The organism is Haloferula sp. (assembly GCF_049672945.1).
Lineage (GTDB): Bacteria > Verrucomicrobiota > Verrucomicrobiia > Verrucomicrobiales > Akkermansiaceae > Haloferula.
In genome coordinates this window covers 1-47,317 of the sequence record NZ_JBATWY010000099.1, presented here as the reverse complement: position 1 = coordinate 47,317, position 47,317 = coordinate 1, and the positions used below count along the sequence as shown (strand labels likewise).

General features: G+C 59.5%; 46 protein-coding genes. 16 read left to right on the top strand and 30 right to left on the bottom strand.

Features of this window, described 5'->3' with window-relative positions:
- Together WBG04_RS09035 and rplQ are read left to right on the top strand one after the other, a co-directional pair.
- The coding region (locus WBG04_RS09035; RefSeq protein ID WP_424314084.1) for a DNA-directed RNA polymerase subunit alpha at positions 1–852 on the top strand (852 nt) is incomplete at its 5' end.
- A gap of 21 nt (positions 853–873) precedes the next feature.
- A complete protein-coding gene (rplQ, locus tag WBG04_RS09030) occupies positions 874–1,338 on the top strand; it encodes a 50S ribosomal protein L17 (RefSeq protein WP_424314083.1) in 465 nt (154 codons plus the stop codon).
- Between the two features lie 188 nt (positions 1,339–1,526).
- On the opposite strand, the gene WBG04_RS09025 is transcribed toward rplQ, so the two are convergent.
- The 18 genes from WBG04_RS09025 to WBG04_RS08940 all read right to left on the bottom strand — a co-directional run bounded on the left by WBG04_RS09025 (position 1,527) and on the right by WBG04_RS08940 (position 23,426).
- Positions 1,527–2,903 (bottom strand): Gfo/Idh/MocA family oxidoreductase, encoded by a 1,377-nt coding sequence (locus WBG04_RS09025; RefSeq protein ID WP_424314082.1) that lies wholly within the window; start codon positions 2,901–2,903, stop codon positions 1,527–1,529.
- A 111-nt stretch (positions 2,904–3,014) separates the two neighbouring features.
- Positions 3,015–3,446: a molybdenum cofactor biosynthesis protein MoaE gene (locus WBG04_RS09020; RefSeq protein WP_424314081.1), complete on the bottom strand. Its 432-nt coding sequence runs from the start codon at positions 3,444–3,446 to the stop codon at positions 3,015–3,017.
- 57 nt (positions 3,447–3,503) lie between these two features.
- Complete coding sequence (locus WBG04_RS09015; protein ID WP_424314080.1) at positions 3,504–4,322, bottom strand: NTP transferase domain-containing protein; 819 nt, start codon at positions 4,320–4,322, stop codon at positions 3,504–3,506.
- A gap of 87 nt (positions 4,323–4,409) precedes the next feature.
- Entirely contained in the window at positions 4,410–4,898 is a 489-nt protein-coding gene (moaC, locus tag WBG04_RS09010) for a cyclic pyranopterin monophosphate synthase MoaC (RefSeq protein WP_424314079.1), read from the bottom strand.
- 4 nt (positions 4,899–4,902) lie between these two features.
- Positions 4,903–6,066 (bottom strand): molybdopterin molybdotransferase MoeA, encoded by a 1,164-nt coding sequence (locus WBG04_RS09005; RefSeq protein WP_424314078.1) that lies wholly within the window; start codon positions 6,064–6,066, stop codon positions 4,903–4,905.
- A complete protein-coding gene (locus WBG04_RS09000; RefSeq protein ID WP_424314077.1) occupies positions 6,066–6,569 on the bottom strand; it encodes an MOSC domain-containing protein in 504 nt (167 codons plus the stop codon). The genes WBG04_RS09005 and WBG04_RS09000 overlap by 1 nt, the downstream gene beginning before the upstream one ends.
- 35 nt (positions 6,570–6,604) lie before the next feature.
- A complete protein-coding gene (locus WBG04_RS08995; RefSeq protein ID WP_424314076.1) occupies positions 6,605–7,384 on the bottom strand; it encodes a sulfite exporter TauE/SafE family protein in 780 nt (259 codons plus the stop codon).
- A gap of 135 nt (positions 7,385–7,519) precedes the next feature.
- The gene (locus WBG04_RS08990) at positions 7,520–8,425 is read right to left on the bottom strand and encodes a hypothetical protein (RefSeq protein ID WP_424314075.1); all 906 of its coding nucleotides are present in this window, start codon (positions 8,423–8,425) and stop codon (positions 7,520–7,522) included.
- Positions 8,422–11,058: a cytochrome c peroxidase gene (locus WBG04_RS08985; RefSeq protein WP_424314074.1), complete on the bottom strand. Its 2,637-nt coding sequence runs from the start codon at positions 11,056–11,058 to the stop codon at positions 8,422–8,424. The genes WBG04_RS08990 and WBG04_RS08985 overlap by 4 nt, the downstream gene beginning before the upstream one ends.
- Positions 11,059–11,108: 50 nt before the next feature.
- The gene (locus WBG04_RS08980) at positions 11,109–11,792 is read right to left on the bottom strand and encodes a PEP-CTERM sorting domain-containing protein (RefSeq protein WP_424314073.1); all 684 of its coding nucleotides are present in this window, start codon (positions 11,790–11,792) and stop codon (positions 11,109–11,111) included.
- A gap of 275 nt (positions 11,793–12,067) precedes the next feature.
- Entirely contained in the window at positions 12,068–12,457 is a 390-nt protein-coding gene (locus WBG04_RS08975) for a hypothetical protein (RefSeq protein ID WP_424314072.1), read from the bottom strand.
- 200 nt (positions 12,458–12,657) lie between these two features.
- The gene (locus tag WBG04_RS08970; protein WP_424314071.1) at positions 12,658–13,545 is read right to left on the bottom strand and encodes a transglutaminase family protein; all 888 of its coding nucleotides are present in this window, start codon (positions 13,543–13,545) and stop codon (positions 12,658–12,660) included.
- A 2-nt stretch (positions 13,546–13,547) separates the two neighbouring features.
- Positions 13,548–16,103: a circularly permuted type 2 ATP-grasp protein gene (locus WBG04_RS08965; protein WP_424314070.1), complete on the bottom strand. Its 2,556-nt coding sequence runs from the start codon at positions 16,101–16,103 to the stop codon at positions 13,548–13,550.
- A 53-nt stretch (positions 16,104–16,156) separates the two neighbouring features.
- The gene (locus tag WBG04_RS08960; protein WP_424314069.1) at positions 16,157–19,549 is read right to left on the bottom strand and encodes a DUF2126 domain-containing protein; all 3,393 of its coding nucleotides are present in this window, start codon (positions 19,547–19,549) and stop codon (positions 16,157–16,159) included.
- 71 nt (positions 19,550–19,620) lie between these two features.
- A complete protein-coding gene (locus tag WBG04_RS08955; RefSeq protein WP_424314068.1) occupies positions 19,621–20,475 on the bottom strand; it encodes a transglutaminase family protein in 855 nt (284 codons plus the stop codon).
- A 27-nt stretch (positions 20,476–20,502) separates the two neighbouring features.
- Positions 20,503–21,543 (bottom strand): alpha-E domain-containing protein, encoded by a 1,041-nt coding sequence (locus WBG04_RS08950; protein WP_424314067.1) that lies wholly within the window; start codon positions 21,541–21,543, stop codon positions 20,503–20,505.
- Positions 21,544–21,546: 3 nt separating this feature from the next.
- Positions 21,547–22,977, bottom strand: a complete 1,431-nt coding sequence (locus WBG04_RS08945) for a circularly permuted type 2 ATP-grasp protein (RefSeq protein WP_424314066.1) — start codon at positions 22,975–22,977, stop codon at positions 21,547–21,549.
- Positions 22,978–23,126: 149 nt separating this feature from the next.
- The gene (locus WBG04_RS08940; RefSeq protein ID WP_424314065.1) at positions 23,127–23,426 is read right to left on the bottom strand and encodes a hypothetical protein; all 300 of its coding nucleotides are present in this window, start codon (positions 23,424–23,426) and stop codon (positions 23,127–23,129) included.
- Between WBG04_RS08940 and WBG04_RS08935 the strand changes: the two genes are divergently transcribed.
- Positions 23,425–23,763: a hypothetical protein gene (locus WBG04_RS08935; RefSeq protein WP_424314064.1), complete on the top strand. Its 339-nt coding sequence runs from the start codon at positions 23,425–23,427 to the stop codon at positions 23,761–23,763. The two genes, WBG04_RS08940 and WBG04_RS08935, sit on opposite strands and share 2 nt — an antisense overlap.
- 12 nt (positions 23,764–23,775) lie before the next feature.
- On the opposite strand, the gene WBG04_RS08930 is transcribed toward WBG04_RS08935, so the two are convergent.
- The 3 genes from WBG04_RS08930 to WBG04_RS08920 form a co-directional block, all read right to left on the bottom strand.
- Complete coding sequence (locus WBG04_RS08930; RefSeq protein ID WP_424314063.1) at positions 23,776–24,300, bottom strand: NADPH-dependent FMN reductase; 525 nt, start codon at positions 24,298–24,300, stop codon at positions 23,776–23,778.
- A gap of 18 nt (positions 24,301–24,318) precedes the next feature.
- A complete protein-coding gene (locus WBG04_RS08925) occupies positions 24,319–24,708 on the bottom strand; it encodes a hypothetical protein (protein ID WP_424314062.1) in 390 nt (129 codons plus the stop codon).
- Positions 24,709–24,882: 174 nt separating this feature from the next.
- Positions 24,883–25,599, bottom strand: coding sequence for a pirin family protein (locus tag WBG04_RS08920; RefSeq protein WP_424314061.1), 717 nt, complete (start codon positions 25,597–25,599; stop codon positions 24,883–24,885).
- 86 nt (positions 25,600–25,685) lie between these two features.
- On the opposite strand from WBG04_RS08920, the gene WBG04_RS08915 reads away from it, so the two are divergent.
- Entirely contained in the window at positions 25,686–26,588 is a 903-nt protein-coding gene (locus WBG04_RS08915; RefSeq protein ID WP_424314060.1) for a LysR family transcriptional regulator, read from the top strand.
- 192 nt (positions 26,589–26,780) lie between these two features.
- On the opposite strand, the gene WBG04_RS08910 is transcribed toward WBG04_RS08915, so the two are convergent.
- Entirely contained in the window at positions 26,781–28,427 is a 1,647-nt protein-coding gene (locus WBG04_RS08910; protein WP_424314059.1) for a hypothetical protein, read from the bottom strand.
- A gap of 111 nt (positions 28,428–28,538) precedes the next feature.
- Here WBG04_RS08910 and WBG04_RS08905 point away from each other — a divergent pair, with 111 nt between their 5' ends.
- Positions 28,539–28,661 (top strand): hypothetical protein, encoded by a 123-nt coding sequence (locus WBG04_RS08905; RefSeq protein WP_424314058.1) that lies wholly within the window; start codon positions 28,539–28,541, stop codon positions 28,659–28,661.
- A 7-nt stretch (positions 28,662–28,668) separates the two neighbouring features.
- Here WBG04_RS08905 and WBG04_RS08900 read toward each other — a convergent pair whose 3' ends face one another.
- Together WBG04_RS08900 and WBG04_RS08895 are read right to left on the bottom strand one after the other, a co-directional pair.
- A complete protein-coding gene (locus WBG04_RS08900; RefSeq protein ID WP_424314057.1) occupies positions 28,669–28,986 on the bottom strand; it encodes a P-II family nitrogen regulator in 318 nt (105 codons plus the stop codon).
- Positions 28,983–29,945, bottom strand: coding sequence for a sodium-dependent bicarbonate transport family permease (locus WBG04_RS08895; RefSeq protein ID WP_424314085.1), 963 nt, complete (start codon positions 29,943–29,945; stop codon positions 28,983–28,985). Before WBG04_RS08895 ends, WBG04_RS08900 begins: the two co-directional genes overlap by 4 nt.
- An 81-nt stretch (positions 29,946–30,026) precedes the next feature.
- Here WBG04_RS08895 and WBG04_RS08890 point away from each other — a divergent pair, with 81 nt between their 5' ends.
- Positions 30,027–30,338 (top strand): helix-turn-helix transcriptional regulator, encoded by a 312-nt coding sequence (locus tag WBG04_RS08890; RefSeq protein WP_424314056.1) that lies wholly within the window; start codon positions 30,027–30,029, stop codon positions 30,336–30,338.
- A 34-nt stretch (positions 30,339–30,372) separates the two neighbouring features.
- Complete coding sequence (locus tag WBG04_RS08885) at positions 30,373–31,200, top strand: ion transporter (protein WP_424314055.1); 828 nt, start codon at positions 30,373–30,375, stop codon at positions 31,198–31,200.
- Between the two features lie 406 nt (positions 31,201–31,606).
- Here the strand turns inward: WBG04_RS08885 and WBG04_RS08880 are convergent, their stop codons facing one another.
- Both WBG04_RS08880 and WBG04_RS08875 read right to left on the bottom strand, forming a co-directional pair.
- Positions 31,607–32,308, bottom strand: a complete 702-nt coding sequence (locus WBG04_RS08880; protein ID WP_424314054.1) for a carbonic anhydrase family protein — start codon at positions 32,306–32,308, stop codon at positions 31,607–31,609.
- A gap of 154 nt (positions 32,309–32,462) precedes the next feature.
- Positions 32,463–32,747 carry a DUF6172 family protein gene (locus WBG04_RS08875; RefSeq protein ID WP_424314053.1) on the bottom strand — a complete coding sequence of 95 codons (285 nt, stop codon included), beginning with the start codon at positions 32,745–32,747 and terminating at the stop codon, positions 32,463–32,465.
- A gap of 102 nt (positions 32,748–32,849) precedes the next feature.
- Here WBG04_RS08875 and WBG04_RS08870 point away from each other — a divergent pair, with 102 nt between their 5' ends.
- The 5 genes from WBG04_RS08870 to WBG04_RS08850 all read left to right on the top strand — a co-directional run bounded on the left by WBG04_RS08870 (position 32,850) and on the right by WBG04_RS08850 (position 38,047).
- A complete protein-coding gene (locus WBG04_RS08870; RefSeq protein WP_424314052.1) occupies positions 32,850–33,086 on the top strand; it encodes a VF530 family DNA-binding protein in 237 nt (78 codons plus the stop codon).
- 88 nt (positions 33,087–33,174) lie between these two features.
- Positions 33,175–34,263: a glycine cleavage system aminomethyltransferase GcvT gene (gene gcvT, locus WBG04_RS08865; protein WP_424314051.1), complete on the top strand. Its 1,089-nt coding sequence runs from the start codon at positions 33,175–33,177 to the stop codon at positions 34,261–34,263.
- 12 nt (positions 34,264–34,275) lie between these two features.
- Positions 34,276–34,653 (top strand): glycine cleavage system protein GcvH, encoded by a 378-nt coding sequence (gene gcvH, locus WBG04_RS08860; protein ID WP_424314050.1) that lies wholly within the window; start codon positions 34,276–34,278, stop codon positions 34,651–34,653.
- Between the two features lie 19 nt (positions 34,654–34,672).
- Positions 34,673–37,516 (top strand): aminomethyl-transferring glycine dehydrogenase, encoded by a 2,844-nt coding sequence (gene gcvP, locus WBG04_RS08855; RefSeq protein WP_424314049.1) that lies wholly within the window; start codon positions 34,673–34,675, stop codon positions 37,514–37,516.
- 12 nt (positions 37,517–37,528) lie between these two features.
- Positions 37,529–38,047, top strand: a complete 519-nt coding sequence (locus tag WBG04_RS08850) for an 8-oxo-dGTP diphosphatase (RefSeq protein WP_424314048.1) — start codon at positions 37,529–37,531, stop codon at positions 38,045–38,047.
- An 84-nt stretch (positions 38,048–38,131) separates the two neighbouring features.
- On the opposite strand, the gene WBG04_RS08845 is transcribed toward WBG04_RS08850, so the two are convergent.
- The 4 genes from WBG04_RS08845 to ftsY form a co-directional block, all read right to left on the bottom strand.
- Positions 38,132–38,476: a hypothetical protein gene (locus WBG04_RS08845; protein WP_424314047.1), complete on the bottom strand. Its 345-nt coding sequence runs from the start codon at positions 38,474–38,476 to the stop codon at positions 38,132–38,134.
- Between the two features lie 148 nt (positions 38,477–38,624).
- On the bottom strand, positions 38,625–39,731 hold the full coding sequence (locus WBG04_RS08840; protein ID WP_424314046.1) for an HAD-IB family phosphatase: 1,107 nt from the start codon (positions 39,729–39,731) through the stop codon (positions 38,625–38,627).
- On the bottom strand, positions 39,728–40,717 hold the full coding sequence (locus tag WBG04_RS08835; protein WP_424314045.1) for a beta-ketoacyl synthase N-terminal-like domain-containing protein: 990 nt from the start codon (positions 40,715–40,717) through the stop codon (positions 39,728–39,730). The genes WBG04_RS08840 and WBG04_RS08835 overlap by 4 nt, the downstream gene beginning before the upstream one ends.
- Positions 40,718–40,836: 119 nt before the next feature.
- The gene (gene ftsY / locus WBG04_RS08830; protein WP_424314044.1) at positions 40,837–41,688 is read right to left on the bottom strand and encodes a signal recognition particle-docking protein FtsY; all 852 of its coding nucleotides are present in this window, start codon (positions 41,686–41,688) and stop codon (positions 40,837–40,839) included.
- 139 nt (positions 41,689–41,827) lie between these two features.
- Here ftsY and WBG04_RS08825 point away from each other — a divergent pair, with 139 nt between their 5' ends.
- From WBG04_RS08825 to WBG04_RS08810, 4 genes are read left to right on the top strand one after another with little or no spacing between them, the layout of a single operon-like run.
- Positions 41,828–45,232: a DUF7133 domain-containing protein gene (locus tag WBG04_RS08825; protein WP_424314043.1), complete on the top strand. Its 3,405-nt coding sequence runs from the start codon at positions 41,828–41,830 to the stop codon at positions 45,230–45,232.
- A 58-nt stretch (positions 45,233–45,290) separates the two neighbouring features.
- The gene (locus WBG04_RS08820) at positions 45,291–45,713 is read left to right on the top strand and encodes a hypothetical protein (protein WP_424314042.1); all 423 of its coding nucleotides are present in this window, start codon (positions 45,291–45,293) and stop codon (positions 45,711–45,713) included.
- 4 nt (positions 45,714–45,717) lie between these two features.
- Positions 45,718–46,320: a recombination mediator RecR gene (gene recR / locus WBG04_RS08815; protein WP_424314041.1), complete on the top strand. Its 603-nt coding sequence runs from the start codon at positions 45,718–45,720 to the stop codon at positions 46,318–46,320.
- Between the two features lie 55 nt (positions 46,321–46,375).
- Positions 46,376–47,254 (top strand): class I SAM-dependent methyltransferase, encoded by an 879-nt coding sequence (locus WBG04_RS08810; RefSeq protein WP_424314040.1) that lies wholly within the window; start codon positions 46,376–46,378, stop codon positions 47,252–47,254.
- The last annotated feature ends 63 nt before the right edge of the window (positions 47,255–47,317 follow it).

Genomic DNA, 47,317 nt, shown 5'->3' with positions numbered 1-47,317 from the left:
GTGGAAGATGTCACCGACATCATCCTCAACCTCAAGAAGGTGAAGTTCAAACACCACGACAAGGAGTCCCGCATCCTGACCATCAAGGTCGAGCGCGACGGTGTGGTCACCGCTGGTGACATCCAGGAGGACAACATTTACGAAGTGGTCAACAAGGACCAGGTCATCTGCCACCTCGACAAGAAGGTGAAGTTCGACTGCGAGTTTGAGATCCGTGTCGGTCGTGGCTTCTCGACCGGTGACGAGAACAAGCGCAAGGACCAGCCGATCGGCGTGATCGCGATCGACTCGATCTTCTCGCCCGTCACCCGCGTCAAGTACGCCGTGGACACCACCCGTGTGGGTCAGATGACCGATTACGACAAGCTCGTGCTCGATATCTGGACTGACGGTCGCATCACTCCTCAGGACGCACTGCTTCAGGCATCCGCCATCCTTCGTCACCACCTCGACGTGTTCGTCAACTACGACGAGAACGCGGTGGACTTCGAAGAAGCACCAGCCGAGACCAGCGAAGAAAACGCGGCTCTCAAGAAGCTGCTCAACATGTCGGTCAACGAAATCGAGCTTTCGGTTCGTGCCGCCAACTGCCTCAACAACGCGAACATCACCTCGGTCGGCCAGCTGGCCATGAAGAGCGAGGCCGAGATGCTCAAGTACCGCAACTTCGGCAAGAAGTCGCTCAACGAGATCAAGGACAAGCTTTCCGAACTCGGCCTCGGCCTCGGAATGTCCCTCGATCCGTCGCTGCTTTCCGGCCCGGTCGCTGCAGCTCGTGCGCCACGCCTCGGTGTGGAAGACGAAGCTCCGGTCGGACTTGCCGATCTGATTGCTCAGAACCTCGACGACTGAATTTAAAACAGGGAACACCCGATGAGAAATCGCAACAAGACCTCGCAACTCAAGCGTACCGCGTCCCATCGACGGGCACTGCTGGCCAACATGGCCTGCAGCCTGATCGAGCACGGCGCGATCCGCACCACCCTCGGCAAGGCCAAGGCACTCCGCCCGGTCGCCGAGAAAATGGTAACCCTCGGCAAGAAGGGCGACATTCACGCCCGCCGCCAAGCCGTCGCTTTCCTGCGTCACAAGGACGTGGTGAAGCAGCTGTTCGAAGTGGTGGCTCCTGCTGCCGCAGACCGTCAAGGCGGTTACTGCCGGATCACCAAGCTCGGCCCACGTCTGACTGACGCCGCTCCGATGGCGATCATCGAATTCGTCGATCGTGTGATCGAGAAGGACGAAGAAGTGGTGGAAGACACCACCGATTACGCGGTTGAGGTGGAGGCCGAAAAGGTCGAAGCCAAGGAGGAAAAAGTCGAAGCGAAGGCTGATTGAGCCTTCAGCGCTGAATGCATTCAAAAACGCCCGCAGGTTTTACCTGCGGGCGTTTTTTTTGTGGAGTGGTGCTGGAGTGGCGCTCTACCGAGCGCCATGGGTGGGCAAGGCGCCTTTCAGGCGCGTCAAGCAAAGCAGAGAAGAGCCCAGAGGCAGAACTCGTTCCCGAGCCTACGCCTCCGTCCCAATCACAGCTTGTAAAACTCTTCCCAACCCTTTCGTGGAGCGGGATCAAGAAGGGCTTGGGCCATCTCGTTGTTGGTGACCTTGTTGGTTTCGCGGTCGAAGTCGATCGTGCCACCAAAGCGCTGGGCGAGGATGCCGAGTGTGAACACCTGAGTGAGGGGGCCGCCGACGCTGAAGGGCGAGCGGGCCTCTTCTTCTCCCTTGCAGGCGAGCAGGAAGTTCTCGTAGTGGTTCGAGTTCTTGCCGGAAATGCGTGGAAGGTCCTTGCGGATTTCCATGAACTTTTCACGGGGAACGACCTGAAGTACATCCGAGTGGCTGCCACCGTGGAAGGTGAGATCTTTGCCATAGATGAGCTTCCCGGGCTTTTTGACGTTGAGCTCCCCGAGTTCCTTCTCGGGTTTGGCCATGTTCTTGACGCCGTCGAGCCAGGTCACATCGCATGCCGGCATGTCGCCACGTGCGGGGAACTTGAACTTGATGGTGGACTCCTGAGGAAAGACGAGTGGGTTGGCACCAGAGCGTTTGACCGCTTCGATGGAGCTTGGCAGACCGAGATTGAGGAAACGATGGGAGGTATCGAGAATGTGCGGGCCCCAGTCGCCGAAGGCGCCACTGCCGTAATCGTACCAGCTTCGCCATTCCTGAGGATGGAGCTTGTCACTGAATGGATGCTCGGGAGCGGAACAAATCCAAGTGTCCCAGTCCATGCCTTTGGGGATCGGCTGGCTGGGGTATTCCTTCACATTCGAGCCCCAGCCGTGCCAGCGGCGAGGCGAGTTCATGTAGGCGGTGATCCGGGTGACGTTGTTGATGACACCGGCATCGACCCATGCCTTGTACTGGAAGTAATTGCCGCCTGAGTGCCCTTGGTTGCCCATCTGGGTCACGACACCGCTTTTCTCTGCCAATGCCATAAGGCGGTCGCATTGTCCGAAGGTGTGGGCGAGCGGTTTCTCGACGTAGACGTGCTTGCCGAGCGACATCGCCAGCATGGTGACGCAGAAGTGGGAGTGATCGGGAGTGGCGATGAGCACGGCGTCGATCTCGTCGGCCATCTTGTCGAACATGACGCGGAAGTCCTGGAACTTCTTGGCCTTCGGATGAGCGGCCTGAGCCTCCCGGGTGTGCTTGCCGTTCAGGTCGACGTCACAAAGGGCGACCACAGTGCAGTGGCCGGAATCAGCCATGGTCTTCAGGTCGCGCCCCCCTTGGTTTCCGATGCCAACGACTGCCAGACGGACTTGCTGACTCGGTGCCTGCTTGCCGCCACTGGTTTGGCCAAGGGCGATGTGGGCGGGAAGAATAGAGAGAGTTCCGAAGATGGCTGATTTCTTGAGGAAGTCGCGCCGGCTGGGTTGCAGGGGTTTTTCAATCATGGGTGGTAGGTTATGGGAAGTGGGCTGGTATCGCGAGGCAAAGATGCGTTCTGGATGTGGCGTAGACAGGTGACAGAAGTAAATTAATTGGCGGACGGAGCCAATCCCGATTCAGTGGGAGTGTCCGGCGCAGTGGTCACACCGGACCCATCCATTACTCCCATCGCTGAAGTATTCTTTCTTCCATATCGGGACCCGGGCTTTGACTTCATCGATGATGTAGCGGCAGGCATCGAAAGCGGCGGCACGATGGTGGGAGGAAACGGAGACGACGACGGCAAGTCCGCCAATCTCGACCTCGCCGGTCCGGTGAATGCAGACGGCATGGACGATCTCGAACTTCTCCCGTGCCTCGTTGATGATCCGATTTCCCTCCTTCTCGGCCAGCAGCGGGTAGGCTTCGTATTCGAGTCGGTCAACGGCGCGACCTTGGTGGTGGTTGCGGACCCAGCCTTCAAAGGAGCAGTAGCCTCCTGAGGCGGGATCGAGCACCTTCTCACGAGTGGCGACGGGATCGAGGGGTGATGAGGAGATTTGGAACATCCTTCAGCAGTGAGGTGGTCGAGGGTGGGGCGGCAGGGCAGGAATGCCCTTGCTCCCTTAGCCGCCGGCGACGGGGGGGATGAAGACGATTTCGTCGTTGGCTTCGATGCGGGTGTTCCAGTCACAGAAGTCACCGTTGCGGGCACAGCGGAGGGCATCGGGCTTCAGGCTGAGACGATGCCGGAAAGCGATTTCGTCGTAGAGTCCGGCGGGGGTGCAGGCGAGGGTTTCCACTTCTTCCTCATCGAGTCCGCGTTCCTCGCGGAGCTTGGCGAAGTAGAGGACTTTGACGGACTTGTTAGAAACGCCGTGGTTGATTTTGGCGAAGGCTTCTTCCAAATCGGCGGGGGTGTTGGCATTATCGAGTGCGACGGGGTTGGGGAGGTCGAGAAGCTTTGGTTGCAGGGATTCGACGAAATGGCGGGCGCAGAATTCATTGTTTGCGAGAGCTGTCGATGCCATTGCTAGAGCCGTGCTTTCGTAGATGGCACAAAGTGGTTCGGGGCGGGCGTCGATGCGGCTTTTGAAACAGGTCACGGATTCGTCTGCCGTATGGGCATCCACCAGTTGAGTGACGGTCGCTTTGTCTAACAGAAAAAGATCGCAGCCGATGAGGAGGACCGCTTCGTCGGGATGGGCCTGATGGAAGCTGGCGAGCGCACCGAGGGGGCCGTCGCCGGGATTGAGGTCGGGAAGGATCGGGATACCGGCTGGGACGATGTCCGGGGAGTTGGTGGAGATGAGCAGGTCGGGGGAAATGGATTGGGCAAGGGCGATGACATGATCCAGTTGGCGAGTGCCATCCGGGCGCTCGATGAGTGCCTTGTCGCGGCCCATGCGTCTGCTTTTGCCGCCGGCGAGGATGAGGAAGATCATGGGAAAAGCTGAAAAGCTGAAAAGCTGAAAAGCTGGAAGGGAATGCGCCGGGGAAGCCGATGGGTCGAGAGTTTTGATTTCAGTATCTCAGCTTTTCAGATTTTCAGCGTTTTCCTTATAGTCTGACTTGCCGCCGGTCTTTTCGAGGAGGCGGACCTGAGTGATGACGATCGCGGGATCCAGGGCCTTGCACATGTCGTGGAGGGTGAGGGCGGCGATACTGGCTCCTGTTAGGGCTTCCATTTCCACGCCGGTCTTGCCGGTGGTCTTGGCCGTGCAGCGAATGGTGGCGGTGTTGTTGGTGAAGGTGATGTCGATTCCGACCTTGTCGAGTGGGAGGGGATGGCAGAGCGGGATCAGGTTGCTCGTTTGTTTGGCACCCATGACGCCGGCGAGGATCGCGGTTTGGAAGACGGGGCCCTTTTTTGAAACGAGATCCGAGCCGTCGAACTGGGCGGCGACGGCATCGTTGACAGTGACGAGTGCTTCTGCGGTGGCGACGCGTTCGGTGATCGACTTGTTAGAGACGTCGACCATGGCGACCTTATTTGAAGCATCGATGTGGGAGAGGGACATGGCGTCAGGCGGTGAAGGGGTAGAAGTCGAGCGGGATGTCGGGTTCGAAGTCGGGTGCAGGGGGGATTTCCAAGACGCCGACCGCTCCGGCAATGGAAGAGAAGTCGCCGGAGTTTCCGGGCGGCAGCGGCTGTCGCCTGCCACCGAGGGGGAGCAGCCAGGTGAGTTTGGCGAGCGCTTTGATGTCTTCTGGCGGCATGGTGCGGCGACGGGGATTCGGCAGTCCTTGGAGTTGGTTGAGGGCCGGGCGGACGAAGCGGGTGAAGGTGGCGAGCACGGAAACCGGATTTCCGGGAAGGGCAAAGACATCGGGTGGGCCTGGCCAGAAGGCGAGTGGCTTGCCGGGCCGGAGGGAGACGCCATGGAAGGCGGGGGCACCGAGGCGGTCTTCCAGGAGTGGGCGGATGAAGTCTTTCTTGCCTCGGGAGATGCCGCCGATGGTGATCAAGAGGTCAACCGTTTCGAGCGCCTGATCGAGCCGTTTGCCAAGGTCGACCTCATCGTCGATGGCATGCTGGTGGAATTCGATCGGGATGCCGTGGTGATCGAGGATGGCGGCAAGGGTCGCCCCGTTCGATCTCCGGATCTGCCATGGTTCGGGAATCGCGGCAGGGTGAATGGCTTCGTCGCCGGTGGTGAGAATGCCCACCTTCGGGCGCCGGGGTACGGTGAGTGTCGTTTGTCCGACGGAGGCGGCGATGGCGATTTCCGGCGCGCCGATGGTCACACCTGCGGCAACCAGGGTGGCTCCGTTTTTGGCATCGGCACCGATCGGGTGAATGAACTGACCGGCTTTGAAGGGGCCGAGGATCTGGGTGAGGTCGGGCGAGAGTTGCTCGTAGGGGACGACCGTATCGCAGTCGTCGGGGACGATCGCACCGGTCATGATTTCCCACGCGTGGCCCGGTGTCAGAGGGCCGGGTGGCGGTGATCCTGCGGCATGCAGGCCGGCAATGGTGATCCGCTTGTTGGCGGGGATGGTGGAGGCCCTGAAAGCCACACCGTCCATCATCGCGCGGTTATAGGGTGGCAGCGAGCGATCAGCGAGAATCGGGGAAAGCAGACGACGTCCGATGGCACGCGCGAGCGGCACGTTTTCGGAGGGTAGCGTGGTTAGCGATGAACTGATGCGAGCGTCGGCTTCGGCAGGGGTGATTAGTTCATTCATCAGGATGCTGGTTTGAGATCTTCCATGATGAGTTCCGTCGCACCAAGGGAAAGTTCGCCATCTTCGAGAATTCGGCAGCGGAGGCCACCGCGACCCTTCATGAGATCTTCGGTTCCGGGTTTGCCGCAGGCCTGGTCCATCCAGTAGCAGGGGCGGCACTCTTCGCAGCCTTCGAGTCGGACACCGTTGAGGCGGAAGGTTTGGCCGATCAATGAATTCAGATCGAGTCCTTCGATGACGACATTGCGGCGGAAGGAGTCTGCCGGCAGATTGGGATTCTCCGCATGACTCCGGATGTCATCGACGACCTGCTGGTCGAGCAGCGTGAGCTGGCCCTTGTAGTTGTTCTTCCAGTCGAAAAAGCGGTCGCCCGGAATACCGCGGCCGGCCATAAGCTTGATCGAATCGTGCGCGACGATCCCGTGGGTTCCGGGTGGCTTCTCGTGGTGCCCGAAGTAGTTGTGTCCGGGCGAGGTGAAGAGGTGGAGGATGGTGGCGGTCATGGTTTTTCAAATTTCCAATGCTCAGGCGCCAATGATCAATGGGAGAGAAGAGTGGTTGGTGGTGGGCTGACGGAGTCGGGTGGGAAGGCTTTCGAAAGGAGTTTGCCTGAAGCGACCAGAAGCACAATCGCAAGAAGTCGGCGGATGGTATCGGGTGAGAAGTGGAAGCTGCCGAGGCGGGAGCCGAAGAAGCCGCCGATCAGGGCGAAGGGGAAAAGCGAGGCGAGGTGCCAGGGGATGGCTTGGCTGCCCGTGCTGAAACCGATCAAGCCGAAGAGGGAATTCCCGGCAATGAAGACGATCGAGGTGGCGGCGGCGGTTTTTGGCGTCGCCCAACCAGCGAAGAGCAGGAGAGGGGTAAGGAAGATGCCGCCTCCGGTGCCGGTGAGGCCGGCGAGATAGCCGAGGGCTGCTCCGGAAATGAGAGCGATCAGGACGTGGGGCGGACGGATGTCGTCCTTGTTTTGTTTTGATGGAAAGAGAAATCGGACGGCGGAAAACAGCAGGACCGAGCCGAGCAGGACCCCCAGCAACTGGGGCGGCAGGCTGATCTTTCCTCCAAGAAAGGCGAAGGGGAGGGCTGCGATGAGAAAGGGCCAGGTGAGTGACCAGCGGAAGTGGCCGCCGCGAATGAAGTGCCATGTGCCGAAGCAGGCGACGCCGAGGTTCATCATCAGCGCGGCGGGCCTGATTTCGGGAATGGCGACGCCGGCGAGACTCATGGCCGCGATGTATCCCGACGCCCCGGCATGCCCCACGCTTGAGTAGAGGAAGGCGAGGATGAGGATGGCGGCGTGGAGGGCGATGTCGCTCACGGCGTCGCGATTGGAACTCCTTGAGCGCCCAGTGACGAGGGTTTGTTTGCCATCGCTCAGATCTCGATTTTTACGGCGGCCGCCTTGAAGTTCGGCTGGCGGGAGTGGGGGGCGAAAGAAGGATGGCCGTCATCTTCAGAAACGCCAGGTGAGTCCGGAATAGATTGAAAGCTCCGGGGAGTTGGGACCGATCCCGGTGCCAAGACCGAGGCGAAGATTGAAGTCGTGACGGGGACTGAACCAGGCGCCGCCGACGACTTCGTGCTCACCGCCGGAGTCGAGGTCACCGATGGCTTCGAGGCCGACGGCCCACTTGGGTGAAAAGTCGTGGCGCAGGCCGACGGAGTATCCGAAATCGATGTCGCTCCACCCGCCACTGACGACAATCAGATTGCCGACCAATCGGGTGGAGGGATTGGCGACCCACTCAAGGATCAGGCGGGTGGCGAAAAAGTCCTCGCCGTGGCGATGAATACCACCGTGGGCGTGGCTTGAATGTGCGTGTCCGCCGTGTCCGCCGCCGGGAGCGGGTGCGTCGGGGTTGAAGGTGCCGGCGTCCGGATTGAAGGAAAGCGGAGCATTGTTTGCGCCAGTGCTGCCGCTGAAGGAAGCCGCGCCGCCGTGGCTATGGCCAATGTTGGCGGTGCTTGAGGCCGCGGCAGATGAGTCGGCGATGTGGTAGGCCGCCGATAATCCAAGACGGAAGGGCGAGTCGGGCACGGCGATCGCCCACTGGAAAATCGGGGTGATGCCGGAAAAGTTGAAGGGGCTGCCGTCGCTGTTTGACCACTCCGCAGTGAGGCCGAACGAAGTGCCGAATCCCGTACCAATCAGGAATCCGGGTTCGAGCGAAGTTTCCTCGTCTCCGCTGTCGCCCCGAACATAGGTCGATGACGTGAAGGCGGTGACCTTGCCGTATGCCGGAACCCGCGCATCCAGATTGACGAAGAAATCCTGGCCGTGGTGCGCGTAGCTAGTCTGGATCAGGAGAAGGGCGATGGCAGCACGGTGGAACATGGTGAGGATGCGGTCGGGTTTCACCAGGTGCGGCGGAGTCGGTAGAACTGACGGGCGGGTCTGTCCGTGGGGAATTCGAATCGAGCGGGCTCCTCTTGCCATTCACCTTCCGCCGGCAGCCAGGGTGCTCCGAGTTCGGTGATGGCTTCCGGATACCAGTCGCGCGCTGCCCCCCATTGAAGGTAGAGGGAGGCACCGTCGGACCCGATGATTGGCTGGGGTTGGGCTTCGTCGCGATCGGAAAGACCATTCTCATTGCGGTCACCTCCACGGCTCGAGGTTTCTCCAAGCGAGACCCCTGAGACGGTCAAGGCATCGTCATCGCGGATCATAGCCAGGAGCTCGCTCCGGGTGAGGGGGGCTTCTTCACGACTATCACTGACGTAGTGGCTGGTGCTTGGGTCGAAGCGAAGCTGCTTTGACACACCGTCGTGCTGTCCCCAGCCGACGACTCCGATCAATCCTGCGGTGGCGTGGTTTTCAAGCAGCTCGAGATGATCGATGATGGCGGTGCTCTGGTGGTTCGTGGTGGTGATGGTTTGTTCATGTCCGACGGTCGGAGCGATCGCGGTGTCGAAGGAGAGGAGATAGGCTTCGATGTCCGCAAGGTTCTGTCGCTTTTGCGCCGTGATGGGTAGTCGGTCGAGCCGGTCGAGGGCGTAGGGGTGAACCACGGGCAGATCATGGCCGCTGCCGTCCGATCCCAGGCCGAATCCGGAGAGGGAGACTCCGTTCGGGTCGAAAATGTTGGCCCGCTGGTAGATCATCCGGAAACCGGGATTCTTCATCGGTTGGGAGGAGCCGACGGACAGGTGGTCGTCGAGGTTCTGATCGGTGCCCGCATTGAAATCGTGGCAGACGATGCAGTGGCTGAGGTTGTGATCGGTGAAGAGTGAAAGACCACGGGCTGGATTGGCACCGTTAAGCTCGGTCTTCAGCGTGCGATCGAGGTTGCGGTTCGGGTTGGGGTGCAGGCGGATCGACAGCAGGTATTCGGTGAGAAGATCCATGTCGGCTTCCGGAATCTCGACGCCGCCCATGAGATTGGGGAAGGTGGAATTGAAGGATTGGATGCTGGGCTTGTCACCCCGCCAGTGGAACTTGGTCTGGATCGCTTCGGTCGGTCGGGGCTGCCCGGTAGTCGGGTCGTTGGGGCGGGCGTCGTTGAGAGCGAGTCCTTTCAGCGTCTGGGTGGTGAGTGGCCCTTTCATCGGATGGACCTGCCGGTTGAAGACGTCGAACTCGTGAATCGACAGGTTGGCGCTGGGGATCTGGATCATCTGCCCGCCCGGATCGCCAAGATCCCAAGCAAGTCCGTCGCGGTCGGCATCGAGGTGGCAGGTCGCGCACGACACGGTTCCATTTCCCGAAAGGCGGGCGTCGTAGAGAATGCCGCGGCCCATGCGAATGTTGGCGGGCATGGGGTCGGCGCTTCCGAGTGGTTGATCCGAGAGGATCGTGCCGCTGGAGGTGTCGATCGTTGTTAGAGTGTCGGATATCTTGTTCAGCACGTATAGGCGGCTCCCGTCGATGGAGAGCGTTGCGGCGCGCGGGCCACGCATTTCATGGGTGCCAGCTCCGCTGGGGCGGACATCGATGTTTTTCAGGATCGTGCCGGTGGATGTTGCCACTTCGGCAACGCGGTCGGAGTTGAAGGCGGTGATCCAGGCGCGTTGGCCATCGGCAGTCAGTGTGACGGAAGTCGGTTGAGCCAGTGCCCGGGCCAGGCTGGCAGGAACCGGGCTGGTGGCGCGGTCGATGCCGGGGTTGAGATCGTGATGGATGATCTCGCCGTTCGATGGGTCGAAGTGGGTCAGGCGGTGGAGGCTGAAATGCCCGTTGAGCTCCGGCTCGAAGCGGGTGAGGTTGAGCGATTCACTGTTGACGCAAAAGAGGGTTCCGTCGGGATGGGTCGCGAGATCGAAGAGATGGGTGCCGATTCCGCTGAACCAAGTGGAGATTTCGAGGGTTTCGGTGTCGATGGCCGCGATGTCATGGTCGAGGACAGTGTGACTGATGCGGTCGTCGTCAGCGGCTACGATGAGTGCCGTAGGTGGGGCGTCTGGGAGTTCCGGGTTGGAGGGTTGAGGGGGTAATGGAGCTTCGCCGCGCGGAAGGATCGTGGTTTGGTTGCCCGAATCGAGCGAGGCGAGGTAGATCATGGAGCCGTCCGGGCTGGCGCTCATTGCCCGTGGTTGCAGGCCGTCGATTGCGATTTCTCCGAGGAGGTTTCGACTGACGGCATTGAAGACGAAGACCCGCCTTGCCTGAGCGCAGGAGACGAAGGCTTTCCCATTGGCAAAGATGACGTCGGCGGGCTCATCGGCGACGCGCAAGGTGTCGATGACCAGGCGGCGGGAGAGAGAAACGATGGAGACGGAGTCGGACACTTCATTGACGACCCAGACTTCGTCGTTGGTCCGCGCGCGGACGCTGACGGGAGAAGTGGAAACGGGGATTTCGGAGATCAGGAGCGGGCTAGAGCGGAGTGGTGTTCCGGTGGAGAAGACGCTCAGACGATGCGGGACGCTTTGCAGCGCAAGCAGTTTCGTGCCATCGGGGGTAAGATCGACAGGGTGGACCTGTCGCGCTTCGAAGTGTTCGAAGGCGGCGCAGTGGACGGTGAGCGCGAGGAGAATGAGGAGGCGGAGAGGCATGGTGAATGGGGGCCGGGAAGCTCGGGCTTCCCGGCCCGGGGATTCGAAGTCTAACGGCGACGGCGGAGGCTCAATCCGAGACCGAGGGCGAGGAGTGCCGCTGCTGAGGGCTCGGGGATGGTGGCGAAGTCGAAGTTCATATCCTGCCCGGTGGGAGAGCTGCCGGAGTCGGCGGCATTTCCAAGGCCGATGGTGTATCGTCCTGCTGGGAGCGAGAAGGAATCCGTGACGCTATTCGCGGATAAGCTGACGGCATTTCCGGCGAATCCGAGCCCGGGATCGTTGGTGTTGTCTCCGTTCGCCGCAGCCTTGAGCGCGCCATTATCATCCCATGAATCGTTCAACATGACCCAGTCGAGGCCGTTGTTGGAGAAGGTGTGAAGGGCGGCCGGATCGTCGTTGATGGACTCTCCGGAGAAGATGACGAAGCCCGGTCGCGCGTCGGCCGAAGTGCCATTCATGGAGAGGGTGATGATGGAATCGTTGTCGAGTTGAAGAAGATACCAACTCGTCGCATGACCCCAGCCACGGTTCGGATTGGCTCCGCTGGCGAGGTCGACGTAGCTCCATCCACCGACCGTGGTGACGGAGGACCAGGAGTCGTTGGCGGACATCGTGACGAATGCCTCGTAGGGAAATGCGGCTCCGTCCGGGCCGGGGTTGGTGTAATTGGTGTCGACGACGGCAGCTTGAGCGGTGACGGCAAGTGCGGTGAGAATAGGAATAGATTTCATAAGAAAATGAGAGTTGTTGGTTCGGTTGATGACAGCCGATGGGACCGCAGCCAGTTTGGCTGGGAACTTGTGAGATCGAGTCGGCGAAGCTGTCGAAAGCGCCAACGCGGTGTTCAGTCCTGACTGCCGTGTTGCGACACGGTCAGGCAGGGATCTCTTTGGAGCTGCGGGAAGCGGGCTCAAGGGTCATGCGACGACCGGGTCCGGACAAAGGGACGCGGAACGCATGACATGCACTTCGAGGGAAAACTTCCCTGACAGGGAGTCCTAACAGCTCAGGCGAACGAGCGCGGAGGCGGAATCGGCGGGGCCACGAGGAGCTTCATGCGATTTGCCGAAGGCTCGAGGTAGGGCCGTGCTGGAGGTTCACTCGATCTCGGTTCACGCAGGGTAATCTGCGCGGGGAGTGTAAGCTCTTTGAGTGAGAGTTTATCAGGAGCTCCCGAGAGAGGCTGCTTGTCGTTATCGTCCTTTTTGGCGTCAACGATCGCAACGCAAAGCGAGCAGGGATGCTCTCCGTCGAAGGTTTGAGCGAGGCCTTTCGAAATCCCTTCCGTTTGGGAGTAGCTGACGATCATCCCGGTCCAGGCGATGACCTGAAGCACGCCGTAAGGACCACCCAGCAAGTGGATGCAGCCAAGGACGACGATGAGGTGCCGAAACACGCTTCTCAGGTAGTGTCGGGTGTCCGAGCTGTCAAGTCGGGGCAATTGATTTTGAGCCTATGGGACGCTATGAACTAGCTGGTCCGGGGATTCAGTGGTTGTGACCAGGATGGCAGATTTTTTCAGTCGCAACCAACGCATGGCTGGTGAGGCATTCCGGAATTTCCCGATGACTTGGCGAGCGGGATCATTGGGTGAATTCACGATGAAGCCGACTCAAGCGGCGTGACCGTGACCCCGATTGCGAGCGTCTGGGTGCCACCGCCATAAACCGTGCCCCGAATCGGGCAGATGTCGTGGTAATCGCGACCGTGTGCCACCCAGATGTGATTGGTGGTGGGGATGATGTTGTTGGTGGCATCAAAGTCCGTCCAGCCGAGCTGGGGGACGTAGAGGGAAATCCAGGCGTGAGAGGCGTCGGCACCGATGAGTCTCGGTTTTCCGGGAGGTGGATCGGTGCGGATGTAGCCGGAGACATAGCGCGCCGGCAGCCCGAGGGAGCGCAGGCACGAGATCTGGAGGTGGGCGAAGTCCTGACAGACTCCGGCTCGTTTGGCGAAAACCTCGCTCACCGGGGTGGTGACGGTGGTGGCGGAGTTGTCGAAGGAGAAGTCCTCGTGGATCCGCCTTGTCAGGTCGGTGGTGGCCTGAAGGATCGGGGTCCCCGGGCGGAAGGACTCGAGCGTGTAGGCGACAAGGTCCGGCAGAACCGGGCAGAGCGGGGAGGCGAAACAGAATTCCGCCGCCGCGAGATCGGCCGAAATCGTGGATCGCCGGACCTGGTCGCGGACGATCTCCCAAGCGGGCGACAAGTCGAGCGTGTTGGCGGGGGAGTGGGCGATGACCACTTCGGAGTGGCTGTCGATGACGAGTTCCTGATGCGGCGAGGCGAGAGAGAAGAAGCTGGTCGGGTTGTTGAAGTAGTCGCGGTGCGAGGTCAGGATATCGGGTGCGGGAGTGACGACGATCCGCGATGAAATATGGTTCTGAACCGGGGTCTCAAGTGGTGTGAGCCGTGCAAGATGATGCGAGTACGAGACATTGTCCTCGTAGCGGTAGACGGTGCGGTGATGGATGGAATAGCGCACGATCAGGTAGCGGTGTAGGAGGCGTGGGTGAAGAATTCCCAGCCGAGCTGCTCAGCGACTGTGGGGAGATTCTTGCGCAGGTCCGTGACGAAGGTTTGGACTCGTTTCAGGTTCACGGCTTCGGATTTTTCATCGTGTGCCTGGAGTAGCTCGGTTTGGACGAAGTGAAGAGCCCGGAGAATGGTGCGATGGGCCGGGCGGATGATGCGTTCATCGTTGGTTTGCGGGAGCTCCGAGAGATTCTGGTCGAGGTCCGCGAGCTGGTAGGCGAGGCCGCGGGGGTTGGCAGGGTCGAAGAGCACGAGATCGAGCGCTGGAAGGGGCTGGGGCGCCCCTTGGTAGCGGAAGCGGTAGGTCATGGTGCAGTCGGTGACCGAAAGCAGCGCATCGAGGATGGCCGAGGGTGGCAGGCGGTGGTCGCTGAGGACCTGCTCCACGAGGGTCAGCAGCCACGAACAGCGTTCGAGCCGGCGGCCGATGTTGAGGAAACGCCAGCTCTCCGTGCGGGTAAGGTTTTCGCGGCAGGTGCCGTTGAAGGCCGAATGGAGGAGGATGGCCTGTTGCAGCGGTGCGCGCAGGCCGGAGAGGGATCTCGGTTGCAGACCATGGCCGATCTTCTCCAGGTTTTGTACGATCCTCCAGGTTTCGTTGGACAAGCGGTCCCGTGAAAGAGCGGCAAGCGATCTCAGGCGGCCGAGGTTGTCAGGGATCGAGTCGAGATGCGGTGGTCGTTTTTTACTAGGTTTGTAGTAAATGGAGTTGATGAGCCTGAGCAGTGACAGGCGGTCGAAGTCGCCGGAGAACTTCGCGACGTCTGATTCGTCCAGGTAGTCCAGCTTCGACAGGGCGTGAAGAAGGGGTTGGACGGGAAGCAGGTCCGAAGAGGAGTCCTCGTCGACCGCCGTCAGGACGATTTCAAGCAGGACGCGGGTGGCGGACTCGGAGCGTTCCGAGTAGCGGCCGATCCAGAGCATGTTGTCGGCTGAGTGACTTGAGAGATTGCCGCGGCCTCGACGAATGGCGACCCGGTGGGTCAGGTTTGAAGTGACACGGGGAGGATTGGCGGGATTGCCGAGAACCCAGAGGTCCTTGCTGCTGGTGTTTTCGTGAAGGGAGAGACCCGGGAGAGTGTCCGAGCGGGAAGCGCTGCGCACAAGTCCGCCGGGCATCACGCGGTAGTCGTCGCCGTTGGCAAAGACGAAGAGCCGGACCGCGACGGGTCTGGCTTCGATCGAACTGCCATTCCACACCGGAGCGGTGGAGAAGGGCATCTCGCGCTGGACCACGAACTGCTCGGGGTTCCTGGTGATTTTCTGGCGGAGCTGATCGAGCTGGGCTTGATCAAGTGAGCGGGTGAGCGCTGGAGGGAAGAGGTTTCGGGTGAAGGCGCTCTTGACGACGGCGGAACCCGAGGTGAGCAGGGTTTCGACGTTGCCGCCGGCTCGGTTCCAGTGGGTTTCGATCGATGGGATGAGCAGCTCTTCGCCGGTGAAGTGGCGGGAAATGGCCGGCAGAAAGGGAAGGAATGCGGGCGCTTCAGCGATGGCGGTGCCCGGTGGGTTGATGACCGCGACGGTGCCGGAGCGGATCGCCTGCATCAGGCCGGGGATGCCAACGAGGTTGGAGGTCGGCATTTCGAGCGGATCGGCATCGCCATCCGGAACGCGCCGGATCAGGACGTGCACCCGCTGGAGTCCACGGACGGTCTTGAGAAAGAGACGGTCGTTGCGGACGGTCAGTTCGCTGCCGACGGCGAGGGTGATGCCGAGGTAGCGGGTGAGGAAGGCGTCTTCGAAATAGGTTTTGTCGCCCGGTCCTGGTGAGAGAAGTACGACGCTTGGCGTATCAACGGCGGAGGAGGCGAGCGAAACGAGGGTGCTGCGGAGTTCCTGAAAGAAGCTGGCGAGGCGGACCAGATGCAGTTTCTTCGACGTTTCGGGAAAGACGTTCGAGAGGACGATCCGGTTTTCGAGGGCGAATCCCATGCCGTTGGGAGTTTCGGTCCGGTCGGCGATGACCGTCCAGTTGCCATTGGGATCGCGGGCAACATCGACGGCATACAGGGAAAGCAGGGGTCTATCTGGTTTCGGCAGACCGCGGAGCGAACGGACGTATCCCGGTTGGGAAAAGAGCACGGAAGGGGGGAGGATGCCGCTGGTCAGCAGGTTCTGGTTCCCGTAGCAGTCGTGAAGAATGAGGTCCCAGAGTTTGGCTCGCTGGATGACGCCTTTGGAGAGCGAAGCCCACTCCGTTTCGGAAATGAGCATCGGGAGGGGATCGAGATCCCAGCGTCGGACGCTTTCCTCGGATTCGCCGGAGAGGAGATTGTGGGCGATGCCGTTTTCCCGCAGCATGTCCTCGCCGCGTTTCCACGAGTTGGTGAGTCCTTCGGAGCCGAAGTCATTGATGCGTTTGGCGAAATCCTTCCATGGCGACTCGGTGCCGAGGCGCTGGTCGCGGAACTCGTCGAACACCCCGGTGCCCGGCACATACGCGCCGAAAAGCCCGCCGGAGTCGGCGGCTGCGGGAACTTGAGACTGGGCTTGCTGCTGGGGCATCACGTGGCGATGCGTTCTTTGGCCGGGCCTCCGGAGTGGAACGTGCGGGGACCCTAGGCAGGGTATCGCTGAAGGTCGAGGGTCATGGGGTACTCGCGGTCGATTTTTGGTGCCGGAGGGTCGAGCTTGCCTGGCGAGCGATTGATCGTGAAAAATCGCGAACGGCGACGGCTTTCGGCGACAAAGGCATTCAGCGGGAAATCGTCATAAGCGCGTCCACCGGGATGGACGACGTGGTACTTGCAGCCGCCAACCGAGCGTTGGTTCCAGGTATCGACGACATCGAAGGTGAGCGGCGAGTTGATCGGCAGGGTCGGGTGGAGGGCGGAGTAGGGGTCCCAGGCGCGGTAGCGGATGCCGGCGATGTATTCGCCCTGACGGCCGGTCGGGTGAAGCGGGACGGAAACGCCATTGCAGGTCACCTGGTGGCGAGAGTCGGTGAAGCCGCTGACCTTGAGCTGGAGGCGTTCGACCGAGGAATCGACGTAGCGGGAGGTTCCGCTGCTCGATTGCTCTTCACCGAGCACATGCCATGGTTCGATCGCCTGGCGGAGTTCGAGGTGGAGGTTGCGTTGGTCGTACTCGCCGACCAGAGGGAAGCGGAACTCGTGATGGGGTTCGAACCAGGCGGCGTCGAAGGGCAGATCGTTGGCACGCAGGTCGGTGACGATGTCCTCCATGTCGTCCTTGATGAAGTGGGGCAGCATCCACTTGTCGTGAATCGAGGTGCCCCAGCGGACGGGTTTGGCGGTGTAGGGGTTGTCCCAGAATCGCGACAGCAGTCCGCGGATCAGGAGCTGCTGGGCGAGCGCCATTTCAGGATGGGGTGGCATTTCAAAGCCCCGCATCTCGAGGAGTCCGAGGCGGCCGGTGGTGCTGTCCGGAGAGTAGAGCTTGTCGAGGCAGATCTCGGCACGGTGGGTGTTGCCGGTCATGTCGACCAGGTGGTTGCGCAGGATGCGGTCGACGAGCCACTGGGAGTGGTCGAGCGTGGTGTCGCCCTTCGGCAGCGCCGAGAAGGCGGTCTCCAGTTCGTAGAGCGTTTCATGGCGGGCTTCATCGAGGCGGGGAGCCTGTGAAGTCGGTCCGATGAAGAGTCCCGAGAAGAGATAGGAGAGGGACGGGTGGTTGTTGAAGTAGGTGATCAGCGAGGGCAGCAGGTGCGGCCGGCGCAGGAAGGGGGAATCGAGCGGGGTGTCGCCTCCGACCACGATGTGGTTTCCGCCGCCGGTTCCGGAATGGCGGCCGTCTTCCATGAACTTCTCGGTGCCGAGTCCGATATTACGAGCTTCCTCGTAGATGACCTTGTTCTTCGAGACGATTTCGTTCCAGGTCTTCGATGGGTGGATGTTGACTTCGATGACACCGGGGTCGGGTGTGACCGAGAAGGAATTGAGCCGTGGGTCGGAGGGCGGCTTGTAGCCCTCGATCCGGATCGGGGTGCCAAGCGACTTGGCGGTTTCCTCCAAGGCACCGACGAGTTCGAGATAGGCGTCGGCCTTGACCAGTGGTGGCATGAAGACGTGGAGTCGTCCGTCGCGCGGCTCGACCGAAAGGCCGGTGCGGACCTGTCCGGAGGCGGATTTCCCGACCTGAGGTTCGGCGAGGGCGTCCTGGCGTTGTTTGGAGCTGGTGCGGCGTGGGTCTTCGCCGCGCGGATCGCCCTGATACTGCCCGCGAATGGTGGTCGCCATGGCCGAGACCGGGTTTGGCTGACGGAGGGCTGGTGGCAGGATTCTTTCGGCTGGAAAGGGGTCGCGGGGGATCGAGGGGTCGTAGGGTTCGAGGATCGGCTGATCGATCCGCTCGGCCCAGGGGAGGCCGTCCATCGGCAGGCGATAGCCCATCGGGTGATTGCCGGGAGCAAGATAGAGTTCCTCGCCGCGCAGGAACCAGGGTCCGGTGATCCATTCCTCGGGACTCACGCCACGGGCGATGGGAAGAAGGTGGCCAACGGGTGAGCCGAGGCCCTGTTCGAAGACCTTGCTGATGGTTTCCCGTTCGAGTTTGTCGGCGAGCTTCGGATTCTCGACGGTGACGTTCATCGGCAGACGCCTTTCCTTCCACATGTAGTAGAAGATGTCCTCGTAGCCGGCACGAATGAAATCAGGGGAGATGTCGAGGTTCTTGGCGAGCAGCTTGATGAAGGCTTCGGATTCCTTGCTACCATATCCATAGTCGACGCGATGGTCGGCGAAAAGGGATTGGTCGTTCCACACGGGTGTCCCGTCGTGCCGCCAATAAGAAGTGAATGACCAGCGGGGGAGCGGTTCGCCAGGATACCATTTGCCCTGACCGTGGTGCAGGAATCCACCGGGGGAGAATTTCTTGTAGAGTCGGTGGAGGAGTTGATCCGCGTAGAGCTCCTTGGTCGGCCCGAGCGCGTCGGTGTTCCACTCGGGGGCCTCCATGTCGGTGGCCGAGACAAAAGTCGGTTCGCCGCCCATGGTCAGGCGCATGTCCTGCTTTTTGAGCTTCTTGTCGATGGCCTGTCCCAGCTTCTCGATCTCAGCGGTCTGCTCCGGGGTGTAGGGGAGGGTGACACGCGGCGTTTCGCGGATGCGTTCGACCTTCATGTCGAATTCGAAATCGGTCTCGGTGTCGTCGGACATCGAAAGGGAGCCCGAGATCGGGGCGGCATTGCGGTAGTGGGCGGCGGCGCAGAGGGGGATGTGGCCTTCACCCGTGAGAAGGCCGGAAGTGGGATCGAGTCCGACCCAGCCTGCGCCGGGGAGGAAGATTTCCGTCCAAGCGTGGAGGTCGGTGAAGTCTTCGGAGGGACCTTCCGCGCCGCCGTCGACGGGTTTCTGGTCGGCCTTCAGTTGGATCAAATAGCCGGAGCAGAAGCGCGCGGCGATGCCGAGCCGGCGCATGACCTGGACCAGCAGCCAGGCCGAGTCGCGACAGGATCCGGTGCGTTTGGTGAGGGTCTCCTCGGTGCTTTGAACACCCGGTTCCATGCGGATGGTGTAGCCGACGGCCTGATGGACGTAGTTGTTGACTGCGACCATGAAGGCGTTGGCTTCCATGCCGTGGGTGATCGGGACCTTGGTGAGGAACTCCCTCATTTTCGGACCGCGGACTTCCTTGACGAGATAGGGTTCGAGGTCGGTGGTCAGTTCTTCGCTATAATCGAAAGGGAAATGCTGGGCGTATTCATCGAGGAAGAAGTCGAAGGGGTTGATGGTTGCCAAGTTGGCGATGAGGTCGACCTCGATCGAGAATTCGCGGACGGCTTCCGGGAAGACGACGCGAGCGAGGAAGTTGCCTTGGGGGTCCTGCTGCCAGTTGATGAAGTGCTTCTCCGGCGTGATCTTCAGCGAGTAGGAGGGAACTTCCGTGCGCGAATGGGTGGCGGGGCGAAGGCGGATGACCTGAGGGCCAAGCTGGACGGGCTTGGAATACTTGTAGGCGGTGAGGTGGTGAAGCGAGCAGTGGATCGACATGACCGGCAGAAGGAGTGGGATACGTTTAGCTCAGGCTGGGCCAAAGCGGCGAGGATGTTTACAGGGACGCGCTAGAGATGAGTGACGGCAACGTCAACCTCCATTCGACAGCTGGCGGTTCCGGAATACTGACCTTTGATCGGGGCGACATCGTCATAATCCCGGCCCACGGCAATCTTTATGAACCGTTCATCCGCAAAGGTATTGTTGGTCGGATCGAGCCCGATCCACCCGCTCTCGGGAAGGTGGATTTCGACCCACGCGTGGGAGGCCTGGGAGCCGACGAGGGTGTCCGAGGGGCCATTGTAGAGGTATCCGGAGGCGTAGCGGGCCGGAATGCCGATCGAGCGACACAATCCCAGCATGAGATGGGTGAAATCCTGACAAACGCCGGAGCGCTGGGCGAAAACTTCGTCGATGCGTGAGCTGACCTTGGTCGAAGTTTGGTCGTAGATCAGATTCGTATGGAGCCAGCTCATGATGCTCTGGGCTTTTTCGAGAACCGTCTCGTTCTTTATGGTCAGGTCCACGGCCTGTCTCCAGATCTCGGTATCCGAGGCGACGTAGGTGGTGGGTTGGAGGAAGGGCCAGATGGCTTCGGTGATCTTGGCGTCGCTGTAGACATCCAGCGTGGCGGCCTTGTCCTTGTCGGTCAGGGTCAGGGGAAGGTTCTCGACCTTGAGGAGGCTCTCGACCTCGAGACGCTGATGAAGTGAAGGGACCTCGAAGTGATGGGTGATGTTTTCAAAGAGGTCGTGGAAGGACCTAAGACGAGTGGCGGGGATTATCCGGACGAAGCAAGAGATCGTCTTCTGAAGGGGGAATGTCGTTGGGTGCAGGTGGAGCGTATTGACGCTGTCACTGACCGGAGCGGCATAGTGGAACGAAGTTCGATGCCGAACTTGATATCGTGGATTGGACTTCAATGCGCTTGGGCCTCTTGGATGTGGAGGCTACTGCTGCTGTTGTTGCTGCTGCTGGATCTGCCAGGCAACCACGGCGGAGATGGATTCTCCCGGGATGGGTGGAACGCTTTCATCAGAGTCCGGCAAGAGGACATATTCCCTGAAGATCTCATCACCAATTCGATTGAACTGGGTCTGAAGGCCGTCGAGATAATCATGGAGTCCGGTTTCCAACACCTCATCGACGGAACCGTAGGCCAGCGAGGCGAGCAGGCGCCCTGAAGCCCGCTCGGCTTCGTTGGAGAACGATCCGCGTTGGCTGCCTGAGATTCGGTGCAGAGCGGCATCGGCGGAGTCGATGCAGAAGCGAACCGAGCGCGGGAAATTCCGATCAAAGATCAGGAAGTCGATGATGTTCTGCGGTGTTGGGTGATTGCGGAAGCGGATCTGGAACGAACTGCGTGCACCGCAGGCGCGCAGCGTGGCGTTCCAGTGGTGATCGATCAAAGAAGCTTCCGCGCCCTCTTTCGGCAGAAAGGTCGTGAAGTCGAGGATGCGGGTGATCTTGTCCGCACGTTCCATGTTTCGCCCGAGTTCCATGAAGTCCCAGGCATTGTCGCGGCTGAGGTTGGACGAGATGATGCCGTTGAAGACATTGGCCGACTTGCGGATGGTCTCGTGGAAGTGCTGCGGGTTGGCGCTCAGCAAGGCATCCGCATCCGGTGAGTTGAGGAAGAGAAAGAGGCCGTTGAGTTCCTCCCAGATCGCTTCGGAGAGTTGGTCTCTAACAGTACGGGCGTTTTCCCGTGCCTGGCCGATGCAGGATCGGATACTGTTTGGGTTCGCCTTGTCGATGCAGAGGAACTCGATGATCTCGGCACTCCTGCCTTTGGGATAGAGTTCTTCGAAGAGGGTGTCATCTCCGGTGCTTTGCACGATGGGCCGCCAGAAGGCCTCGAAGCGGGGGAGGTCGATGTGATCGACATCAAGAAGGAGTTGCTCGTTGACCTCGAGCATGCGCGCGAGGTTGTCGGCCCGCTCAACGTTGCGGACCATCCAGTAGAGGGCGTTTGCGACTCGGGATAGCATGATTCAATGACTGAGAACCCAGGTGTCCTTGCTGCCGCCTCCTTGGGATGAGTTGACGACGAGCGAACCTTTCTTCAGTGCGACGCGCGTCAGGCCGCCCGGGACGATCTTGATCTCGCGCCCGTAAATGATGTAAGGCCGTAAATCGACGTGGCGGCCCTGCATGCCCTCTTCGGTCCAGGTCGGGCAGCGGGAAATGGCGAGCACCGGTTGTGCGATGAAGTTGCCGGGGTCCTCGATGATCTTTTTTCTGAAGGCTTCGACTTCCTCCTTGCTGGCGGAAGGTCCCATCAGCATGCCGTAGCCGCCCGATTCATTGGTCGATTTGACGACCAATTCGGGAAGGTGATCGAGGATGTATTCCCGATCCTTTTCGTCGACGGCCAGATAAGTGGGCACGTTGGGAAGGATGGCTTCCTGACCGAGGTAGAACTCGATCATCTTGGGCACGAAGTGGTAAATTGCCTTGTCGTCTGCGACGCCGGTTCCGACGGCGTTGGCGAGTCCGACATTACCGGCACGGTAGGCCTCCATCAGTCCGGGGACGCCAAGGACCGAGTCCTTGCGGAAGACGAGCGGGTCGATGAAGTCGTCGTCGATGCGGCGGTAGATGACGTCGACTCGGACCAGACCTTCGGTCGTCCGCATGTAAACAAAGCTGTTTCTAACAACGAGGTCCCGTCCTTCGACGATCGGTATGCCCATCTGGCGGGCAAGGTAGGAGTGCTCGAAGTAGGCGCTGTTGAAGACGCCCGGGGTGAGAAGCACGCAGACCGGATCGATGTCGCGTCCCGGAGAGATGTAGTGAAGCATGTCCAGCAGGTCCGTCGGATAGGACTGGACCGGGCGGACGCCGGATGACTCGAAGATGGCGGGGAAGGCGCGCTTCAGGGCGTTGCGGTTTTCCAACAAGTAGGAGGCACCTGAAGGGCAGCGTCCATTGTCCTCGAGCACGTAGTATTCGCCGTCGTCACCGCGGACGAGGTCGGTGCCGCAAATATGCACGTAGATATCACCGGGGACATCGATACCTCGGAACTCGGGTCGGTAGTGGGCGGCGTTTTCCACCAGGTGGGCGGGGACGACACCTTCCTTGATGATCTGTTGATCATGATAGACATCGTGGAGGAAGAGGTTGAGCGCCGTGATCCGCTGGGTCAGGCCGGTCTCGATGTGATCCCATTCCGCGGCAGGGATGACCCGCGGCATCGGGTCGAAGGGAAAAATGCGCTCGGTGCCCTGGTTGTCGTGGTAGACGTTGAAGGTGACTCCTTGTCTCAGAAAATGGCTGTCGCAGGCTGCTCGGCGGGTATCGAAGTCTTCGGCGGGGATGTGCTGGAAACGTTCGAGAAGCCCTTCGCAGTATTTGCGGGGGGAGCCGTCTGGGAGGAACATTTCGTCGTGGAATCCGTCGGTCGTATAGCCTTCAAACATGCAGGATCTAGGTTTTGCAAAGGGAGCTCGGAGGAGTCCAAGCACAGAGCGGGCCAAGCTTGGCTGGAGCGAGATGGCAAGGCACGAAAAGTGAGACAGTGCCGCGGATTCGGGCGCTGATTATTTTGAAATCGGGTGATCGGGGATCCTCAGGCGGCCGAGGTGGAGGCGGCGGGTGCTTTGGTTTTCTCCCCGCCGCAGAATCCCATGAGATTGCTGCGCTTGTGAATGCGGTTCTCGCCATTGAGGTGGGCGCGCTGTTCGAGGAAGGCGAGGAGGTGTTCGCGGTATTGGAAAAAGGCGGGATCGTTGAAGACTTCCTTGCGGTCGTGGGGGCGGGGGAAATCGATCTCCATGATCTCGCCGACGCCGGCCTTGGGACCATTCGACATCATGACGCAGCGGTCGGCCATGAAGACGGCTTCATCGACATCGTGGGTGACGATCATGGCGGTGAGTTTCTCGCGAGCGAGTCCGAGTAAAGAATACCGTTGTGAGACGGAGTTCGATCCACAAACCCTGGTTGATGGGGAGGCTTGCACTCCATTTCGAATCAAGGGCGGCGGCAAAGACTCGGAGGTTCCTCCACTGGTCGGATACTACCGGCAGTCCGACAAGCTTATCCTGCTTCTGGATGACAAGACCAGGCGTTACGTCGCTGCGTCGGAGCATCCAGTCGTCAAGGCTGGGAAGAGGAATCCTTCCGGCATCCATCTGTTTCCGATTCAGCTGGCTTCGATCAACTCAGAGAAGGTCAAGTTTCCCAAGCTCGAGCCTCCCTTGTGAGTTTCGAATCAATCAGTGAGACATTTTTGCGACGGCCACCGATAATTCGGCAGCGAGGGCGGGATCGCTCACGCCGCTTTCGCTCGAGAAATTGTCGTAGAACGATGGCAGGCTGAAGGTGGCTTTGAGGTCCGCCCCCATGCGGGGGAAGGTGGCTTTGGCCGTTTCGAGGACGGTGGCGCCACCGCGTCCTCCCGGGGAGCTGGCCATTAGAAGCATGGGCTTCTCCGACCAGAGCTTGGTCTCGATACGAGAGGTCCAGTCGTAGAGGTTTTTGAAGGCGGCGGAATAGGAGCCGTTGTGCTCGGCGAGTGAGACGACGATGGCGTCATGCGCTCTGATGGTTTCGAGAAAGGCATGGGCATCTTTCGGGACGCCATTGGCTTCCTCCTCGTCGGAGCTGTAGATCGGGAGCGAGTAGCTTCTCAGGTCGAGATCGGTGACTTCGGCGTCGGGAATGAGGCTGGCGGCGTGGTTGGCGAGCTGGCGATTGATGGAGGTGGAGCTGGTGGAACCACCGAATGCGAGGACTTTCATGATGACGTTTGGTTGGGATCAGTTGAGAAGAGCGAGGAATTTGGTGCGGGCCGACCACAGCAGGAAGGCTGCGAGCACGCTGACCAAGAGAACGGGTGGCTGCAAGAGCCCAGCGCCACCGGTCATGAAGATCTGGAAGGCGAGGATGTTGACGACCACCGGGCCGAGGACCAGCAGGCCGAAGTTCCGCGTTTTTGGGATCGCGACCAGGAGTCCGCCGATGATCTCGGCGGCCTTGATGAAGGTCAGATATCCGCTGGCAAAGAGCGCGCCGAAAAACATGGCGGGAGGTGATCCTTCCGGCGGACTGGGAGGTGCCGGAAGGAAGTTGATGAAATGGTTCAGGCCAAAGGCGATGAATGTAAGGCCGAGCAGGCCGCCGGCGATGATGGGAGCTTTGTCTTTCATGATGATGTAAGGTTGGGAGTTCAATGGTGCGTGGTTAAACTATTGGGATCCGTGTTTCTCTGATCGTGCTCGTCGTCGTTCCTTGTCGTCGAAAAGAAGCTGACGAGCCCATCGATTCGAGAACGAGCAGGAGGGACGAAGGACGAGTTTTGAATAAGAGCATTTGGGTGAGGTTCAGTTGAGGCGGAAGACGAGGAAACGGCTGTCGGCAGCTGCCAGAATGTCGAGGGCGTGGGGAGCATCTTCGATGGCGATGCCGTCACCGGTGCTCAGGGTTTGGTCGAGCAGGCTCAGCTCCCCTGCGATGACTTGGAGCCAGACGTTCGGGGTTTGATCGGAGGCGGGGATCTGAGCCGAGCTGCCCGCGTCGAGCTTGCCAAAGTAGATCTCGGCGTCCTGCCGGATTTCAGTGGATGCGTCGCGGCCATCGCCGGAGAACAGCAGGGTGAGGGTGTTGTTTTTCGCGGAGTCTCCGAGAGGTTTCTCCGAGTAGCGGGGTGCCCCGCCGCGGTCCTTGGGGTGAAGCCAGATCTGATAGAGTTCGGCGGAGTTCTCCGAGGAGGGATTGAACTCGCTATGACTGACGCCGGATCCGGCGCTCATGTATTGCAGGTCACCGGCCTTGATGGTTGATCCGTTGCCCATGCTGTCCTTGTGGGCGAGCTCGCCTTTGACGATGTAGGTGAAGATTTCCATGTCGCTGTGGTCATGGGTGGGGAAGCCGCCGCCGGGAGCGATGGTGTCGTTGTTCATGACGCGCAGACTCCGGAAGCCCATGTGGTCGGGATCGAAGTAGCTCGAGAAGGAAAAGGTGAAGCGGGCGTTGAGCCAGCCGTGGTTGGCGTTGCCGCGATCCTTGGCGCGGCGGACTTTGAATGGTGGTGTGGTCATTTGTTTCACGTCGCAAGGATGACTCAGGCTGGGGACTGCGGCGAATACCTTGTCTTTTGGTCTCCCATGCCTATGAGTTATACCCCATGGAGCTGAGGCATTTGCGCTATTTCGTGATGGCGGCCGCTGAGCGGAGTATCAGTCGTGCGGCGGCGAGGTTGAATATTTCGCAACCGGCGGTCTCGCGGCAAATTCGAGACCTTGAGGATGAACTCGGGGTGCCGCTCTTCGAGCGTGATGCGAGTGGGTTGTCGCTGACGGAGGCGGGGACGGGCGTGTTGCCGCACGCGCAGGATTTGCTGCGTCGGGCGGGGGATCTCAAGTTGGCCGCGGAGGTCTTCAGCAAGCCGCTGAGAAGGACGATCCGGGTGGGTTTTATCGAGACGGCTTTGCCGGGTTTTCTGGCAAGTGCGATGCGGACCTTCAACCAGCAGCATGATGATGCGTGCATTGTGATCCGCAGCATGTCGCCTCATGAGCAGGAGAAAGCCTTGCGGGAGGATGAGATTGATCTCGCTCTGTTAGGCACGCCATGCCCGCAACTGGCGAATGAGTTTCAGGTGGCTGCGATCAAGAAGACACCGATGGCGGTGGTGCTGCCGGACGACCACTTGTTGTCTCTGAGGAAGTCGGTGGATCTGGCCGAACTGGCGGAGGAGCCCTTTGTCAGTCTGCACGAGAATCACTTTCCTGGTCGACCGGCAATGCTTGCCGATCTTTGTGGACGTGCTGGCTTTGTGGCCAAGGTCCGGATGAAGGCGGATGGACTTCAGGAAATGCTCGGGCTGGTCGCGGGAGGTGCCGGTGTCGGGGTGTTGCCGCACGACGTCAGCCTGCTGCCTCACTCGGGGGTCGTGTTTGTCAAAATGAGCAAGCCGAAGCTGACGCTGGTCTCGTCGGCGGTGTGGAAACGGGAGTCCGAAACCGAAGGGTTGCTTGAGTTGGTGAGGCTGATGACGGCCGCCGCTTCCGGAAAGTCCGGCGGGTGAGTTGAAGTCACTCGCCAGCTCCAACAAACTTGCTTCCCCGCAAGACGGTGACGTCAGTAATTTAGGCAATCAGCGAATAGTTCTCGAAGTAGACCTTCCCAGTTTTTGAGGATGGTGTCCGCCGTTTCCTCGGGAACGATGCATTCGAAGCGGAGATCAGGGCCTTCGCAATCACGAATGTCTGTCAAGCTGTTAGTGCTCGGCCTTGTCCTCGCGGGTCGTGGTATCGCTGGACTCATCGAGTATGGTCTCAAGGAAGTTGATGCGAATGTCGGGCATTTCGTCTCTCAGCAATTTTTGGATGTAATTCTTCAACTTGTCGGGGATCTCACCATCTTTTCCCACCTGCTGTGCCATGGATTCCATCGAGCGATTGCGACTGTCGCGGACGAGGTAGCTTTTTCGCTTTGCCCGTTGGATGGCCGCGTCCTCTCTCGCTTCCTCTTCCGCCTTTTCAAAGGCCTCAGGCTTGGTTTCCTTCAAGGCCTTGAGGCCCTCGAATGAGGCCCGGAAGACCCGCGCGTCGGAGGACTTTTCCGCAGCGAGCCGATAGTATTTGATCGCGAGCTCGATTTCTTCGGCCGAGGCGGCGGCCTCGGCTCGCGCGAGCGCCTTCAGGGCTTCTGCATCGCTTGAGTAGATCCGCTCACTACCGAAGCGATCAAGCCGGGCCAAGGCTTCCTGATCCGATAGCACCTTTGAGGCCAAGGCCCACTCGCGGAGATCCAAATAATGGGAAGTCAGCTGATCGAGAAGTTGGGCCGGAGAAGTGGCCTTGATCTCGGACTTTTTCAAAGTCTCGGCATAGTGCCGTTGGAGGGACTTCATCAGGAAACTGTCCCGTGCTGCGCGGAATGATGTGCCTTTGAGGATCCATGCTTCCTCGTTGGCATTTATGATGGCGTCGATCAGTTCGAGGAACGAAACCGCTTCATCCAAGGCAGAAAGGGTGATGAGTTTTTCGATGGCACTTCGGAACTCGCTGATCCGTTGGTCGGCTTGTTGGGCTGGGGGTAGCGCGGCGAGCAACTTCGCGATTTCATTCCAATCGCCGCCGCGTTCGAGTGCCTTTTCGATTTCAGGAAACGGAGTAAAAGCCTCAGCGTCGGCTGCCGACGTGGGATCAGCACCTTTCTCGGGTTTGGGCGGTGTTGGTGCCGGAACGGAGACCTGGGGATTCAAGAGTCGCAACACGTGGGAGCGGGGAATTAGCGGGTTGGAGCTTAGATAGCGTGAAACATTCTCCAGAGCTCTTTTGCAGGCTGGGCCATCGTTGATGCTTTCGGCCATGAGATAGTTCTGCCACTCGGAAACGATGGCTGAACTTTGGGAGACCTTCTGCTGAAGATTTGAGATTTCCTGATTCAGCTTCCCTGAACCGTAGCTGCGGTCTGTGGATCGCTGCGAAATTTCCTCAAGGAGTGGGTCGAGGTCTTCGGGCTTTTTCGCGGCGATGATTTCGTCTCTCAGGCGCGCGAAGAAGTCTTCGAGTTCCTCGATTCGAGCCTCGTTCAGCTCTTGCAAGTGCTTTTCGAGTTCGATGTTGAACGCATTCAAAGCCTTTCGGAAGTCATTGGGAAGTGCCGCAAGTTGTGATGACGACTGTTGGATCTGCGCCTGCATTGATTGAAAGTTGCCGCTGGAGAATTGCGTCGCAAGAGACTGGGTCGTCGACCGGGCAATCTGGACCGCGTAGACTTCCTTTTGGTTCTCTGCATCCGGCTCTCCCAGAGCATCCGTGACTTTCTGAAGTTCCTTGAGTTGAGCCTGCAAGGCTGCCTCGTTGGCAAAGCCTGGACAAGCGAAGAAAAGGCAAAGCATCGGAACAAGTCGTTTCATTATGGTGGTAGGAAAGCGAATCCCTCGGCATTTGGAAAGAAACGAATGTGAAATGGTGCTTTGCAACACGACGTCAGCCTGCTGCCTCACTCGGGGGTCGTGTTTGTCAAAATGAGCAAGCCGAAGCTGACGCTGGTCTCTTCGGCGGTGTGGAAACGGGAGTCCGAAACCGAAGGGCTGCTTGAGTTGGTGAGGCTGATGACGGCCGCCGCTTCCGGAAAGTCCAGCGGGTGAGCCGAGCTTACTCGCTGTCTCCGACAAACTTGCTTCCCCGGAGAACGGTGACGTCGGTAATCCAGGCAATCACCGAATAGTTCTCAAAGTAGACCTTCCCGATATTCTCGAGGATGATGTCCGCTGTTTTTTCGGAAACGATGCATTCAAAACGGAGGTTCGGACCTTCCCAATCGCGGGTCTTGGCTCCGCGCGAGCCTTCGCCTTCGCTGCGGGTGATGGTGAAGCCGGTGGCTCCATGCTTGCGCAGCAGGGTCATGAACTCTTCCTTAAGCAGACCTTCGGTGACGATGGTGACGAGCTTGAGTGAAACCTTTTTGCTCATGTCTGGTAGAGGTAAGCGGCGACTTTGAGATAGATGGGAATGCCGATCGCAAGATTGAAGGGAAAGGTCACTCCAAGTGAGAGGGTAAGATAGATCCCGGGACTGGCCTGGGGCAAGGCGATACGCACGGCGGCTGGTGCCGCGATGTAGGAGGCGCTGCTGACCATGGCTCCGAAAACCGCCGCCCCGCCGGGTGCCATGCCGATCCACATGGCCAGAGAAGTGGCGATGGTGCCATGGAAAATGGGAAGGAAGCATCCGAGGACGATGAGTCGCCAGCCGGCGCTCTTGAGGTCGCCGATTCGTCCCGCCGCGACCATTCCAAGCTCGAGCAGGAAAAGGCAGAGCACTCCTTTGAACGGGGTGACGAAGAAGGGCGCCACGCCTTCGACCTTGGTGGCTCCGCAGACCGCTCCGATGACCAGTCCGCCGACCATGAGGAAGATGCTCTTGCCGGTGGCGACTTCGTGCAGGGCCGATTTCAATCCGCCGGCGCGCGATTGACGCGCAAGGAGCAAGCCGATGATGATGCCGGGGACCTCAAGGACTGCCAGCAGGGCGGGGAGGTATCCATTCGAGGGCAGGCCTGCGAGTTTCACCGCCTCGAGGCTGGCGATGAAGGTCACGGCCGAAACCGAACCGTAGTGAGCGGCGGTCGCCGCGGCGTCCACCCGGCTCAACTTGCCGAAGCTGCGGAGCAGGAAGAAGGCGGACAGCGGGGTGAGGGCACCGAGCACGAGCGTCAGTCCGGCAGGCGCGATGAGCTCGCTTACTGGAGTTTCCGAGAGGGAGACGCCTCCTTTAAGGCCGATGGCAAAGAGCAGGTAGATCGACATCCCCTGGTAGATGGCACTCGGAATTTCCAGATCGCTTCTCACCCATCGGGCGAGCATTCCAAGAACGAACGAAAGAACGACGGGAGAGATCAGATTCTGAATGAGAAGGTCCACGGCGATCAGGTATTGCCTGAGGTGCCCGCTTGACTTTCAAAATGAGCGGCGCTAAGCAACACACGTCCGGAGTATCGTGTGTTAAAATTCATGCAACAAAAATCATCGCGAGCATCTTCGAGTCCTGCTGTGGGTAGTGGATGGACTTTTCTTACCAATCACTTCCATATCCTGGTGGTTCTGGATCGTGAGCCGGCAATGCGGATCAGGGACCTTGCGGACGAAGTGGGGATTACCCAGCGTGCGGTGCAGAGGATTCTCGCGGAGTTGATCGAAGAGAAGGTGCTGAAAGTGCGCAAGGATGGGCGTCGAAACCACTACACCATCAACCGCAAAGCCCGCTTCCGGCATCCGTTGGAGAGTCGCCATTCGATTGGCGAGTTGCTTGAAATCCTGGGTTGAGCGTGACTCAGGAAATTCGAATGATCAGGTGTCGATGAGTGAAGAGGACCTAGCTGCCTTGCGCGGTTCCCCGGGTGTCTCGGGCGGACGTCTGCGTTTGGCCGAGTGGATTGATGGCTCACGGATGCAGATGGTGGTGGTGGTGGTGATCCTGATCAATGCCGTCATTCTCGGATTCGAGACCTCGGCGGCGATGATGGAGCGCCACGGGACGATCCTCAGGATGATCGACAAAGCCTGTCTGGTTTTTTTCATCCTTGAGTTGGCGATCAAGATCTTCGCCTACCGCCGCTTGTTTTGGCGGAATGGCTGGAACATTTTCGATCTCCTCGTGGTGGGGATCGCGCTGGTTCCGGGGATCGGGCCGTGGTCGGTGCTGCGATCGCTGAGAGTGCTCCGGGTTCTGCGCTTGCTGACGGTGATTCCGCAGCTTCGGCGTGTCGTGGCGGCTTTCCTTCATGCCATTCCCGGCTTGCTGGGAGTGGTCGCGGTGATGGCGATTTTCTTCTACACCGCAGGGGTGCTGGCGACCGGGCTGTTCGGTGAGAGTCATCCCCAGTGGTTCGGAAGTCTTGGCCACAGCCTTTACTCCCTCTTTCAGATCATGACCTTGGAGAGTTGGTCGATGGGGATCGTCCGGCCAGTCATGGAAGTTCATCCCTGGGCTTGGGCATTTTTCGTGCCTTTCATCATCATCGCGACATTCACGATCCTGAATCTCTTCATTGGGATCATTGTTTCGACGATGCAGGAACTCTCAACGCTGCCCGATCCGAAGCTGCCGGTGAATGAGGCCATGGAGTTGCTGGAAAGCATGGAGAAAACCCTGAAGGAGCTGAAGCAGCGCCTTGAAAAGCAGTAGGGTTTACCAAGATTAGGGTGGCCAAGTGGTGGCGGTGGCCAGGGTAATGAGGTGCGGGTAGGGATTTGGACCAAGATGAATTGGATGAGGAGGATGAAAGGCACGACATCCTGAAATCATCCGCTCAATCATGGTAGATCGGGCTCCAGATTTTGAGAACGGTGACGAATGGCACGCCGTTCAAAGATCGGTAACCAGCTGCTGGCACCGTGGCATGACCGTCTCGGTCATGGCTCATCCGGAAGGTAGAACAGCGCCAAGTTCAAGCGGCCCCGCAGACTCTTGCAATCATGACCGGGACGGTCATGCCACGACGGGAACCCCCAATGCGTGTAAGAAAAAACGGCCGCCCGAAGGCGACCGTTTTTGGTTCATACTTTGTCCAACAAGAGGCTTTCGCCGAGACTTACTCGGCGATGTCGAGAAGGGTGACCTTGCCGTCGTCGAGGTCGTAAACGCCTCCGACGATCATGATGTCACCGTTCTTTTCCAACTCGGAAAGGACTTCGCTGCGCTTGCGCAGGTCGGCAACGGTCATCCGCACGTTCTTCTCGATCACAGCTGCGACGAATTCGGGATTCTTCGAGTTTTCCTGATCCTCTTCGAAGCCTTCGACCGCGTTCACGGCGGGCTCGATTTCAGCAAGAAGTGCGGTCAGGTTGCCCATTTTGACGTGATCGCAGGCTCCTTTGACGGCGCCACAAGCTTCGTGGCCGAGGACCATCACCAGCTTGGCGCCGGCGGCTTTGGTGGCAAATTCAACCGAACCAAGTTGTTCGACGGACTCGATATTACCGGCAACGCGGCCGACGAAGACATCGCCGATTCCTTGATCGAAGACCATTTCAACCGGAACTCGAGAGTCGACGCACGAAAGAATGTAGGCTTTCGGAAACTGGCCGGTCGAGGTGGCTTTGAGACGCTTTTCGATATTTGGATTGGCGAGCTTGCCTTCGGCATAGCGGGCGTTGCCGGCCATCAGCTGATCAAGAACCGCTTTCGGGGTCAGTGCTTTCTGCTCTTCAGCAGTTGGTGGCAGGTCAGCAGCGTAAAGGCTTCCAGAGAGAAGAAACGCGCTTGCAAGGATTCCATTTAGGGGATGCTTCATAGTTTTGGTTGGGTCGTATGTTTGTTTCCGCCCAGCAGTTTCACCACCGGGCACATGACTAAGAAAGCATGAAATGAAATGCATGCATGTGGAATCTTGTGAGTTTTTTCCAATCAGTCCGACGGTAGCTTCGAAATGGGAAAACCGCCTCGCTTTAGCGTCGATTTCTGACGCCAGGAGTGGCAATGATCTCGACGTAAACCGAGGTGCCGCCGGAGTTCGCGACGGCATCGATGGCTTTGACGACTTCTTCGAGGTGGCAGGCTTCAGGAGTGGCCTCGTCTTTTCCCACCTTGCAGGCGAAGTCCCAGAAATCAACCCCTTCAGGAAGCTCCTTGCGGCGCTCGCGCTTCACGTATTTCCGGACGTCGTTCTTGATGGAGGCGACCACTCGTTCGGGTTGATGTTTCGGATCGGTAAGCGGGAAGGACTTCTTCATGACGAGAGCTTGTGCTCGCTCGGGGAGGCTTTGTCTAGTGTTGAGCCCGGGCGCGGGGCGAGGGGCTCGGTCTTGCCAATGGCCTGCGATCCTGTATGAGCCATGGCGATGAGCCAAGATCCGCTTCACGGCATTACCCTTGAGAAGATGCTGACCGAGCTGGTTGAGGCCTACGGCTGGGAGGATCTTTCCTTCCGAATCCGGATCAACTGCTTCAGCCATGAGCCTTCCATCACATCGAGTTTGAAATTCCTGAGGAGAACTCCGTGGGCCAGGACCAAGGTGGAGGTGCTCTACCGGCAATTCAGGGGTCTTCAGGATCCAGAGCGGCGGATTTGAGGGGGCGGACGTCGACTGGCTGGCATCGGCCTGCTGAAAGCGTTACCCCTTGGCTTGACGTTGAGGATTGCCGTCTCAAGGTGGCTGCGTGTCAGGGGAAACTCAGGAAAGTCCGTTAAAGGAGCTGCATGAGCGGCTGGGAGCGAGAATGGTGCCTTTCGCTGGGTGGAACATGCCGGTGATGTATTCGTCGATTCTCAGTGAGCATTCGGCGGTGCGGGAAAAGGCCGGGATCTTCGATATTTCGCACATGGGGCAGTTCGTGGTGCGGGGAGTGGCTGCCGGCGAGTGGCTCGACGGAGTGCTGACCAATCACGTCGGAAGTCTCGGCGATGCTCAGGGTCAGTACACGATGATGCTCAACGAGAAGGGAGGGGTCATCGACGACCTGATCCTCTATCGTGTCTCGGCCGAGGAGTTCTTCTTGGTGGTGAATGCCTCGATGATCGATGAGGACTTCGCGTGGCTTCAGGGGCATCTGGTGGCTGGTGTGGAACTGGCGAATGAGAGTGACGAGTGGGCAGGCATGGCGGTTCAGGGGCCGGATTCGGTGGCGGTTTTCGCACGTCTGTTTGCTGACGAGGAGCTGCCACCGAGGAATGGCATTGCGAAGCTTTCCGAAAATGAGGTGGTTTGTCGCACGGGTTACACCGGAGAAGATGGCTTTGAGTTTTTCTGTCCGGCGCATGAGGGCGAGCGGATGTTCGAGGCCTTTGTCGCAGCTGGGGCCACCCCTTGTGGTCTGGGCGCTCGCGATACGCTGCGGCTGGAAATGTGCTATCCCCTGAATGGCAGTGATTTGTCGCCCGAGAGGACGCCTTTGGAAGCGGGCCTTGGCTTTTTCGTGGATCTGGAGAAAGGCGATTTCGTCGGTCGCGAGGTGCTGGCCCGTCAGAAGCAAGAGGGTCTGAAGCAGCGACTGGTGGCGCTCGAATATCTGGAGAAGGGGGCTCCTCCGAGGGCGCACTACAAGGTTGTCATGGAGGACGGGACGGAGTTGGGAGAATTGGGCAGCGGCGTGCTTTCTCCGAGTCTCGGCAATGGGATTGCTTTGGCCTATTTGCCGGTCGAGTCCGCCAAATTGGGGACTGCCGTGTGGATCGACGTTCGCGGCCGACGTTTTCCTGCGCAGGTCGTGAAGAAACCGTTTTACAAACCGACAGCGAACAAAGGATAAGCCTTTCAGACGATGAATACTCCAGACGATCTCCGCTACGCCAGTTCTCACGAATGGGTCCGCTTTGAGGACGGAATTGCGACCATCGGGATCTCCGATCATGCGCAGGAAGAGCTCACCGATGTGGTCTTTGTCGAGCTCCCGGAAGTGGGGCGGCAGGTCGATGCCGGAGATCCCACCGCGGTGGTGGAATCAGTGAAGGCGGCCAGTGACATCTACTCTCCGATTGCCGGTGAGGTGGTGGAGGTGAACGAGACGGTGGAGGCGGATCCGGCGCTGGTGAATACTGATCCGTATGGCTCGGGCTGGATCTTCAAGATCCAGGTGAAGGACGAATCCCAGCTTGAGAAGCTGATGGATGCCGCCGCTTACAGTGCGATGATTGGCTGAGTGTTTTTTTGCAAATACGATGACCGTTCACTCTGATTTTCGCAGCCGCCACCTGGGAGCGAAGGGCTCCGATCTCGATGAAATGCTGGAGGCCATCGGTTACGATTCGCTGGCCGCTTTGATCGATGATGCCGTTCCGGCCGGAATCCGTTCCCAAAAGCCCTTGGACTTGCCCGAAGCCCGTTCGGAACCCGAGGCCTTGGCCTGGCTGAAGTCGGTGATGGGAAAAAACCGGGTGCTGAAGTCCTATATCGGGCAGGGCTACTACGGCACCTACGTGCCTGCCGTGATTCAGCGAAATATCCTGGAGAACCCGGGTTGGTACACCGCTTACACTCCCTATCAGGCGGAGATCGCTCAGGGTCGTCTTGAAGCACTGCTGAATTTTCAAACGCTGGTCACGGAGTTGACCGGTCTCGATGTGGCGAATGCCTCGCTGCTCGACGAAGGGACTGCCGCGGCGGAAGCGATGAGTCTCGCTCTAACAGGTGCGCCCAAGGGGCGGGTGATGTTTGTTTCCGATGCCTGCCACCCGCAGACGATCGATGTGGTGAAAACGCGGGCTGAACCGTTGGGGATCGCGGTTGAGGTCGGAGACTGGCGTTCGTTCGAGCCTGCCGAATGCGAAGGGTTTTTCGCGGCACTCGTGCAGTATCCCGACACCTGTGGGAGGGTTGACGATTTCGCGGAGTTCTTTTCCAAGGTGAAGGGTGCGAAGGGAACGGGGATCGTCGCCTCTGATTTGCTGGCACTGACCTTGCTCAAGCCACCCGGCGAATTCGGTGCGGACATTTGCATTGGCTCAAGTCAGAGATTCGGTGTCCCCATGGGATTTGGTGGTCCGCATGCGGGTTTCATGGCCTGCACCGACAAGCTCAAGCGCAAGCTCCCCGGGCGATTGATCGGAGTTTCCGTCGATGCCCGGGGCCGGCCTGGATTCCGTCTCGCCCTGCAAACGCGTGAGCAGCACATCCGCCGCGACAAGGCGACTTCGAACATCTGCACCGCGCAGGTGCTGCTGGCGGTGATGGCATCAATGTATGCCGTTTATCACGGTCCGCAGGGACTGAAGGCGATCGCGCAAGAGCTGAATCGGAAAACTGGGGCGCTGGCTGCGGTTCTTGCCGCTGGTGGCGTGAAAATTTGCTCGGGCGCCTTTTTCGATACACTGACGGTCGAGACCGAGGGTGCGGCCCGGGTGGTCGCGGAGGCGGCGGCCAAGGGTTTCAATCTTCGGCAGGTCGATGCATCAAGGGTGGGGATTGCCCTCGACGAGACGAGCACCTTTGAAGATCTCGTTTTCATCGCCGGGGTACTGGGGGCGACGACCGATATTGAGGCGCTGAAGAAGGCCGCAGGGGAGTCGAGTCCGGCTTGGAGTGACTCACTGGCGCGGACGTCGAAGTTTCTGCAGCAGAAGGTCTTCAATTCGTATCACACCGAAACCGAGATGCTGCGCTACATGAAGCGTCTTGAGTCGAAGGATCTCGCGCTGAACGAATCGATGATTCCGCTGGGCTCGTGCACGATGAAGCTCAATGCGACTTCGGAAATGATTCCGCTCAGTTGGAACGAAGTGGCGAACGTGCATCCTTTCGCGCCTGCGGATCAAAGCGAGGGCTATCGGGAGATGCTTGGCCAACTTGAGGGTTGGCTCGCGGAGATTACCGGATTTGCGGCCGTCTCGTTGCAGCCGAATGCCGGATCACAAGGTGAGTATTCCGGGCTGCTGGCGATTCGACGCTATCACTTGTCGCGCGGCGATACTGAGCGGGATGTCTGTCTGATCCCCGTTTCGGCCCATGGAACCAATCCTGCCTCGGCGGTGATGACCGGGATGCGGGTGGTCGGCGTTCGCTGCGATGAGCAGGGGAATATCGATGTCGATGACCTCAAGGCACGGATCGAAGAACATCGTGAAAGGATTGCGGCACTGATGGTGACTTATCCATCAACGCACGGCGTTTTCGAGGACACGATTATTGAGATTTGCGAGGCGATCCATGAGGCGGGCGGGCAGGTTTACATGGACGGTGCCAACATGAATGCGCAGGTGGGACTGACAAGCCCCGGGCGGATTGGTGCGGACGTCTGCCACCTCAATCTTCACAAGACCTTCTGCATTCCTCACGGGGGTGGCGGGCCGGGCGTCGGACCGATCGGTGTGGCGGAGCAGTTGGTTCCCTTCCTGCCGGGTCATGCCGAACTGGATTCGCAAGAGGGAACGGTGTGTTCCGCTCCGTGGGGCAGTGCTTCGATCAATACGATCTCATGGATGTATATCGCCATGATGGGTGGCCCGGGACTGACCGAAGCGACCGAAGTCGCGATACTTAACGCCAATTACATGGCACGGCGCCTGATTTCCTGTTTCCCAATTCTCTACACCGGCAACAAGGGGCTGGTCGCGCACGAATGCATCATTGATCTGCGTCCGCTTGCTGAGCGGAGCGGCATCACGGTGGAGGACGTGGCCAAGCGTCTGATGGACTATGGCTATCACTCACCCACGATGAGTTGGCCGGTGGCGGGGACGCTGATGATCGAGCCGACCGAGTCGGAGTCGAAGGCGGAGTTGGATCGATTCTGTGATTCGCTGATTTCCATCCATGGCGAGATCATGGATGTGGTCTCCGGTGATGCGGATGCGAAGGACAATGTGCTGAAGAATGCGCCGCATCCCGCCGAGGCCGTATGCGGCGATGACTGGAATCATCCCTATAGCCGCGAGCAAGCAGCCTATCCGCTTCATTGGTTGAGGACGCACAAGTTCTGGCCTGCGGTTGCCAGAATTGATAATGTCCACGGCGATCGCAATCTTGTCTGCACCTGTGACAGTGTCGAAGCCTACGCGGAGAATTGATTCAACGAACTTATGGACTCCAGCAAGGCAGACTCACCGATCGACTGGGGCAGTTGGCGGGGTCACACGCATGCGACGCTGATGTTCATCATCAAGGACGGGGAGATCCTTTTAATTGAGAAGAAGCGGGGGCTCGGCGCGGGAAAAATCAATGGCCCTGGAGGAAAGATCGATCCTGGTGAAACTCCACTGCAGTGCGCGATCCGGGAGACTCAGGAAGAGTTGCTGATCACGGCCCTGAGGCCGACCAAGGTGGGCGAACTCCATTTTGCGATGTCCGACGTTCCTGATATTCTCTGTCACGTCTATCTGGCGCGTGACTTCGAAGGGGTTCCGACGGAGACCGTCGAAGCGAAGCCGATTTGGTTCCGGCTTCACGATATTCCCTTCAATCAGATGTGGAGTGATGATATCCACTGGATTCCCCTGATGCTTCGGGACCAGAAATTCCTCGGGCGTTTTGCGTTTAGCGGCGAAGAGGTGGTTTGGTTTGATATCGAGACCGAGGTCTTCTTCCCTTCCGGTCAATAGGTCCGAATAGGCATGATGCCGGGCTACGAAAAACCCCCAATTCGGGTAGTCCGAAAAGGGGGTGGTTGAGATCCAGAGGCCGATTTAGAGCGAACTCTTCAGCGCGTTGAACTGGGCTTTCGTTTTCGAAAGCTCCTTTTCCATGCGGGTGATTTGGTCGTGCAGGGCCTGGAGCTTGGCCAGCTTCTTGCCGATCGGCCCGCTGCTGCCAACTCCGGGCATGGCGGGAATCCCACTAGATTCGCCGTAACCGCTGCGAATCCAACTGGAAATCGTCAGCGGGGAGATTTTAAATTTTTTCGAAGCCGCGCTTTGGCCGCCGCGGCCCTTCTGGGAGTTGACTTGCTCCACGTAGGCGAGGATGTCGGCCTTTTCGGCCCGGGTATATCTCCGGCCTTTGGCGGAGTTAACTTTCTTCTTGGTGCTCATGACACCCGATGTGTAAGTCGGGTTTCCGGCGGGTTCAAGTGGTATCTTGTGCCCGTGATTCCATTTAATTGCACGAGACTATTTATCTTGGTGCATTTTTGAATCCATTCGGGAAAGCTGCCAAACAAGTCTTTTTGCAGGGTGTTGGCTAGAGCTCGATTCTTTCAAGGAGATCACCCATATGGGTTATCCATATGTCAGCTTTTGCTTGGACGGCCTCGCGCGAAACGACGCCTCCATAACCGACGAAAAGATCGGTTTCTGATCGTGATTCAAGGTCCGAAATCCCATCTCCGACCATGATGGTGCGTTCTGGAAGCAGGGCATCCTTCCATTCCCGGATGATCTCGGGCTTGCCGCCATTGCGGGTGGTCGGGTAATCGGCATCAAATCCTGTGTAGTTTCCCTCGTCGTCGAACGAGAGAGGAACGGCTTCGACGTGATCGATGCCGAGGTGCTTCGCCAGAGGCAGGATGAGAGGGGCGAAGCCGCCTGAGAGAATCACGGGTGTCCAGCCAGCTTGCTTGAGCTTGGCGATGACGGATTCAGTCCCCGGAGTGATGGTTTTCACATAGAGGTCCGCGATTGCGTCGCATAGGACGCGGTCCGGGCGGATGATTTCCATGCGTTTCGGGAAGACTTCCTGGATCGGGATCTGTCCGTTCATGGCGGCGTTGGTCAGTGCCTCAACCTTGGCGAAGACTTCAGGTCCTCGTGCGCGACCGAGTTCGTCAATGCCTTCGATCGTGGAAAGCGTGGAGTCGCAATCGAAGAAGATGAGCTTTGCTGTCCTCTGGGTGGGTGGGTGGATGGTCACGAGGGTTCCGGGTTCGACAAGTTGGGAAAGTTGTATGATATCTTCGGCGGCCATGCGGATGCAGCCCCAACTGGCGGGGGTTCCGAGCTTCGATTCATGATTGGTGCCATGGATGTAGATGTAACGGTCCTTGGTATTCTGATTTGATGGTTCGAGGCCATCCAGCCAGAGGATCCGGGTGAGGACGAGATCGTGGTCGCATGGGCAACCGTCCCATCGTCCGCTTTCCGCCCGGCCTTTGAAAATGGTATGGGTCGGGGCATCGTCTCCAATCTTCTCAGCGATGCGAAAGCGACCGGTTGGGGTACGATAGCTGCCGTACTGGCAGCCGACGCCTTTGGCGGCGGTGGAGACCGGGAAGGTGTGGATGGTCCGTCCATCCTGCAGGACCTCGAGTCGCTGGTCATCGATGGAGACTTCGATGCTGAGTTCGTTCATGACGGTGACTGCAGGGCGACAAGTGAGTGTTTGCCACCCATCGCCGAAGCAATTTTCAGGAGGCTTGATCCGGGTGGAGGTGATGTCGGGAAAATGGATGGGCTGGCCTGCGGGCAGTTGAGCTGGGAGGCGATGATGGCGGTTTCAAGCAGACCGCTGGCACCGACGGTGTGACCGGTCCAGGCTTTGAGGGGAAGCATGATGGTGTCCGCGCCGAGGGTTGCTCTGATGGCGCTGGTTTCTGAAATGGCCTGGCTTCGAGTGCCGCTGGCGTGGGGGATCACCAGACATGGATTTCCCAAGGCGTCGGCAGCCTCTCGGATCATCCGGCGAAGCGAGGGATGATCGTCCGCTCCACCCAGGGGATCGGAACAGTCTCCAACCGAGAGATAGCCGACGAGCTTGGGCGCGGAGGGAGAATCCTTTCGTTCCAGGCAGAGCGCAGCGGCCCCTTCGGCGGGAATCATGCCGTCGCTTTCCATGGAAAGAGGATCGCAATGATTGCGGAATGAGAGAATGCCGGTGGCCTTGTAAGCTTCGAGGATGGGGCCGACGAGGGGAAGATCGACGGCGATGACGAGGGCACGCTGCGCGAGGCCGGCATCGAGCCAGAGGGCTGCCATGCCGAGGGCATCGAGTCCGGCGCAGCAACCGCTGGAAAGCACTTGCCAAGGGCCATCGATTCCAAGTTCGGAGGAAACGGCGGAGGCGGGCTCACTGGGGAGGGAGTTGCTGGCAGCCATCAGACCGAAGGCTCGCCGCTCGGGCCAGGGTTCGATCCATCCGGCCACGGCTCCACGGCTGGTGCCTGCGAACACCGCGGCGTCCTTGCGTTCTTCGAGAGACCAGCCGGAGGACTCGAGGGCTTCGCGGGCAACGTGGACGGCGGCGGCACTGATGGGCGACCACTTGCGATGATTGAGCAGGGAGCGGGGTTCAATCCAGCTGGCGTGCTGGGCTTCAAAACCAACTGGGGCAGCGGGCATTCCCGACAGAGCTCGGAAGCAGGTCGGTTCACCTTGGATGGCAAGTCGATGAGCGGCAAGGTCGTGACCCAAACCGCTGAGGGCACCGCATCCGGTGATCGAGATGGGAGCGCGGGGGATCAAAGCATTTCTTCGATGAAGCTCTTCTTGTTGAACAAGGAAAAGGCCTCGGGTTCTTCGCCGGTCCCGACGAAACGGGCGGGGATCTTGAGTTGATCGTAGATCGAGACCACCACGCCGCCTTTCCCAGAGCCGTCCATTTTGGTGACGATCAAACCATCGAGCGGCGATGCTTGGTGAAACTTGATCGCCTGCTGGATGGCGTTCGATCCGGTGGTGGCGTCGACGACGAGCAGGGTGAGATGGGGGGCATGCTCGTCCTGTTTGCCGAGCGTGCGGCGGATCTTCGCGAGTTCCTCCATCAGGTTGTGACGGGTATGAAGGCGGCCGGCGGTGTCGCAGATGAGATACTTGGCACCTTCGTTGATGGCCTTCTGGTGGGCGGTGTAGCAGACCGAGGAGGGGTCGGCATTGGGCACTCCGGTGACGACTGGAATGTCCAGCCGCTCGCCCCAGCGCTGAAGCTGTTCGGTGGCGGCGGCGCGAAAGGTGTCGGCCGCCGCGAGCACGGTCGGCGCTCCCCGGCCTTGCAGCCAGTGGGCGAGCTTGGCGCAGGAGGTGGTTTTTCCGACGCCATTGATCCCGACGACGAAAAAGACGAAAGGCTTGTCGCCGGAGAGCGGCAGGGGCGGTGGCGAATCGGGGGGCAGGACTTCGGAAATCCGGGCACGGGTGATGTCGATGACATCCTCAGCCGTGACTTGCCGACCGAGGTCCTGAAGTTGGTCGATGATCCCCATGGAGAGCTTGGGACCGAGGTCCGCAGCGATCAGGCCTGCTTCGAGTTCGTCCCAGTCGACCTCGGCTTTGTTGGAGATTTTATTGTAGAGCGAGGAGAAGAACCCGGCCATGGCGCGGGGGTTCTAGAGCGCCATGGGCAGCGCCGCAAGTGATTCGGGACGCGTAATTTGCAGGAGTCGGACTGCCAGATGGCAAGATCGGGGTGATCAGAGCGTTGTCATGGCGGATGAAATGGCTAGCTTCCGCGGAATGATGCGCCGAACGATGCTCGCCACCTTGCTCAGCCTGTCGGCCTATGGAGCCGAGAGGGATCCGTATGCGGATGGCAACGGGAAGGATACCCCGCCAGTGGTCAAGGGCCTGGTTGCAAGCGACGCCATACCGGGTGTGACGATTCCTCCGGGAACGAGCTTGCGGCTGGTGGCGGACCATGAAGGTGAGGGCATTACCTCGCCCACGGCTCTGACGATCGATGAGTCAGGCGCGATCTTCGTCACGGAAACGCATCGTTTTCGCTTCGGAGTCGATGACAACCGTGACCGGCTCTACTGGCTGCTCGATGACATGGGCAGCCAGACGGTCGAGGATCGGGCGGCGATGTATGAGAAGTGGCGGGAAAAGGCACCATTGGCGGCAATGACCGAGCGCTCGGAAGTGGTTCGGCGATTGAGTGATCAGGGTGCGGATGGTCGCTACACCAAGTCCGAAGTCTTTGCCGATGGTTTCAACGACCAGCTCGATGGAACGGCGGCCGGAGTCTTTGCCTACGAGGGCACCATTTTCCTCGCAAACATTCCGAAGATCTATGCTCTCCGCGACAATGATGGAGATGGCAAGGCGGAGGTTCGCGAGACGCTTGAGGAGGGCTTTGGAGTCAGGGTTTCCTTTTCCGGTCACGATCTGAATGGCTTCGCGCTCGGTCCGGACGGAAGGATCTACGGAACGATCGGCGACCGCGGCTTCAACGTGAAGACGAATGAGGGCAAGACCTACGAGTATCCCGATCAAGGAGCGATCTTCCGATTTGAGCCAGATGGAACGAACTTCGAGGTCATCCACACCGGTTTGAGGAATCCCAAGGAGATCGCATTCGATGCGTGGGGGAATGCGATCACGGTCGATAATAACTCGGATCAGGGAGATCAGGCGCGGATCGTCCATGTCGTCGAAGGTGGCGATTCCGGCTGGCGCATGGAGCATCAGACCATCTTCAGTTTCGCGGCTCAAATCGGCCTGAGTGAGCCACCTCCAAGCCCGTGGATGAATGAGCGGATGTGGGAGCCGCAGAATGATGACCAGCCCTATTGGCTGCTGCCGCCAGTGGCGAATCTGACCTCGGGTCCATCGGGTTTGACCTACTACCCAGGCACAGGTTTTCTGGAAAGCGAAGTGGGCCGCTTTCTGGTCTGCGACTACCGAGGTGGTGCGGCCCGCTCGGGAATCTGGTCGTTCAAGCTTGAACCCGAGGGTGCCGGCATGAAGTTGATCGATGGCCGTCCCTTCGTCTGGAGCATCGGTGTCACGGATGTGGAATACAGCTGGGACGGTCGTGTGCTCATTACCGACTTTGTCTCAGGCTGGATCTCCCATGAAGCAGGAAGAGTCTTCGAACTCACAGCGAAAAAACCTTACCTTCAGAAGGAGGCAAACGAAACAGCGCGCTTGATCGCGGAGGGCTTTGACCAGCGGACGGCGGCCGAGCTTGGGAGCTTGCTTGGTCACGACGACATGCGGGTCCGCTTGCGCGCCCAGCTCGCTCTAACAAGACAGGTCGATGGCTTCGCGGTGCTGGAGAAGGCGGCAAAAGATGGTGAGGGTTTTGCCCAACTGCACGGAATCTGGGGCCTTGGCGTGATTGCGCGTCGCGGCAGTGCGGCGCTGCCAAAGGTAAATCCGGATGACTTCGTCGACCTGCCGGGGACACCACTCAAACAGAAAGCGTTTCTGGCGCTTTTGCCGCTTCTGGAAAATGAGGATCCGGAAGTCAGGGCGCAGACGATCAGGGTCATCGGTGAAGCGGGGATTTCCTCCAATCGGGTGAACTACGGTCGCTTGATGCTGGATGCGTCGCCACGGGTGAGAATGTTCGCCGCCATCAGCGCCGGGAAGAACAAGGCCATCGCTTCATTCAGCTACGTTTTGAAGATGCTCGAGGAGAACGATGACAAGGACCCCTATCTTCGTCACGCCGGTGTCCATGCCTTGGAATTGATGACCCAGCCGATGCAGTTGGTGCCATTGAAGAATCACCCGAGCCCGGCGGTGCGAATGGCGGCGGCGATCACCCTCGGCCGGATGGGGCATGAGCGGGTGGGTGAGTTCATCATCGATGAAGATCCACGGATCTCGGATGAAGCGATCCGGTTGATTCACGATCGAGGCATCGAGGAGGTGCGCCCGCTGGTGGCGGCCTTGGCTGCCCAGGAAGGTGATCGTGAGCGGAGTCCGATGATGTGGCGACGGATCCTGCACAGCGCGTTCCGTCTGGGAGATCTCGAAAATCTGGAAAGGGTGCTGGATTTTGCGCTCGATTCCAACAAGCCCATCGCAGCCCGCCGCGAAGCCCTGCGCTTGCTATCGCTCTGGAGCGAGCCTCCTCCAGTGGATCAATCATTGGGCCGACTGGCTCCCTTGCCGCCGCGCGATGTCACGCCGATCCGTGAGCTTCTTGTTTCAAAGATCGAGCAACTGATGACGCTCGACGAGGAATTGCTGGAGGGTGGCCTCAAGGTGATCGAAGCATACCCATTCGACACCTCGGAGATTCCAGAGGCAAAGCTCAGGGACCTGATCATGGCCAGCAAGCTTCCGGCGGGGATACGGCGGACCGCTTTTGACCTTCTGCTTCAAAAAGAAGATGTCGAGTTCGACGCGCTGCTCTCAACCCTATTGGAATCTCAGGGAGATGTCCTGGCCTTGGATGCACTGAGTGCGCTGGTGAAGGGAAATTCGAATCAAGCGGCAGCTGCCTTGGAAAAGGCCTTGGAGTCCGATCAGGTCGCGCTTCGTCAGCAGGCTTGGAACTTGGCGGGAAAGATCGAAGGGAGTTCTTTGACCGAGCTCTTCGTGGCGCGCCTGGCACAGCTCGCCGAAACGGAAGGCGAAGCAGCGGATGCGCTTGAACTGTTAGAGGCGGCAAAGATGCGCCAGGAGCCGGAAGTAAAAAAGGCTATGGCGGAATACGAGCTTCGCCTGCAGGCCTCAACCGACCCTCTGGCGACTTGGAAGCCGGCGCTGTTCGGAGGGGATGCTGAAAGCGGGGCGAAATTGTTCCGTTCTCATCCCGCCGCTCAATGTTCCCGTTGCCACGACGCCGGACACGGGCAGGCCGGCCCGGTTCTGGATGGGGTGGCAGGACGCGGAGACCGTCGTTTCCTGCTCGAGTCGCTGGTTGCTCCCGCGGCCAGGGTGGCCGCAGGATACGGCATGGTGGCAGCCACCTTGAAGGATGGAAGTTCGGTCGGGGGGGTGTTGGTCGAGGAAAGCCCGGAATCAATCGTTTTGGACCTCGCCGGTGAGAGAAAGAGCATCCCCCGAAGCGAGATCACCGAGATGAGCGAAGCGATTTCGTCCATGCCGCCGATGGGGGCGTTGATGACACTGGCCGAGTTGCGGGATCTGGTGGCCTGGTTGTCCAAGCAGAGCAAGTCGTGAAGAATCGAGTCACGACTCTTGTCCGTCTCGTGGAGGGAGCCTAGTTTCCCGCTGATTGATGAGTAAGCCCACTGAAAAGCCAGAACCCCATCTAGGAGCCGCGGCGTTTGCGATTGCAGCGATGGCACTGCTGGTGGCGGCGGTGCTGTTCATGACCGGGATCAGCGGCAGGGTGGATGCGATGATTGCCAATCTATCGTCTTCCTTCGGTCTTGAGGGAGAATTCCGAAAGTTGGGCGGCCCGGTCGTCTGGTGTTGGACCGTTCTTGCCACTCTTGGGCTTTGCCAGGCGATGCTTCATGCTCCCGGGGGCTGGCGCCGCTCGGTGCTGTTGCTGAGCTCGATCCTGCTGACTCTCTCCTGGTTGCCGGTACTGGCGCTGGTTTCCTATGCCGCGCCACTGGCGGTGCCGCTGGCTGCTTTGCTATGGGGTGGGGTGGGCTCGACGATCTACGCGACGCGTCATCGCGAACCAGAATGATTTCATGGCACGAATTGAATATCCTGAAACGGTCGGTGCGCTGGTTGACGAATTGAAACGTCTGCCCGGAGTGGGTCCGCGAAGTGCGGAGCGGATGGCGATCTGGCTGCTGCAGAACCCGAAGGGCGATCCGGCGGAACTGGCGCAGTCATTGCTGCGCGCCAAAGCTGAAGTTCAAGCCTGTGACGTTTGTGGCTTCTTCGCAACCAAAGGTCATTGCGCCGTCTGCGATCACAGTAATCGCGAAGCCGTGCTTTGCGTCGTCGAGCAGGCGACGGATGTGTTGCCGATGGAGCGCTCCGGCGTGTTCCGGGGGCGCTACCACTGCTTGGGCGGAAAACTTTCACCGCTCGACAACGTAACGCCCGACGACCTGCGGATTGGGTCGATGCTCAAGCGCATCGATGATGAAAAAATCGAGGAGGTGATCCTGGCTTTGAGCGCCGATGTCGAAGGCGAGGCGACCTCCAACTACCTCGCCGGACTGTTGAGAGGGAAGTGTCCCGTGACCCGAATTGCCCAGGGTCTACCAGCCGGTGGCGGCTTGGAGCATGCCGACGCACTGACCTTGGCGCGTGCGCTCGAGGGGCGTCGCGGGGTCGAGTGATGGGGGATTCCGCCTTGTGGCTTGCCGCGAGTCGGGGAATGCGGGAGCTTGCGGCGTGGACGACTATCCGAACCGTGGCAAACGACGTTTCCCGCCCAAAAAAAAGGTGGCGAGGAGAGGTGGATGGAAGCCGCCCGCAAGGAAGCCGCCGGGCCAAAAGGAGCAGGGTTGGGACCAGGTCGCGGCATGGTACGACCAACTCGTCGGCAAGAACGGATCGGACTACCATCAGCATGTTGTTCTGCCAGCGGCGATGGATCTGCTGGGGGATCTCAAGGGGCGGCGAATCCTCGATCTCTGTTGTGGGCAAGGAGTGCTCTTCCCCTTGCTGCTCGATGCAGGGGCAAAGGAGATCCGCGGTGTCGATGCCAGCCCGCAGTTGATTGCCTCGGCGAATTCACGCTTCGAGGGTGAGGCGAGGATCCGCGTGCTGGTCGACGATGCTTGTGGCGAGAAAGTCGATTGGGCGGACGGATCCTTTGATACCGTCGCTTCATTGATGGCCGTCCACGATGTGCCGGACCTACCAGCAATGTGTCGGAATATTTCAGCGGCTTTGAAAAGCGGTGGCGAGTTCGTCGCGATCTTCATGCATCCCTGCTTTCGAATTCCCCGTCAGACCCACTGGGGTTGGGATGAAGGGCGCAAGCTCCAGTACCGGCGCGTTGATCGCTATGGCGTCGATCTTGAAATCCCGATCATCACTCATCCAGGCAAGGGTGGGGGAGAGACGACCAGTTTCTATCATCGACCGCTGGCCGAGGTGATGAATGCGATTGGCGGTGCCGGACTGGCGGTGACCCGCTGCGAAGAACTCGTCAGCCACCGCCGATCGCAGGCCGGAGGTTCGCGCAGCAAAGGCGAACACCGGGCAGCGCGTGAGTTCCCGATGTTCCTCGCCCTGAAGGCAGTGAAGCTGCCAAGCAGGAACTGAGATGGCGCGAGGTTCCTGAACCGATGAAGATCCCCTTCCTTTCTCCCCACAACTCACCCCACC

Excerpts from the sequence above, each read along its gene's own strand:
- WBG04_RS08870 (WP_424314052.1), top strand. The coding sequence starts at position 32,850 with ATGGCGATGAGCCAAGATCCGCTTCACGGCATTACCCTTGAGAAGATG.
- rplQ (WP_424314083.1), top strand. The coding sequence starts at position 874 with ATGAGAAATCGCAACAAGACCTCGCAACTCAAGCGTACCGCGTCCCAT.
- WBG04_RS08900 (WP_424314057.1), bottom strand. The coding sequence starts at position 28,986 with ATGAGCAAAAAGGTTTCACTCAAGCTCGTCACCATCGTCACCGAAGGT.
- WBG04_RS08930 (WP_424314063.1), bottom strand. The coding sequence starts at position 24,300 with ATGAAAGTCCTCGCATTCGGTGGTTCCACCAGCTCCACCTCCATCAAT.
- WBG04_RS08820 (WP_424314042.1), top strand. The coding sequence starts at position 45,291 with ATGAGTAAGCCCACTGAAAAGCCAGAACCCCATCTAGGAGCCGCGGCG.
- WBG04_RS08965 (WP_424314070.1), bottom strand. The coding sequence starts at position 16,103 with ATGCCCCAGCAGCAAGCCCAGTCTCAAGTTCCCGCAGCCGCCGACTCC.
- WBG04_RS08880 (WP_424314054.1), bottom strand. The coding sequence starts at position 32,308 with ATGAAGCATCCCCTAAATGGAATCCTTGCAAGCGCGTTTCTTCTCTCT.
- WBG04_RS08885 (WP_424314055.1), top strand. The coding sequence starts at position 30,373 with ATGAGTGAAGAGGACCTAGCTGCCTTGCGCGGTTCCCCGGGTGTCTCG.
- WBG04_RS09025 (WP_424314082.1), bottom strand. The coding sequence starts at position 2,903 with ATGATTGAAAAACCCCTGCAACCCAGCCGGCGCGACTTCCTCAAGAAA.
- recR (WP_424314041.1), top strand. The coding sequence starts at position 45,718 with ATGGCACGAATTGAATATCCTGAAACGGTCGGTGCGCTGGTTGACGAA.
- WBG04_RS08845 (WP_424314047.1), bottom strand. The coding sequence starts at position 38,476 with ATGAGCACCAAGAAGAAAGTTAACTCCGCCAAAGGCCGGAGATATACC.
- WBG04_RS08945 (WP_424314066.1), bottom strand. The coding sequence starts at position 22,977 with ATGTTTGAAGGCTATACGACCGACGGATTCCACGACGAAATGTTCCTC.
- WBG04_RS08835 (WP_424314045.1), bottom strand. The coding sequence starts at position 40,717 with ATGCCCGCTGCCCCAGTTGGTTTTGAAGCCCAGCACGCCAGCTGGATT.
- WBG04_RS09020 (WP_424314081.1), bottom strand. The coding sequence starts at position 3,446 with ATGTTCCAAATCTCCTCATCACCCCTCGATCCCGTCGCCACTCGTGAG.
- WBG04_RS08925 (WP_424314062.1), bottom strand. The coding sequence starts at position 24,708 with ATGAAAGACAAAGCTCCCATCATCGCCGGCGGCCTGCTCGGCCTTACA.
- WBG04_RS08950 (WP_424314067.1), bottom strand. The coding sequence starts at position 21,543 with ATGCTATCCCGAGTCGCAAACGCCCTCTACTGGATGGTCCGCAACGTT.
- WBG04_RS08960 (WP_424314069.1), bottom strand. The coding sequence starts at position 19,549 with ATGTCGATCCACTGCTCGCTTCACCACCTCACCGCCTACAAGTATTCC.
- WBG04_RS08825 (WP_424314043.1), top strand. The coding sequence starts at position 41,828 with ATGATGCGCCGAACGATGCTCGCCACCTTGCTCAGCCTGTCGGCCTAT.
- WBG04_RS08850 (WP_424314048.1), top strand. The coding sequence starts at position 37,529 with ATGGACTCCAGCAAGGCAGACTCACCGATCGACTGGGGCAGTTGGCGG.
- gcvH (WP_424314050.1), top strand. The coding sequence starts at position 34,276 with ATGAATACTCCAGACGATCTCCGCTACGCCAGTTCTCACGAATGGGTC.
- moaC (WP_424314079.1), bottom strand. The coding sequence starts at position 4,898 with ATGTCCCTCTCCCACATCGATGCTTCAAATAAGGTCGCCATGGTCGAC.
- WBG04_RS08875 (WP_424314053.1), bottom strand. The coding sequence starts at position 32,747 with ATGAAGAAGTCCTTCCCGCTTACCGATCCGAAACATCAACCCGAACGA.
- WBG04_RS09005 (WP_424314078.1), bottom strand. The coding sequence starts at position 6,066 with ATGAATGAACTAATCACCCCTGCCGAAGCCGACGCTCGCATCAGTTCA.
- ftsY (WP_424314044.1), bottom strand. The coding sequence starts at position 41,688 with ATGGCCGGGTTCTTCTCCTCGCTCTACAATAAAATCTCCAACAAAGCC.
- WBG04_RS08940 (WP_424314065.1), bottom strand. The coding sequence starts at position 23,426 with ATGATCGTCACCCACGATGTCGATGAAGCCGTCTTCATGGCCGACCGC.
- gcvP (WP_424314049.1), top strand. The coding sequence starts at position 34,673 with ATGACCGTTCACTCTGATTTTCGCAGCCGCCACCTGGGAGCGAAGGGC.
- WBG04_RS09000 (WP_424314077.1), bottom strand. The coding sequence starts at position 6,569 with ATGACCGCCACCATCCTCCACCTCTTCACCTCGCCCGGACACAACTAC.
- WBG04_RS08985 (WP_424314074.1), bottom strand. The coding sequence starts at position 11,058 with ATGCCTCTCCGCCTCCTCATTCTCCTCGCGCTCACCGTCCACTGCGCC.
- WBG04_RS08890 (WP_424314056.1), top strand. The coding sequence starts at position 30,027 with ATGCAACAAAAATCATCGCGAGCATCTTCGAGTCCTGCTGTGGGTAGT.
- WBG04_RS08980 (WP_424314073.1), bottom strand. The coding sequence starts at position 11,792 with ATGAAATCTATTCCTATTCTCACCGCACTTGCCGTCACCGCTCAAGCT.
- WBG04_RS08905 (WP_424314058.1), top strand. The coding sequence starts at position 28,539 with ATGAGCAAGCCGAAGCTGACGCTGGTCTCTTCGGCGGTGTGGAAACGG.
- WBG04_RS08920 (WP_424314061.1), bottom strand. The coding sequence starts at position 25,599 with ATGACCACACCACCATTCAAAGTCCGCCGCGCCAAGGATCGCGGCAAC.
- WBG04_RS08915 (WP_424314060.1), top strand. The coding sequence starts at position 25,686 with ATGGAGCTGAGGCATTTGCGCTATTTCGTGATGGCGGCCGCTGAGCGG.
- WBG04_RS08910 (WP_424314059.1), bottom strand. The coding sequence starts at position 28,427 with ATGAAACGACTTGTTCCGATGCTTTGCCTTTTCTTCGCTTGTCCAGGC.
- WBG04_RS08935 (WP_424314064.1), top strand. The coding sequence starts at position 23,425 with ATGGCGGTGAGTTTCTCGCGAGCGAGTCCGAGTAAAGAATACCGTTGT.
- WBG04_RS09015 (WP_424314080.1), bottom strand. The coding sequence starts at position 4,322 with ATGATCTTCCTCATCCTCGCCGGCGGCAAAAGCAGACGCATGGGCCGC.
- WBG04_RS08840 (WP_424314046.1), bottom strand. The coding sequence starts at position 39,731 with ATGAACGAACTCAGCATCGAAGTCTCCATCGATGACCAGCGACTCGAG.